The organism is Streptococcus sp. SR1, assembly GCF_000526075.1.
Taxonomy (GTDB): domain Bacteria; phylum Bacillota; class Bacilli; order Lactobacillales; family Streptococcaceae; genus Streptococcus; species Streptococcus halitosis.
The window spans coordinates 1-44,212 of the sequence record NZ_JATR01000004.1 but is presented as its reverse complement, the minus strand read 5'-3'; the positions used below and the strand labels follow the sequence as shown (position 1 = coordinate 44,212).

Here is a 44,212-nt window from a genome sequence, read left to right as displayed (position 1 = left end):
AAAGGCGGTGTCTTAACCCCTTGACCAACGGACCTTGAGCTTTTCAACTCTTTCTATTATACCTACTTTTCCTACTTTGTCAAGATCTTTTTTCAGTGAAGTTGATTTTTTCTTTTCTTCACTAACTTAACAACTGCTTCTGTTCGTGCAGTGTGGGGAAACATATCAACTGACTGGATATACTGGAGATCATAGACTTTTACCAGTTTAACTAAATCTCGTGCCAAGGTCGAAACATTGCAGGATACATAGACCATTTTTTCTGGAACATAGGTCAGGATGGTATCCAACAGCTTATCATCTAAGCCTGTACGAGGAGGGTCAACTATCAATGCATCCGCTCGGTAGCCTTCTTTATACCAGCGTGGAATAATCTCTTCTGCTGTCCCCGCTTCGTAATGGGTATTGTCAAATCCCATTTTTTGAGCATTTCGCTTAGCATCTTCTATGGCTTCTGGAATAATATCCATCCCTCTGAGACTCTTGACCTTATTTGCGAAGGCAAATCCGATTGTCCCAACACCGCAATATGCATCAATCAGATGATCCTCTTCGCTGACATCCAGAGCCTTAACTGCTTCACTATAGAGAATTTCTGTCTGCTCAGGATTAAGCTGATAAAAAGCTCGGGGCGAGAGAGAAAACTCATAGTCAAGTACTCCTTCTTGAATACTCTCTTGGCCCCAGATAATTTCCGTCTTTTCACCATAGATTTCACTTGTTTTTGCTGTATTTGTATTGACTGCAACTGTGACGACTTCTGGAAAATCCTTGACTAGGTCTTTGACTAGTTGATTCAAATTTAGCTGGCGATTCGTGACGATGATTATCTGGACTTGTCCTGTTTTTCTTGCTCGACGTACCATGATGGTGCGAACGCCGAGCGTTTTTCTCTCATCGGTGATGGGGATTTGATGGTAAGTAAGAAGTTCAGCTAGGCGATTCGCAATTGTCTGGGTTTCCTTATCTTGCACCAAGCAGTCTTTCAACTCTACGAGGTAATGAGAGTTTTGCGCATACAAACCTGCCTTGACCTGATTTTTAAATTTTCGAGTCTGGAATTGAAGCTTAGCACGGTAGTACTTTGGTTCCTGCATTCCGATAGTTGGACGGATTTCATAGTTTTCATATCCTGCAGGAGCAAATTTTTTCAGGGCTTGATGGAGCAGATCCGTTTTAAACTCTAACTGTTTATCATAGTGGAGGTGCATGATTTGGCAACCACCACATTCATTATAAATGGTACAAGCTGGCACGACTCGAAATTTAGACTTCTTATTAACCTTTAGCAATTTGGCTTCGACAAAGTTACGTTTAATAGAAGTAATCTGACAATAGATATCTTCTCCTTTGAGGGCGCCAGGCACAAAAACGAGGGTTTTCTGGTAGAAACCGATTCCCTCACCATTGATACCCATCCGCTTGATTTTTAAAGGTATTTTTTGTTTGACTTTCAGATTCATACCCCTATCTTATCACATTTTAAGGTATAATAGAACTATGAAAATCACAAAACTTGAAAAGAAAAAACGCCTCTACCTGATGGAGCTAGATCATCAGCAAACCTCTTATATCACGGAAGATACTATTGTCCGTTTTATGCTGTCTCGAGATAAGGTCATTAGCAAAGAGGAACTGACCAAGATACAGGGCTTTGCTCAGTTTTCTTATGGTAAGAACCTCGCTCTCTACCATTTATCCTTCAAGGCTCGTACTGAAAAGGATGTGAGAGAGTATCTGAAAAAGTATGATATTGATGAAACAATCACTAGTCAGGTTATCGCTAACCTTAAAGAAGACAACTGGATAAATGATCGTCAGTATGTCTACTCTATTATCAACGCAAATCAACTTTCTGGAGATAAGGGACCTTATGTGCTAGCTCAAAAACTGTCTCAAAAAGGGATTGTCAAATCAACGATTGAAGAGGTTTTAAAGGATTTTGATTTTTCAGAGGTTGCTCAACGTGTGGCGGAGAAACTTCTTAAAAAATACATGGGAAAGCTTCCCGCTCGTGCCTTGCAGGATAAGATCATTCAAAGCTTGACGAACAAAGGCTTCTCCTATTCTGATGCTAAAAATGCTTTTGATGACTTGGATAGTCAAGTCGGCCAAGAAACGACTCAAGAACTCATTTTTAAAGAGCTAGACAAACAATATGCTAAGTATGCTCGAAAGTATGAAGGATACGAACTTAAACAGCGTTTAACCCAAGTTTTAGCCCGAAAAGGCTATGATTTTTCGGATATAGCCAGCGCTCTCAGAGAATATCTTTAACATTTTCGTGTAAAATTCAAAAAAAATAGACCGATTTATGATATAATAGTAAACGATAAACTTATAAATTGTAGAAAGTTGGTTAGTTATGAAACTTCCAAAAGAAGGCGACTTTATTACAATTCAAAGTTATAAGCATGATGGGAGTCTTCACCGTACTTGGCGAGACACCATGGTACTAAAAACAACAGAGAACGCCATTATCGGCGTCAACGACCACACACTAGTTACCGAAAGTGACGGTCGTCGTTGGGTGACTCGAGAACCGGCTATTGTTTACTTTCACAAAAAATATTGGTTTAATATCATTGCTATGATTCGCGATAATGGGATTTCCTACTATTGCAATATGGCTAGTCCCTACTATCTAGATGAGGAAGCCCTGAAATACATTGACTATGATTTGGATGTCAAGGTCTTCACTGATGGTGAAAAGCGTCTCTTGGACGTTGAAGAGTATGAGCGCCATAAACGCAAAATGAAGTATTCTGATGATTTAGACTATATTTTGAAAGAGCATGTTAAAATCCTTGTTGATTGGATCAACAATGGACGCGGTCCTTTCTCAGAGGCCTATGTCAACATTTGGTACAAACGCTACATAGAACTAAAGAATCGGTAAAGTTGTCAAGCCGGGGTGAGAGCCCTGGTTTTTTTATTTGAAAAACCCAGCTTTTCGACTGGGTTGATTTCTATATATCTAATTTAGTCACAGTAAACTTGATGTGGGAATAGTCTTTTTCAACATCCTTATCCAACAAGAAAGCCGTGGCATCCTTCTTAACCTGAACAAGGTCAATGTTCTGAGCTTGAGCCGCATAGACGCATCCACAATAACATTGACGATAGATATCATACTCCTCGCACATCTCCACCGAGCGCTTATAGCCTTGATTTTTCTTGAAATCACTTGGAAGATAGTGGGTGGTATAAATCTTTTGCACATCGATTCCGATGCTGTTGATGGTTTGAGAGTTCTTATGGGGACTGATGGTCAAAGCTGAACCAAAGTAGTCAAAGCCCAAGTCCATAGCTACCTGTGCTGTTTTATCCAAACGGTAATCAAAACAAACCTTGCAACGATCGCCACCTTCGGGTTCTTCTTCCAGTCCTCTGACTAACTTCCGGTATTCATTGGGTTCATAAGGCGCTTCTAAATAGTGGACCGTATTTCCTGTCCTCTCATTGAAATCACTGACAAATTTCTTGGTGACGTAAGCTCGCTTGTGGTATTCTGCCTTGGGATGGATATTGGAATTGGCAAAATAGATAGTCACATCAGCGTATTTTGTCAGGTATTCTAGGGTGTAGGTACTACAAGGAGCACAGCAAACATGCATGAGAATAGTGGGACGTTCCTCATTTTTTTCCCAAACCTGAACCATTTTCTGCATGACACGGTCATAATTAATCTTCTGATTGGGATTCATCTTGCTCAGAATTTCTTCTACATCGATCATGTTCTTCTCCTTTTTCTAGTCTTATTTTATCATATAAGTTAGGAGAGCTCAATCCAATTTAGAAGTGATTATCATAAAAAGAAGGGATATGTATTCCCTTCTTTTGTGTTTTTTATAAGTTACTTTTACATCATCCCGCCCATCATGCTTGGATCCATTGTTGGAGCTGGGGCTGCTGGTTCCGGTTTATTGGCTACGACTGCTTCTGTTGTCAAAATCAAGCTGGCTACAGAGGCTGCATTTTGAAGGGCTGAACGGCTCACTTTAACTGGGTCGATGATTCCTTCTTCAATCATGTTGACCCATTCGCCAGTTGCTGCGTTGAAGCCTGTACCAACTTCAGCATTTTTCAAACGGTCAATAACAATAGAACCTTCGAATCCTGCATTGTGGGCAATTTGACGAACAGGTTCTTCCAAGGCACGGAGAACAATATTACGTCCTGTTGCTTCATCTCCTGTCAATTCCAAATCAGCTACGGCTGGGATGACATTTACAAGAGCTGTTCCACCACCTGCAACGATTCCTTCTTCCACGGCTGCACGAGTAGCGTTGAGGGCATCTTCAATGCGGAGTTTCATTTCTTTCAACTCAGTTTCAGTTGCAGCTCCGACCTTGATGACTGCGACACCACCTGACAATTTTGCCAAGCGTTCTTGCAATTTTTCACGGTCAAATTCAGAAGTTGTAGTTTCAATTTGAGACTTGATAATCGCAACACGGTGAGAAATAGCTTCAGGATTTCCAGCACCTTCTACGATAACCGTGCTATCTTTGTCCACAGTTACTCTCGCTGCTTGACCTAGCGCCTCAATAGTAGCGTCTTTCAACTCAAGACCAAGATCTTCTGTGATGACTGTTCCACCTGTCAAGATAGCGATGTCTTCTAACATAGCCTTACGGCGGTCACCAAATCCAGGAGCCTTGACAGCTACGACATTGAAGGTTCCGCGAATCTTGTTCAATACAAGAGTCGGAAGAGCTTCGCCATCTACATCATCCGCAATAATCAAGAGTGGACGATTGCTTTGAAGAATGCTTTCTAGAAGTGGCAAGATTTCTTGGATATTTGAAATCTTCTTATCAGTAATCAAAATGTATGGATTTTCAAGATCAGCCACCATTTTTTCGCTATCTGTCACCATGTACTGCGATAGGTAACCGCGGTCGAACTGCATTCCTTCAACAACTTCAAGTTCTGTTTCCATACCACGTGATTCTTCAATAGTAATGACACCGTCTTTACCAACTTTTTCCATGGCTTCAGAAATGTATTCACCGACTTTTTCAGAACGAGAAGATACAGCAGCAACCTGAGCAATGGCTTCTTTATTAGCAACTGGAATGGCATTGTTTTTCAAGGCTTCTACAGCTGCGGCAACTGCTGCTTCAATCCCACGACGGATACCGATTGGGTTGGCACCTGCAGTGACGTTTTTGATTCCTTCGCGGACGATAGCTTGAGTTAAGACTGTTGCAGTTGTTGTTCCGTCACCTGCGATATCATTGGTTTTTGAAGCTACTTCTGATACCAATTTGGCACCCATATTTTCAAAATGGTCTTCTAATTCAATTTCTTTGGCAATGGTCACACCGTCATTGGTAATCAAAGGTGAGCCAAATGATTTTTCCAACACAACATTACGACCTTTTGGTCCTAAGGTTACTTTAACAGTGTCTGCAAGGATATCGACACCACGAACCATAGCTGAACGAGCATCAGATGAAAATTTAATTTTTTTTGACATACTTACTTTCTCCTTCTATTCTTCAATGATCGCCAAGATGTTGGCTTCGCCTACGATGATATACTTTTCATCGCCATCTTTGACATCAATACCTGCATGGGCTTCCACTAAAACACGGTCTCCAGGCTTCACGCTTGGAGCTACCAAGTCACCGTTCAAAGTACGAACACCTTGTCCAGTAGCTACAACTTGGGCTGTTTTTGTTTTTTCTTGGGCTGATCCTGCAAGGACAAAGCCTCCAACAGTTTGTTCTTTTTCTTCGATTTTCAAGACCATACGGTCTCCTAATGGTTTCAACATCTGTTTTCCTCCATGATAAACTACATATTATTAGCACTCTTTATATCTGAGTGCTAATTTATAGTTCTATTGTATCACTTGGTCAGAAATAGTCAAGAAAAAAGTCTGACTTTGGCAAGATAAAAAGCCTGAGACAAACTCAGACTTTTTAATGCTTAAAATGGCAATTCTTCCTCTTCCAAGACTAGGTCTGCTAAGTCTTGACCTGCGTTATTTTCACGCATGGCACGTTGGGCGCGGCTTTCCAAGAGTTGGAATCCTGTAACAAGAACTTCGGTCACATAGTTCATCTGGCCATTTTTCTCGAAGCGACGGGTACGCAATTCTCCATCAACGGAAATGAGACTGCCTTTGGTTGCGTAGCTTGCCAAAGTTTCTGCTAGTCTGCCCCATAGGACCATATTTACAAAATCGGCTTCACGTTCACCGTTTTGGTCTTTGTAACGACGGTTCACAGCGATAGTTGCTCGCGCCACTGACTTGTCATTGTTGGTTTTGTGCAATTCTGGTGTAGACGTTAAACGTCCAATAAGAATAACTTTATTATACATATTTTCTTCCTCCTACTTATCTATTCGCAGGAAATCAAAAAAAGTTACAGAAATTTGTAACTTTTCGAAGAAATTTTTTATTTTTTATGAACCATGAAACCTGTCGCCTGTTGATTGGCCATAATAGTCATATCTGTAATCTGCACACGACGGGGTTGACTGGTCACATAGGCAACAGTGTCTGCGATGTCTTGTGCCTGCAAGGCTTCGATCCCCTGATAAACCGTCGCAGCACGCTCTTTGTCACCGTGGAAACGTACCGCAGAAAAATCTGTTTCGACAATTCCTGGCTGAATAGTAGTTACCTTGATATCTGTTGCAATGGTATCAATTCGCAAACCATCTGAAAAAGTCTTGACAGCAGCCTTGGTGGCTGAGTAAACAGCTTCCCCAGCATAGGCATAGATTCCTGCGGTCGATCCCATATTGATAATATGACCTTGATTGGCTGCTACCATAGAAGGCAAGAAACAGCGAGTGACTGCCATCAACCCCTTGACATTGGTATCCAACATGGTCAGCATGTCCAACTCTTCATAGTCTTGATAGGGAGCCAAGCCAAGAGCTAGTCCAGCGTTATTGACCAAGATATCAATCTGCCCTATCGTTTCCAGAATATCGGAGCAGACAGTCTTGACCATGGTCATATCCGTGACATCCAGTGGAAATGTCCAAACTGTTTGATTAGGAAAAATTTCTGCAAACTCTGACTTGAGGGTATCTAGTCTGTCTGTCCGTCGCCCTGTTAGAACGACATTCTCCCCCTGCTCTAGATAAGCACGCGCAATCGCTTCACCGATTCCTGAGGTCGCTCCTGTAATTACTACATTTTTTGCCATCTTTTCCCCCTCTATCTGGTCTATCAAATACTGACAATTTCCTAGGCAGTCCAGTGTTTGGCTGGGTCAAATGGAGTTCCGATAACTTGGTCTTCTGATAATTCAATAATCCCACGTTTTTGTGGAGCATTTGGTAGATGCAATTCACGAGGGCTACACATCATGCCAAAACTCTTCTCACCACGAAGTTCGCCTGGGAAAATGAGATTTCCTTTTGGCATCATTGCTCCAGGAAGAGCTACAATGGTTTTCAGGCCAAGACGCGCATTGGGAGCCCCTGCAACGATTTGCACTGTCTTGTCACTTGCAACTGCAACTTGGCAGATGTTAAGGTGGTCACTATCTGGGTGAGCGACCATCTCGACAATCTCACCAACAACAAACTTAGGTTCCTTGTCATTGACAATTTCTTCTGTAAAACCTTCCGCCTGCAACTCTTGGTTCAAACGAGCGACTTGCTCATCTGTCAAAAAGACTTGACCGCGCTCTGCAATTTCAAACAAACTTGAAACTTCGAAAATATTCCAAGCTACTGTTTCCCCATTTTCTTTGAGGCAAACACGGGCAACCTTGCCTTTGCGTTCCACGTCCAACTTGGCATCTCCGCTGTTTTTCACGATGATCATAAGGACATCGCCAACATACTCTTTGTTATATGTAAAAATCATTGTTTCCTTTTTCTCCTATTTCAGTCCTGCTAAAAAGTCGTTAATTTGTTGCTTGCTTTTACGGTCACGATTGACAAATCGGCCGATTTCCTTGTCCTTTTCTAGCACAACAAGACTAGGAATGCCGTACACATCCCAGAGTTTGGCCAGATCCAGATACTGGTCTCGGTCCACTCGAATAAAGGTGAACTCTGGATTGGTTTCCTCAATCTCTGGCAAGGCTGGATAGATATAACGACAATCGCCACACCAGTCCGCCACAAAAAGGAAGACCTTCTTGCCATCTTGCTCTACAAAACCTGCTAGTTCTTCTATACTATTGGGAGTAATCATAAGACTTCCTCCTCATAGACCAGGTCTTCATTTTCATAGACAAAGGTATAGTGACGACCATCCTCGAAAACGACTCCTCCGACAAGTCGCTCTAGGCTACTCTCGTAGACTTGAACATAGAGAGTCGCAATCTCACCCATATCTGAGAAAAGTTCGCGCACGATAGCGGTCAACTCTTCCTGAGTCTTCATGAGCTTGTGATTATCTGCTGCTTTTTTAGCCCCCAAAGCAAGGGCACTTAGACCAGCCACAGTCAAGCCAGTCATCCATAATTTCTTAGCTTTCATACCATTCATTGTAACACAAAAAGGGCTCTAGGACAAATAGGGAAGCCGTATACGAGCAAGGAAAATCTCATCCATTACTGTAGAAAGAAAACTTCTGATTCTTTTCGCCAAGCGCCTGAGTTAACAAGAATTTCCTGAATGGATTAAAAAATCTCTGAGATTGCTCTCAGAGATTAGAAGATAACTAGTTACTATTTTCAACTGCTGCAGTGACAAATGCGGTGTAGAGTTCTTCTGGGCGGTTTGGACGGCTGGAAAGTTCAGGGTGATACTGACAAGCCACAAAGAATTTATTTTCAGGAATCTCAACGATTTCTACCAAACGATTGTCTGGAGAAACTCCTGAAAAGACAAAACCTGCCGCCTCAAACTGTTCACGAAAGGCGTTGTTAAACTCATAACGGTGACGGTGACGACGTTGCACCACTTCTTGATTGTGATAAGCAGCTGCTGCCTTAGAGCCACGTTTCAACTTAGATGGATAAAGTCCCAAACGAAGGGTTCCACCCATATCTTCAACATCAACCTGGTCACGCATGATATCAATAATAGGGTATTTTGTTTCTGGCGCAAGCTCTGCAGAATTGGCCCCTTCAAGACCTAAAACGTTACGAGCAAACTCGATACAAGTCAACTGCATTCCCAAGCAGACACCCAACATTGGGACATCATTCTCACGCGCATAGCGGATGGCTTGGATTTTCCCTTCCGTACCACGTTGACCGAAACCACCTGGCACAATGATTCCGTCCGCATCAGACAAGAGCTCTGCTACATTCTCTGCTGTCACATCATTGGCATTGATCCAATTAATCTTCACTTCTGCGTCGTTGGCATAACCAGAGTGTTTTAAGGCTTCGACCACTGAGATGTAGGCATCTTGCAACTCCACATACTTACCAACGAGGGAGATCTTGACTTGTTTTTTCAGGTTCATGACCTTATCCACCATGGCTGACCACTCTGTCATATCCGCTGCTGGCGCGTCTAGCTTCAAATGGTCACAAACAATTTGGTCCATGCCTTGTGCCTGCAAGTTCAATGGAATTTGGTAAAGGTGTTCAACATCCAAAGATTCAATAACAGCTTCTGGAGCTACGTCACAAAACTGAGCTAGTTTATTTTTAATGCCCTGACCAGCTGGTTTCTCGGTACGAATGACCAACATATTTGGCTGGATTCCCAAACCACGCAATTCTTTTACAGAATGTTGAGTTGGCTTGGTCTTCATCTCACCAGCAGCCTTTAGATAAGGAAGTAAGGTTGTGTGGATATACATAACATTATCTGCACCCACATCTGCCTTCATCTGACGAAGCGCCTCTAAGAATGGCAAGGACTCGATATCTCCAACGGTTCCACCAACCTCTGTGATAATGACATCCGAGTCTGTCGTTACAGCAGCACGCTTGATTTTTTCCTTCAAAGCATCTGTGATATGAGGAATGACTTGGACAGTTGCCCCAAGGTATTCTCCATGTCGTTCCTTACGAAGAACTTCACTGTAAATTTTACCAGTTGTCACGTTGGAATATTTGTTGAGATTGATATCGATGAACCGTTCATAGTGACCCAAGTCCAAATCGGTCTCAGCCCCATCATCTGTCACAAAGACTTCCCCGTGCTGGTAAGGACTCATAGTTCCCGGATCGATATTGATATAAGGGTCAAACTTTTGAATGGTTACTTTTAGACCACGATTTTTCAAGAGACGACCCAGACTTGCTGCGACAATCCCTTTCCCAATAGACGATACCACACCACCAGTTACAAAAATATATTTCGTAGACATAGATTCCTCTTTCTAAAATGCTCAAGGTCTTGTTAACTACGAGGGGAGATCGAAAACAAGACCCTTATGAATAACGACTTTTCAAGAAAAATTTCCTGAAAAAACAAAAATAGCTCCCTAGTAACTAGGGAGCCCCGACCTCTAAAAGAGGTGCCCGAACAATATGATACCTTAAAGCAGAACATTTGTCAACCCGAATTGGTAAAACATGAAAAAAGGAGATTGTTTTCAGAAAACCAATTAAAGGTTCGCATCCAAACGGACGACCTGCTCAAGCAACAAAAAAAGAGATCCAGCGATCTCCTTTTAAAGGCATTTTACTCTTCTTCACTCGTTTCAGCGTCATCGTCTGAAAACTCATCGTCTTCTTCGTTAAGATCCACGTCTTCACCCAAGTCATCAGGGGCGATTTCGTTGATTTCCGCATCGTAAGCTTCCACTTCATTTTTCTCATCATCTGGATTTTCGTCATCATATGAAAGAGCTGGGTCGGCTTCGTACGCATCTTCATCTTCTGGATCATCCGCATTGTAGTCAATGGCATCTGAATCACCATCCATAAAGGCATTGACGCGTTTTTTCTTAGCTTTTGGTGCTACTTCATCGTCATCACTTTCTTCAAGAGCGATGATTTCTTCGTCGATTTCGTCCACACCATACCATGAACGAAGACCCCATTTGTTGTCTCCAAGAGAGATGAAGCTACCGTCAAAGTTCAACTCTGTGTAGAACAAAGGCAAAGCTTCGCGGATATCGCTGTTTGATGTTCCAAGGTAGTTTTGAATTTCGTTTACAAGATCGCTAAAATGCATCTCATGATCGCGACCACGAAGTTCCAAGATAGCACGCGCTACCTCAATCATAGATAGTTCACTTTTTTCTTGCCCAGCAAATACTTCTAATTCCAAAGCGTTTCTCCTCATTTATACTACTATCGCCAGAGCAAACAGACTCTGACCTCATTTTATCATGTACTCTTTATTGTACGATAATTTTGCAGAATAGTCAAAGGTTAAAATAGATTTATCTATGATTTATTAAGTAAAAATCAATTGATTTTATCACATGGTAAATTTAAAAATATTATTTGGAGGAAGCTTATGTCAAAAAAATAATAAATGTTGTTGCAGCAGCACTTACCGTGTTGTCAAACTACTATTATGAATCCAATACAAAATAGATTTGAATCAAAATGAATGACCAGTATTAACGATATTTTACTTTTAAAATATGATATACTATATTTAACAAAATATTAAACACAGGAGTCCGATATGTCTGAAGAATTTACACTTAACTACCATGCTGCAACGATTCAACATCTAGGTATTGGATTATATAAACAGTTACCACAGGCAATTGCCGAACTCATCAGCAATTCTTGGGATGCTGATAGCCATAATGTTAAAATTCATATTAATTATCGAGAAAAAATAATAACCGTATCAGACGACGGCAATGGTATGTCAGCACAAGAGCTGAATGAAAATTTTTTGACCATTGCTAGAAATAGACGATTGACAGATAAAATAAATGATAAAAAAAATGAAACCGGACTATCGAAAAACGGCAGAAAAGTTACAGGAAAAAAAGGACTTGGAAAACTAGCTTTATTTGGTATTGCTAATACAATTATTATTGATAGCATTCAAAATAAGAAACTAAACTCTTTTGAATTGAATTATAATGACATACAGGGCTCATCAAATAATACCTATCATCCAAAAACAATCCATTATAATGTTCAAACCGACGAACCAAATGGTACAAAAATAACCATTAAAGACATTACTTTAAAAAATCTGACTAAAATCGATACATTATATGATAGCCTTTCTAAAAGATTTAACAAGTATTCCCGTACAGATTTTTTAGTAACTTTAGCAAGCGATGACGGTACCATTAAGGAATTAGATGAAGAGGTATTTATCAATAGTATACGACCTAAGAAAGACGAAATTGAGTTTACTTTTTCTTTTCCAGATGATTTTGAAACTCTTACAAATAAGCAGTCTCAAGTAGCCATTCATAAACTTAAAGAGTTTCATATAAACGGGATTATTTATACCAAGAAAACACCTTTACAAGCAAATCAACGTGGATTTTCAGTATTATCTAGAGGGAAGCTAGCAAGTGAACAATCTGTTACACAATTTCAAGATAGAGCAAATGATAATTTCTATAGCTATGCAGCTGGGTACTTTAATATTGATTTTCTTGATGATGATAATAAAAAAGATTTTATTTCAACAGATAGACAATCGATTAGATGGGAAGCTGATGAGGAGTTAATAGAAATCAAAGAAAATCTTAACAAACTAATTGGGATTGTTCAAAGAGAATGGAGAAAGCGACGTTCCGAAGCAAAAGAAAAAAAAGCGCAAGAAAATATTCAAAAAACTCCTTCTTTAGCAGAAACCACATTATCAACCGAAGACAAAGAAAGCATCAATAAAATTAGCAAAGCATTAGAAAATGATGATGTTGATGTCCCAGAAAAAACGAAACAAAATATTTTAGATTCTGCAATAAAATCAACTACCTCATATAAAAAGGATCACAGTGTGTATAAAGAACTAGTCCCAGCTAATTTTAGAGTTCCACAAAATATTGGTACTAAAATCCGAAGGCTAAGAGAGGAGATGATAGAAGCAGCAGAAGATAAAGATATCAATCGATTCATTCTAACCCAAGGCCTACTACTACGTGCTATGATTGAAAGTACAACAACAACATTATTGAAACGCTACTGGGAGGAAGCAAGTACTCATAATCTAATAATAGAAAATAACCGTCCAAAAACACTAACTGCCGAAAATGAAGTTGACAAACTTTCGTTTAAAGTTAAGTATGAAACCATGGTTCGACTGCTTTCTAGAAAAGGAAAAATAGCCCCAAATAGAGTTCAAAGCCTAATTGACGAATTTTCAAGTATAAGAGCAACAGAGCATTTAAATACATTAATGCATGATGCTAATAATTTCCCTCAATTTAATACCTTAAAAACAATATGGGATGCTGTAGCTTCTCAACTTCTTGCTGCATTCGATCTTTTGTAACTAAAAAATCAACATATGTTCAATCTCTATATGACGAACATATGTTGATTTTTATTTAAACTCCAATGTTAAAATCGTATCAGCCATCTTTTTGCTAAAAATTGGAGGTACAGCATTGCCAATTTGAGTAAAAGCGCTGGTTCTAGAATCTAAGAAATAGTAATTATCTGGAAATCCCTGTAATCTAGCTGCCTCTCTCACAGTAATTGATCTATTTTGTTTTGTATCTGGATGAATATAATGATGACCATCTTTTGAAATATGTGCAACTACTGTATGTGATGGAGAATTCCATGAAAGAGCTTTGAACCTGTCCAAAAATTTATCCGTATGTTTATGGGTTTTTAGCTTTGAGTCAAGTTCACTATATTTAATATTTTTACCATTTTTCTTAGCTTCTGCTACAATTTTATAAATTGCTAAGTCATTGCTATTATTTGGTCTTGCAATATTTTGAGTTAATGGCGTTTTAGAATCCTGTAAAAAATTTTGTTCAACATAATCATTTGATAAATTTGTATAAGAATTGTTTACTTCTCCCGCCTTTAAACTAGGTAATCCCTGAAAAGCTGTTTTAACATCCACCTCATTTTCTTCATATTTTTTAAGATTTTTAAAGAATTCTTGAATAAGTTCTTTTTTCTCATTCATCACTCCAAAAATAATAAGTCTTTCTCTTGATTGTGGGACACCATAGTTTTTAGTATTTAAAACTTCATAACCTAAAGAATAGCCAGCCTCTTCAAATTCTTTTTTCATTCTAGGTAATAAAAACTCATCATCAGCATCTCTAAAACTCAATAATCCTTTTACATTTTCAAAAATAAAAAATTGGGGTTGATACTTGTTTAAAAAATGTATATAAAATTTATACAAATAGATTCTTTCATCTGAAGACTTTTTACTAGCATTCCTAGCTCTTCCAATGGTTGAATAAGCTTGACATGGAGGACCTCCTATGATTCCATCAACGTTTTCCCCTAAATCATCAAAAAAACTAAAAATACTGTGAATATTTTCTTGACTAATTTCAAAGTTAAGAATTTTATTCAATTTTTCTCGAGGTACATGTTTCAACAAATCCTCTATACTAGTCTTACTATTTAAAAAGTCATTATAAAGTCCTAATTTATTTTTTTCCTTTAAATAATAATATACTTCCCTAAGTTTTAAAGTTTCACAAGCTGCTTTCTCTTTCTCTACATGTCCCAATATTTTATATCGCTGATTTCTGAATCCCTCAGTTAATCCACCTGCACCGCTAAATAAATCTATTATATTAATCATAATTAAGCCTTTTAAATAAATAAAATATATTAAATCAAATACACACTATTACCTATTATACCAAAAACCCCAGCAAATTGCCGAGGTTTATAGTTTATTTCACCAACTTCTTCATCTCATCAATACGTGCGACGGTCGCGTCGTACTTAGCTTGGTAGTCGGCTTGTTTGTCGCGTTCTTTTTGGACGACTTCTGGTTTGGCATTGGCTACGAAGCGTTCGTTAGAGAGCTTCTTACCAACCATGTCCAGTTCTTTTTGCCATTTAGCCAGTTCCTTGTCGAGACGAGACAGTTCTTCTTCGACATTGAGGAGGTCTGCGAGAGGCAGGTAGATTTCTGCTCCTGTGATGACGCTTGACATTGCGAGTTCTGGTGCAGGGATGGTTGATGCGATTTCCAAGTGTTCTGGATTTGTGAAGCGTTTGATATAGTTGACATTGCTGTTAAAGAAGGCTTCTAAGTCGCTATCGCTAGTTTTCACGAGAATCGTGATTGGCTTGCTTGGTGCTACGTTTACTTCCGCACGCGCATTCCGAACAGCACGAATCAAGTCTTTGAGGCTTTCTACACCAGTGTGAGCCTCAAGGTCTTCAAAGGCTGGGTTAACAGTTGGGTATTCCGCTGTGACGATAGAGCCTTCTGAGATTTGTCCAAAGATTTCCTCTGTCACGAATGGCATGATTGGGTGGAGGAGTCGAAGGATCTTGTCCAAAGTATAAAGGAGAACAGAACGTGTGATGACTTTCTCTTCTTCGTTATCGCTATAAAGGACTTCCTTGGTCAACTCAACATACCAGTCCGCAAACTCGTCCCAGATAAAGTTATAGAGGATGTGGCCAGCCACACCAAACTCAAACTTATCAAAGTTTTCAGTGACTTTGCCGATCGTTTCATTGAGGTTGTGGAGAATCCAGCGGTCTGTGACATTTCCAGCTTCCTTGTTAACAACTTTTTCCACATTGGCAGTTGCTTGCTCAAGGGTCAAACCTTCATTGTTCATGAGGATATAGCGAGAGATGTTCCAGATCTTGTTAATGAAGTTCCATGAAGCATCCATTTTCTCGTAAGAGAAGCGCACGTCTTGCCCTGGTGCAGAACCGTTTGAAAGGAACCAACGAAGGGCATCGGCACCGTATTTCTCGATAACATCCATTGGGTCAATCCCGTTGCCGAGAGACTTAGACATCTTGCGTCCTTGCTCATCACGAATAAGACCGTGGATAAGGACGTTTTGGAATGGCTGACGGCCAGTGAATTCTAAGGATTGGAAGATCATACGAGACACCCAGAAGAAGATGATGTCGTAACCTGTTACCAAGGTTGAAGTTGGGAAGTAACGTTTGAAGTCTTCTGAGTCAACATCAGGCCAGCCCATAGTTGAGAATGGCCAAAGGGCAGAACTGAACCATGTATCCAAGACATCTTCGTCCTGAGTCCATCCGTCGCCTTCTGGAGCTTCTTCGCCGACGTACATTTCACCCTCGGCATTGTACCAAGCAGGGATTTGGTGACCCCACCAGAGCTGACGAGAGATAACCCAGTCGTGGACATTTTCCATCCATTGGAGGAAGGTATCATTGAAACGAGGTGGGTAGAATTCTACCTTGTCCTCTGTATCTTGGTTGGCAATGGCATTCTTGGCCAATTGGTCCATCTTGACGAACCATTGTGTAGACAAACGTGGCTCAACCACAACACCTGTACGCTCTGAGTGGCCAACACTGTGGACACGTTTTTCGATTTTAACAAGGGCACCGATTTCTTCCAACTTAGCAACGACTGCCTTACGAGCTTCAAAACGGTCCATGCCTGCAAATTCGAAGGCCAAGTCATTCATAGTTCCGTCGTCGTTCATGACGTTGACTTGTGGCAAGTTATGGCGTTGACCAACCAAGAAGTCGTTTGGATCGTGGGCAGGTGTAATTTTCACGACACCAGTACCAAACTCTGGATCAGCGTGTTCGTCTCCCACGATTGGAATCAATTTATTAGCAATTGGAAGGATGACATTTTTACCAATCAAGTCCTTGTAGCGTGGGTCTTCTGGATTGACCGCAACAGCAACGTCCCCAAACATGGTCTCAGGACGAGTAGTCGCCACTTCAAGGGCGCGTGAGCCGTCTTCTAGCATGTAGTTCATGTGGTAGAAGGCACCTTCCACGTCCTTGTGAATGACCTCGATATCAGAAAGGGCTGTGCGAGCTGCTGGGTCCCAGTTGATAATAAACTCACCACGGTAGATCCAGCCTTTCTTGTAAAGGTCCACGAAAACCTTACGAACAGCTTTTGACAAACCTTCATCAAGAGTGAAACGCTCACGAGAGTAGTCTACAGAGAGCCCCATCTTGCCCCATTGTTCCTTGATGGTAGTGGCATATTCGTCTTTCCATTCCCAAACCTTGTCGAGGAATTTTTCACGACCGAGATCATAGCGGGAAATGCCTTCACCACGCAAGCGCTCCTCAACCTTAGCCTGGGTAGCAATCCCAGCGTGATCCATCCCTGGAAGCCAAAGCGTGTCAAAACCTTGCATGCGTTTTTGACGGATGATGATATCCTGAAGAGTCGTGTCCCAAGCGTGACCAAGGTGAAGTTTCCCAGTTACGTTTGGTGGTGGAATAACGATCGAATAAGGCTTAGCCTTTTGATCGCCTGAAGGCTTGAAAACATCGGCATCAAGCCATTTTTGGTAACGGCCAGCCTCAACCTCAGCTGGATTGTATTTAGGTGAAAGTTCTTTAGACATGTGTGTTCTCCTTGTTTAAGTAGTTCAATATCTTAAAAATTTGTTCTAATTCTTGTTTTTTCATATAAGAAGTCATATAGTCATAATCTGGCAATCCAGTTTTAGTAACTGGCAACATAATCTTTTGACGTTTCATGCGTTCGCCATTGAATTTATAACCATAGGCATACTTGATTTTTTGCGACAAAATCATTTGTTTCAAGAAAAGGTAGGTATATTTGTTTCCGTATATCTCGTCCTTCCATTTCAAACGTTTGACATCATCAGAAAAAATGGCTTCGTAGGGATGATAGAAATTTTCAACAACACTACCATTGTAATTTACACCGAGTACATTTGCATCAAGACTTTTATTTGTATTAGATACAAAAGCTGTAACTCCATTATCACTATCGCTAGCACCTACAAATGGTCTCAATCCAATTTCTTGATTTGCTTTTGTCAAACGAACGCCTGATTTAATCTCACAAACATCCTCAATCCAGAAATCTTTCCAAGAAATTTCACAAACTTTTTCTTCAAGAATGTTCTTCACTCTGATATATATATATATATATATATTCGAGCACTTCTTGGGCTTTATCCAGTTCTAATTTTTTCACAAAGTCAGACATATATTGGAAATTAGGGTTACCTTCTTTATCAACTGGAAGAATGAGTTTTTCTCTTTTTATACGGGTGTCGTTAATCTCTCTGTTAAAAGAATATTTTTCTTCTAAGCGTTTAACAACGGTAGATAAAAATAGATAAGCGTATTTGTCTGCATTCTCAGACTTTAAAGCTGTTATGTGATCACTAGCCACAAACTCAAATTGCTGATAAAAAGTGGAACCGACACTTCCGCTATTGGCAAGAGTGAGGACATCTTCAAATTTCCGAACCCCTGTTTCATTTCCAATAAAGGCATCTACACCATTGTTTTCGGAAGTTGAGGAAATATAAGGTTTAGGACCATCTGTCTGATTAGCTTTTGTCAGACGTTTTCCTCTTTGAATTTCTTGAAAAACTTCAGTGAAACGAAATGTTTTCCATTCTACCTTGTCTAGTCCTGCCACATCTCCAGCTAGCTCAACCAATTTACGCTCATAATAATCAATGATTTTCTGAACTTGTTGCTTCTGTTCCTGCTTGATGTAATCTTCCATGAACTGCCAGTTAGGCTGACCTTGGGAATCCATCGGCAAAATTACGATTCTTTCTTTGAATCTAGTTCCTGTCAGACCTTTTCCATATCCAAAACCACAGTCTTTTATACTATTTCTAAAAGATTGAACCAAAAATATCCCTACGTTTTTGGAAATATTATCATTTTGGATAATATACATTTTATTTCCAGTAATATACTCCACTGACTGGTAAAAGAAATCTGCATTTTCAGCTCCGAGACTTATAGTATTTTTAGGATTTTTATGAACATTTATATTTTCAACTATTTCCTCTAAGCCATTGTTAAAAGATGTTCTTGTAATATATGGTATACCCTTTTTAGTGATTTTAAGATTATTTTTATGGTAAGGTTTTGAATTAGTTACTTCAAAAATATCTTTTACTTTAAACTCTCCCCACTCCACATCCGTCAATTTTAACTTACTCATCTTTGTCACCTGCCATTAGTTTTTTGATTTGCTTGTCAAAATCCGATACGATTTTCTGGGTACGGTTGAACTTCTCATATTCTTGACTGGATTTCTCGTCTGCCTGTTTTTTAGAAATAGATCCTTTTCCTTCTAGAATTTCATATTCATTAAAAGAAAGGAAGCGGTCAATACTTTCCGCCAAAGATTGCATGGTAAAGGTATTACGGCGTTCAACCAAACCTTCAATATAGTCGAAGTAAGAGGTTACGGTACGCTCTAGCTGACGGATTTCGCTTTCTTGCAAATAATTCTTAGCAACTGTTACATCCGATTTCAGTACTCGGCCATCTGGTGCATTCTTCCAAGTCGTTAATCCCATTTGTTTCTTATCAGCGTCTGCCTTATGATAAATGATCTCAGCAGCGGTATTACCTGTAATAGCAAAATGAAACTTGTTCTGCACCATGGCATAGAAATTCTTAGTGATTTCAGAATTTCTATCGTAGTCAATAGCGCATTCCGCAAAAATATCGGTTATTTGCTGATAAATACGGCGTTCACTGGCACGGATGGAACGGATTCGCTCTAAGAGTTCACGGAAGTAATCTTGACCAAAGACCGTTTGTCCCTGTTTAAGACGCTCATCATCAAGTACGAACCCCTTAATAATAAATTCTTTTAAAGTATTAGTTGCCCAAATTCGAAATTGTGTCGCCTTTGTTGAATTGACGCGATAACCAACTGATATAATGGCATCAAGATTGTAATACTCCAATTCGCGCTGAACCGCTCTACTACCCTCTTTTTGAACTGTTCGAAATTTTCGAACAGTTGCCAGCTTGTCTAACTCGCCATCACTATAAATATTTGATAAATGGTGACTAACCGTTGATTTAGAAACTCCGAATAACTCAGAAATCCCTTTTTGTGTCAACCAAAGATTTTCATCTTGTAATAGAATATCTAAATTAACATCACCATTAGGTGTCGTATATAGGACAAAATTAGAAATTTCATTCATAATCGTCACCTTTTTCCGCTACCATCGGAAGTTCCTCAATATCGGTAATTTCTTGGTAATTCTCTTTCTCTTCTATTCCGAAAAGATAACCTCGTCCATGAGTAATCATATTGACTTCAAAAGTTAGATAATCTGCAATGGTCTTTTGAAAATCTTCCTCAGAAGGAATTTCATCATTAAAGTAATAGAAAGAGTGGAGCCACTCATCATCAGCTTCAATCGTTGTTTGAACACAGAACTTAGTTTCTGCTTCAGTGCAATCAAACCAGACATCAAGCAAGTGTTGTTTTTTATCTTTAGCCGTAGCTGTTTCAACTAGACCGATGTGTTTAGAGACTTCAAAACCATCATTTTCAAAGTTGATAAATTTGCATTCTTTTTCCGGACGATGCGGTATACCAGCTGTAAATACTGCAATACAAGGGTTTGTTCCCACGCCATAAAAGGTATTTTTATTAAGTGTAATAACACCTTCTAAAGTATGGTGTTTTAAAATATTTTGTTTAGTTTCTTTTTCAAACTTGGTCTTCCCTGTAAAGGTGGACTGAGGAACGATGACAACCGCCTTAGCACCTTCAACTAAAGAATTTAACAGGTGTTCTGTAAAGTTGATTTCATACAGATCTGTATTGGCTGTCGAACCCATTGAATATGGCGGATTCATCATACCAACGTTGCATTGTTTTAGCTGAAGCTTACTAGGATTTTGGCGTAGAAAGTCTTGGTTTTCAAGGTTACTTTTCCCATCACCTCGTAATATCATATTCGTCGTAGCAATTGTAAACATATAAGATTGTTCTTCAATCCCGAAGAGCTGATGTTTCCGAATTTGGTCACGTTGAGAATCATTTTCTGCTTTTGTTAACATATCATGCATAGCAGCGATTAGGAAGCCTGCTGTACCGCAAGTCGGATCAAAAACCTTATCCGTCGGTTTCAAATCAACCAAATCACAAAACAGTTCCGTGATATGCTTTGGTGTTAAAACAATGCCTAAGTTCTGGCCATCTCCTCCAGAGTAAGACATGAATTCTCCGTAAAAACGACCTAGATAATCTTCAGCAGAACTGTTATATCTTAAACTTTGATAAATACTCTTATAAAGAAATTCTGTGAAATGTTTGATAGGTGTTTTACCTAGATTAGCATTTTTTTCATTAATTTTCACATCGTCTCTAATGATAGCAAACTGACTAAGTAGTTTATCTTTTTTTACTTCAGGAGACACATTAGCGCGCTGAAGGTTAGACTTGATGGCAGTATAAATCTTTGAGCCGTCTGTTTTTACAGTATCTCCAGTTAAACTTTCCAGAGAGAAGTTTCCATGCTCCGTTTCTCTCAATGCTAACAGAATTCCTGAAACAATCAGAGGTTTGTTCTTTTCCTCAATATTGCCGTAATTTCTCAAATCATTGTGTAAAGTCGCGGCATCTTTTAAAATTTCAGCAGTTTCTTTTTCAAAATTGGTTTCTTCTTGAAGAATCTCTTTTACGTAATACTCATCAATATTATCTATTGAAAAGGAAATAAGGGTCTCAATATCCGCAAGTTCAAAATATTCACCACGTTCATTTACAAAAACAGGAGTAATGCGATGTTTTTTTTCATTGCCACTAATTCCAACAGCAATGATTTTTTTGTAACTAACCTTATCTGCTAAATGTTTAGCATAAAAGACCGCTCCGTTTACTGCATAGTCTGTATTTGATTTGACATCATCAGCAATCAAATCATCATCTGTATAATTGATATGTTTTGATAATCCAGGTTTATCTTCAATAATGATTAAGAAGTCTTTAACAATTCCAACGTATTCTGGGAAGCCTGAATTTCCAGTCCCTTTTTTCGAAGCAGTCTTCAGTGCTTCATTAATCTCTTTAACATTACTTCCCTGCGCATCAAAATTTTCACGGATTCCTGCTTCTTTTAAAAGTTCATGAACCCATAAATCAGTATTTACTTCTTTTTTTGCCATTATTCATCTCTTTTCATTACTAAATTTCCCACTCACTCCTCAGCAAGCCATATATCAGACTGTCACAGCGGTTTCCTTGAACATCCGTTCTGTCCCGGATGCGGGCTTCGAGGGTAAAGCCAAGTTTCTCTGCAACTCGTTGACTTTGAAGGTTATACCCAAAGCAAGTCAGTTCAATCTTGTGAAGATCAAGTTCTTTAAAAGCTAGGTCAATCAAGGCACGTGCCGCCTCTGGAACATAACCTAGACCCCAATAGTTTGGGTGCAAGGTATAGCCAATCTCCAGCACGTCGTCTTCGTGTCGATGAGGAAAATCAACAGAGCCGATGATTGTATCAGTTCCTTTGACCACAATGCCATAACCAGCTGGGAGATTGTCCTTTTCATTGCGTTCGGGAAGAATGTGCTCCAGATAATAAATCTCATCTTCCAAGATCTTGACGGGTGGAAAACCAGCGGGATAAGAAACTTCTGGAAGACTGGCATAGTCAAATATATCCTCAGCATCCGCCACTGTGCGGACTCGCAAGACCAGTCGCTCCGTTTCGATTCGCTCAGGTAATGTTACTCTTGCCATCCTTCCTCCTCGCTTTCTTGATGAAGTTCCCCATAGGGTCGACACGATCATCTAAATAACGATAAACGCGCTGGTGGCCGTCCCCCATAAAGTAAGTTGGCGAAAAACGGTCATTTTTAAAATGCCCCTTGTCATCCAAGAGCTCAGGATCAGCAAGTCGCTCGAGAATCTTGGCAAAGATATGGCAGATGCCGTCTTCCTCGATAATCCTATCTACCTGACAGTCCAATACGACTGGACAGGCCTTTAAAATCGGTGCCTGAGTCTGTTCAGAAATCTCATAGTCTAGCCCCAAGTGTCCCAACTTTTCTCGATGGCTAATAAAACCAGCCTGCTCCATTTCGAGCATGAGGTTTTCATCAGGTATGTTCACAGTAAACTTCTGGAAATGCTTGATTTGCTCAGCCGCATTTTCCTCAGCACCAACACCTATGACTAGCCAATCTCCCAAGCTATAAGAGGAGCTACAGGTCGTAATATTGTGCCCAAAATTCTGATCCTGATATCCCAAAATGAAGATAGGAAAGCCATAGTAGAGCTTACTTGTTTTAAAAGATTGCTTCATAACAACCTCCTTTGACTAAGACGCAAAAAAAGAAAAGCCCTGCCATATCCATGACAGGGACGAATGTGTTTATCCGCGGTACCACCCAATTTCGGGCAGAGCCCGCAACTCTCGTCTTCATAATAAAAAGACAATATTATTTCATTTTCAGCCATTAGCAACCAGTTTCGACACATTTGTGGACTTCTCAACACCGCCACTTTCTGTAAAATGTGGGACTCAAAACACCTCTAATGGCTTTATTTTAACAAGTTTTTGACGGAAATGCAAGGGGCAAGAAAGATTACTTGAACTTGATGCCGTTTTCTTTTAATTTCTTGATGGTAGCTGGGCCAATCCCTTTCAAAGCAAGGAGTTCTTTTTCAGTCCAGTTTTTAAAGTCAGCAGCCGACTTGATCCCTTCATCATAGAAAGTCTTAGCTCGATCTACTGAGAGTCCACCTAGGTTGGCTGCGAATTCTTCTACAGAGCTTGTAACTTTTTGAGCTTGCTCTTTAGTTGCTTCTACTGCTTGTTCCACTTTTTTAGAGACAACTTTCCCTGCTTCGCTAGCAGATTTTTCTGCATGTTTCACAACTTTTTTTGTTTCTTCGACAACCTTGGTCACCGTACTTGAAAATGCACCTGAACGACGAAGGCTGTTTCGTAATTGTTTTTTCCGTTGGAGTTTCTTTGACATGATAAAATCCTTTCAATAAAAAATCCCTGTTCTGACAAGGATTTAATAAAGATATTCTATCAAGATTTTGGGAAAAAATCAAGAAAGGAAACGAGATTGCTCCTAAAAATCTAGCCGTTTTTTCTTTCAATCTAATTTGACAATGATTCAACTTCTTGATAAAACATGCAGTAATGTGCAAGACTAATTCACGTAAAAAGCTGATAAGGAGAAGAATATGAATAATGAAAGTTACTTTGATGGTGGTCTTTTGAGCTACGTTGGATATGCTATCCTAGCCATGCTTATCATAGTTTTTACTATTGGAATCGCTACGCCTTGGGCAGTTTGTATGATGCAAAACTGGAAAGTCAATCACACTGTCATCGATGGGCGTCGCCTCTATTTTGACGGAACAGGTTCTCAATTATTCGGGAACTGGATCAAGTGGTTCTTGCTCACCATCATCACTTTGGGCATCTATTCATTCTGGTTGCATATTAAAATGGAACAATGGATTACCAAACACACACATCACGTATAAACAGAAAAAGTGCGTTCATACGCACTTTTTGATTTACAACGATTAATAGTTTCTCTCGCCAAACAATCCTTCTGGCAAATCATGAAATCCCTTGCCTGCTTTGAAATTTTCAAACTTACCAAGCAAGAACTGATAAGCATCCAAGCGGCTTTCGTAGCGAATCATGGCATCTTTGGCACGCTCGTCTTGGTCTTCTTCGTAAACCTTCTGACTTTCCTTATGCGCCATGTCGTTGATCATGATCTGGGTGTTCACCCAGGCCTCAAATTCCTTCATAAATTCTTGTTCGTAACTCATTGATTCTCCTTATTCTAATCCACGGAAGTAGTCCGTATCAATCTCACGGTAAGGCTGGATATCCTGAACATACTCTAGGACTCCTTGAAATTCCCCGTTCTCATCGTGTACTGCAGCATAGGTGATGTGGACAAACTTGCCTCGCGACTCCGACTTGAACCACATTTCATACTTGTCCTTGAGCCCTTCACGAAGACCTTGCATGATGGCTTTGACTTTCTCCAAATATTTTGGAGGATGACATAATTCGACATTGCGCCCGACTTGGGACGGTGTCCGTTTGAAAATCATCTCATCAGCTGGCGAATTGTCATTGTAATACTGAAAAATATCGTCCTTATTAACAAAAGTGATCTCCATAGGGAGGTGATTGAGGATGAGGTTGGCCTGCTCGACTGAGAGATAGCCATTGCCAAAAGCCTGTTGGCTATGGCGGTCCAGCACTGCTTCCTTTTCCTTAGGGGTAAAGGTAATGGTGAACTGGCCTTCTGGTGTATCGATAACTTGCTGAACTTGACCTTCAGCCGTGTCTAGTTGCACGGGCTCCTCTGCACTCTTTTCCTCAACGAAACTCTGGCGCTCTGGCACCCATTTCTCTGACGGACGGATGATGGCATAGCCGTAGGCATCGCTCTCCTCCGCAATCTGAATCCAGTCATCCTGGGTGAAAGACTCAAGGAGAATCATGAGGAGGATGGACTCTTCCTTGAAAATCATACTTTCAAACTCTGTCGCAAAAGCTTCAAAATCTTCTTTTACACTGCTAATCGATACTTCAGGTAGTGACTTGGCTGTCGTTAAAGCTGTTTGAAAGAGTTCTCGGATCTGGTCATCCACTCCCCACATAACCTTAGGAGGTGAATCGTGTCCATAGCGCTCCATGATGGGAAAGAAGAGCTCTTCCTTGCGCTGATAGTGAATATCAAATTGGCCCAACAGCCCCATTTGACGAACCAAACCCTTACGCATCTCTGCCAGCATTTCCTCGTCTTCCATAGACTCATAGGTGTCCAACAATCTCCGAATGCGAATCAAGGCAGCACGGAGAGCCAGATTTTCATCCTTGAAGACGCGAACTGGGTGGCCAGGGTGTTCAGTATCCTCCACTTCGACGCCCTTAACAGCATTTTTAAAAAGATTAGCATGGACATCGCAGAGTTCCATGACATCTTCAAAGGTGACACCTGAGTCTGAGTTCATCAGCTCGTGCTCCATGAGGGAAATCTCGATGGCTGACACACCTGTAAAGGTCGCATCAAAACGCTCCTGAACTGACTCGGGAGAGGCGCCGTTGTGCAATTCTAACAAAATATCCCGTAGGATATGAATCCGTTCATCTGCCATTAGTCTAATCCAATCACTTCATAGCCGTTCGCTTCCAACGTGCGGACAATCTTGTCCATAGGAGTTCCTTCAAGTTTAGAACCCTGCTTAAGCGATACCTTGCGACCGACTGTATTGCGCATCAAGGGATTAGCAAGTGGTTTAAAACCGAGCTCCACTAGGATTTCCAAGACTTCCGGGTGCTTGTCTACCACTTCTGCAACGGGTATTGACACATCGATGATATTGTCCATGACGACCTCCATGTATGTTCTAAAATGATTTTCCTGCTTATATTATACCATAAGGACGATTAGCATACACCAAAAAAGAGGGTTTCCCCTCTTTCTTAGTTTTTATCCAGATTGCGTAACATCTCGTCAATCTTGTTTCCATATTCAATGGATTCGTCTTTGACGAAGGTTAAATCTGGGATTTTGTACAATTTCAAATTGCGACCAAGTTCACGTTTGATGGTACCAGTTGCTTTTTCAAGCCCGATTTGAGCTTTTTGGTTATCCGAAGCAAGGTTACTCAAAATGGTGTAGTAAACCTTAGCAACAGACAAGTCACCTAGCATCTGAACATCTGTAATGGTCACACCTTGGACACGCGGATCACGGACTTTCTTTTGCAAAATCTCATTGACTTCACGCTTGATTTCCATGCCCACACGATCCGTACGGAAATGATTTGCCATGATATTCCTTTCTCTACTTTGAACCAAAAGCTAGGCCAGCAGACCTAGCTATTTTTAAATTTATTGATTTTCAGTTCAAATTGAAACGAAGTTCAATTTGAACTTGTCTGCTTCTTTCGCTGTGGTGAAAGTGATGGAACTGATTTATCAGTCCCATCACAGGGGATTTTTGAGACACTAGGCTCAAAAACAAGCAATGAAACCATCGGTTTGCTTGCGTCCCTCACCACCTAAGAAAGGAGCAAAAATCTTAACGTTTAATTTCTTCCATGACGTATGCCTCAATCACATCATCCATCTTGATATCATTGTAGCCATCAATCATGAGACCACCTTCACGGCCGTTCGTAACTTCTTTGACGTCATCTTTGTAGTGTTTCAAGCTTGCAAGTTCACCGTCATAGATAACGACACCGTCACGGATAACACGGACTTTAGAGTCACGGGTAACTTTACCACTCGTAACCATGAATCCACCGATGGTTCCCACTTTAGATACCTTGAAGGTTTCACGGATAACTGCCTCACCGATAACTTTTTCTTCGAATTCTGGATCAAGCATCCCTTTCATGGCTTCTTCCATCTCTTCGATAACCTTGTAGATAATGCTGTGGAGACGGATTTCTACATCATCTTCTTCTGCTTGTTGACGAGCTTGTGGTGTAGGGCGCACGTTGAAACCGATGATAAAGGCATTTGAAGCTTCCGCAAGAGTCACATCAGATTCATTAATGGCACCGACCGCTGAGTGAACGATGGTAACTTTGACACCTTCTACATCGATCTTTTGAAGCGAGGCAGAAAGGGCTTCAACTGAACCTTGTACGTCGGCCTTGATGATGACGTTAACAGACTTGAGCTCGCCTGCTTTAAGCGTATCAAAGAGGTTTTCAAGGCTGACACGTTGAGTTACTTGACGTTGCTTCATAAGAGCACGTTTCGCACGTTCTTCACCTGCTGCACGCGCAGATTTTTCATCTTCGTAAACAGCAAAGTGGTCACCCGCCATTGGTGCTTCGTTCAAACCTGTGATAGAAACCGGCGTTGATGGGCCTGCGACCTTGACACGACGACCAAGGTCATTGGTCATGGCACGGACACGACCGAAGGTATTTCCGACAACGATAGGGTCTTGCACATTCAAAGTACCTTGTTGCACAAGAAGGGTTGCGACCGCACCTTTCCCTTTATCCAAGCGAGCTTCGATAACCGTACCGATAGCACGCACTGTTGGGTCTGCCTTGAGTTCTTGAATTTCAGCCACAAGAAGAACTGTTTCCAAGAGTTCATCGATATTTTGGTTGAATTTAGCTGAGATTTCAACAAATTCAGAATCTCCACCCCAAGCCGTTGACATAACCCCATGCTCAGCCAATTCACCGATAACACGTTCTGGATTGGCACCTGGTTTATCAATCTTGTTGATGGCAACGATGATTGGAACGTTGGCCGCTTTTGAGTGGTTGATGGCTTCGATAGTTTGAGGCATAACACCGTCATCTGCCGCTACGACCAAGATGGTGATATCGGTAACAGAAGCACCACGCGCACGCATCGATGTAAAGGCTGCGTGTCCTGGCGTATCAAGGAAGGTAATCTTCTTGCCATTTTCCACGATTTGGTAAGCACCGATATGCTGAGTGATACCACCCGCTTCACCTGTCGCAACACGAGAATTACGAAGGGTATCCAAAAGTGTTGTCTTACCATGGTCAACGTGTCCCATGATGGTGACAACTGGTGGACGCTCAACCAATTCATCTTCATTGAGATAACCATCTTCGACAAAGAAACGTTCGATGTCGGCATTGTCCACTTCAACCTTTTGTTTGGCTTCGATACCGTAATCCACCATGAGGAGTTCAATGGTTTCTCCATCCAAGGATTGGTTTTGTGTGGCCATAATCCCCATCATAAAGAGTTTCTTAACGATTTCAGCTGGTTCACGTTTGATACGTTTTGCGATTTCCGCAACAGTCATACCATCTGTATATTCGAATTCTGTTGGCAATTCATGGAACTTGCGCTCTGTAACAGGTTTTGGAGCCTGGTTACGGTTGTTCTTGTTATTGCCTTTTTTGTTCTTCTTATTGTTATTCCAGTTACTATTTCTTTGATTTCTCACTTGATTTTGACTACTTCGATTCTTTTGTTGTTTTCTAGGACCATCTTCTTCGTGATCATAATCATCACGTTCTTTGTCTGGTCGAGCTTGTTTTTTACGACGTGTATCCACTGGCGCTTCTTTCGCTACAGGAACTACTGTTACCGCTGGTTGCGTTTGTTCAGCTAGCTTAGCAGCTTCTTCAAAGATTTCCTCTGGCTCCTTGCGCTTGTTGGCTTGAGCCAAGGCTTCTTTGGCAGCTTGCGATTGTTTGAAGCGCTCCTCGCTTGAGCGTGCGTACTCTGCATTTTGCTCTGCTTTTAGGGCTGCTGCACGGGCTTTAAAGTCAACACGTGGTCCAGCTGGTTTTGGCTGGAAGTCTTGTTGCTGACGGCGATTATTGCCACGATTCCCTTGACCTTGTGGTTTTTTCCCTTGGTCGTTAAAACGGCGGTTGTCGCGGTTCCCTTGACCAGGTTTACCACCATTACGGCCGTCGTTTTTCTGACGGTTGCCGTTTTGTTGTTGGTCACGGTTGTTGCCCTTGTTTTGTTTGCGTCGATCTGCCTGCTCTTTGGCACGCGCCTCACGCTCCGCCTTGAAGTTTCGACTTTGTGGTCTCGCTGCCACTACTTTTTCTTCCTTAGGAGCTGCGGGTGTAGCTGGTTTACTTTCTTCCTTAGCAACAGCTGGTTTAGCTGATGCAGGCTTTTCCACCTTCTTTTCTACACTTGCTTTTGGTGTCGCAGGTTTTGCTTCTGCCTTAGGAGCAGGTGCAGGCTTAAAGCTCGCTGCGATTCGCTCAGCAGCAGCAGCTTCCACGCTCGATGAGTGGCTTTTCACATCCAAGCCCAACTCTTTTGCACGCGCTACAACTTCTTTACTTTCTTTTCCAAGTTCTTTTGCGATTTCGTACAATCTTTTCTTAGACAAATCATGTCCTCCTCTTCTATTCCATAAGAGACCTCATTTTCTTTGTAAATCCAGCATCAGTCACAGCCAAAACCTTTCTTGATTTTCCGACTGCTATGCTTAATTCCAGTGTTGAAAACACGGTTATAACTTCTACTTGATAATAGTCACTTTTATCTTGAATCTTCTTGGTTAGATTAGGACCAGCATCATGTGCTAGAAAGACTAGCTTGGCTTTCTGGTCTTGGATGGCCTTGACTACCAATTCCTCACCCGATATGATCCTACCTGCTCGTTGAGCAAGACCCAAGAGATTGCTTATTTTTTGCTTATTCAAGTCCTAACTCTCTTCTTTTTACTTTGTGATCCACATAGGCGATCAACTCGTCATAAAAGCTTTCTTCAACTTCCATGTTAAAGCTGCGGTTAAAGACTTTCTTCTTTTTGGCCTCTAGGGCTTCTGCATTGTCTAGCTTGATATAAGCGCCACGGCCATTGGCCTTGCCTGTCGGATCGATAAAGACCTCTCCTTCTTTGTTCTTGACAATGCGGAGCAAATCACGCTTGTCAATCACTTCGTTGGACACAACAGACTTGCGCAAAGGGATTTTTCTTGTTTTCATCTTTCCCTCCTCTAGCAGCTTTTATTCTTCGATCAATTCGTCCGCAGTTGCGTAATCAATTTGACCTGCTTCTTCCATAGCTTCAAACTCACTGGCAGACTTGATATCGATACGGTAACCTGTCAAGTGAGCTGCCAAGCGAACGTTTTGTCCACGACGACCGATAGCAAGAGAAAGCTTGTTATCAGGTACAACGACCAAGGCACGTTTGCTGTCATTTTCATCAAAGATAACTTGGTCAACCTCTGCAGGTGCGATGGCATTGTAGATAAACTCAGCTGGATCCGCTACCCACTCGATAACGTCAATGTTTTCTTCAACAGGAATCATACGGTCGCTCTTAGCATCATAACGAGCTGGGTGGAATTTGCTGGTGATTTTCTTGATATTGGCACCACCACGCCCAACGATTGTCCCGATAGCGTCCACATTTGGATTGTGGCTACGAACAGCAACCTTAGTACGGTCACCAGCTTCGCGGGCTACGCTCATGATTTCGACAGTTCCATCGTAAACTTCTGGAATTTCTTGCTCCATCAAGCGTTTGATCATTTCTGGATGGCTACGACTGACAAAGACGTTGACACCACGAGGGTTGTCTTCAACCTTATAAACATAGACTTCGATACGGTCATGGGAAGCAAACACCTCTCCAGGAATTTGGTCTTGTTTGGACAATTGGGCTTCGATGCTGCCAAGGTTGACGTAAATAAAGCGGTTGTCAAATCTTTCTACTGTACCAGACATGATTTCTTGTTCATGTTCTTTATAAGTATTGTAAGTGATAGCACGTGTTTGCTTGCGCATTTTTTCCATGATGGTTTGTTTGGCAGATTGGGCTGCTACACGACCAAACTCAGCTGGTGCTTCTTCGAACTTGATTTTATCACCAAGCTCATAGGCTGAATTAATGGCAAGAGCATCTTTCAAGCTGATTTCCAAACGGCTATCAAATACTTCATCAACCACTTCACGGACAGTATAAACTGTAAAATCACCTGTTTTTTCGTTGAAGTCGATGGCTACGCTGTCTGATTGGCCATAGCGTCTGCGATAAGCGGAACGAAGTGACTCTACTACTGCGTCGATGATGTCTTCTTTTTTGATTCCCTTGTCTTCTTCCAAAATGCGGAAGGCCTCTAGCATTTCTTTACTCATGTTCTTTTTACTTTTGAATCCTCAAAAGCTATCCTTTCTTTTCTATAGTTTTACTGCTAAACGTGCTTTTGATACTAAACTGTATGGAATTTGGACGGTTTTCTTACGTGTCTTGTCCATATATTCCATGGTCAACTCGTCCTCTTCAAAGGATACCAAGGTTCCTTCAAAGACTTTTTGCTTATCGATGGCCTGGTAGAGCCCGACATGGATGTATTTCCCAACAGCTCCAGCGACAGCATCCTTGGTTTTCAAAGGACGTTCCAAGCCTGGACTGGTGATTTCTAGGAAATATTGTTCTGGGAAGGGATCGGGCTTGATGGTATCTAGGACAGGACTGATGATTTCTGTCAGGTCTGCCGTGTCGTTCAAGGTAATTCCTTCAGGTTTATCTACAAAAATACTGAGAATCATGTCACTGCCAATCTTTCCATACTCGATATCCACGAGTTCGAAAGGTGCTTGGATGACAGGTTCTACAACTTCTCTGACTAATTCTACGATTGTTGCGATTGCGTCCACCTCCTCATAAGCAAGAGGCGAAGATATTTCCCCGCCTCTCTTTCTCATATTCTTACTATCAGTATAGCACGTTTGTCAATTTATGTAAAGTATTAGCACTCAAACAGCTGGTTTTCAAGCTATTTCTTAAAATTCTGCTTCAACTCGGTAGATCACTTGACCTTTGCTGGAGAATTTTTGCTCATACTCTGTCATGACATTGCCTTCAAAATCACTGGCATGTAAGTCTAGCCAGACACCATTGAGTTTCATCCCATACTGAGAAAAGCTCACTAGACTATACTCAAATAAGCCACGGTTATCTGTCTTGAAATGGATTTCCCCATTCTCAGGCAAGATGCGCTTGAAAGTATCCAAGAAACTCTTGTAAGTCAAACGACGTTTTTCATGGCGTTTTTTAGGCCAGGGATCTGAAAAGTTGAGGTAGAGACGATCAATCTCACCGTCTTCAAAGTAGTCAGTCAAATCTGAACCATCTACCCACAGCAATTTGATATTGGGAACTCCAACTTCAAGCACCTTGTCCAAGGCATAACTCAATACCGACTTTTGGATGTCAATCCCGATGTAGTTGATGTCAGGGTTTTGCTTGGCCATTCCTGATATGAAGGCCCCTTTCCCACTTCCAACCTCAACATGAATAGGATGATCATTTCCAAACAAGTCTCGCCATTTCCCTTTAGCCTCCAAGGGATTAAGGACCACATACTGAGGATTGGCCTCTAGTAATTCTGTCGCCCCTTTACGATTTCTAACTCTCATCTCTTCTTTCCATACTTATCGCGGAAGACACGCAAGGCGTAAATCTCCCGGTTTACATTGTCTAAATCTTGATTTTCACAGTATTTGGCAATCTGGTTCAAGTAAGAATACTGACCATACCAATACAATTTATCTAACACTGTCTGATTGTACTTATAGCCATAGTCTCTCAACCATTGGCGCCACTGATGATCAGGAATGTAGTGGCATAGCAAATGCGCCACATCAAACATACGATCCGTCAGACGAACCGAATCCCAATCCACTAGATAAACGAGTCCACTCTCTGTCTCAATCCAATTACTATGACGAAGATCTCCATGCACAATCGTTGCATGGTCTTCTCTAAAACCTGGAGCCGTCTTACCTAGCTCAGCAATCACACTGTTCAAATAGTGATTCTGTTTCAAGATTTCTGGAACTCCATGTTGCCAAGAACGCAATAAATCAACTGGTGTTTCCATGGTATATCCCAAACGGCTCAACTGCTTCATCAAAGGACGCGAGCGGTGGAGACGGTTCAAGATATTGATAATCTGCTTGCGATTCATGTCGTAAGGGGTCAAGATTTTGCCCGTCAGCCATTCCTGAGCACACATATCACTGCCATCTGGCAAACGACGAGTCCATAGTAATTGAGGAGCGATTTGTTCTCTGGCCAGGCCAGGTAGGATTGGAGAGGTGTTCATTTTTACAAAGACGCGCTTCCCATCAGGGTAGCTTCCCATATAAGCTTTGCCGCTCTTCCCAGGGATAGGGGTCAGCGTTAGCTCATTATCACCCAAGTCCATTTCTTTCCTCCGTATAAAGTTTCCTTACTATTCTACTAGTTTTTGGTCTATTCGTCAACCAATCTTTTTAGTTGGTAAGGTAAATAAAACAATTGTAGGAAGAGACTAGCCCCTACAAGAGCCAACAAGGCTATTTTCCCTTGAAAAACCACTGCTCCGACCAGCAATTCTAACAAAAGAACTGCACTTCCCACACCGACTACAATCTGTTTCAATCCCTTCTCTTTCTCCCCTTTTTCTAGTGGAAAGAGCTGAGTCAAGTACTGGTAGTCAAAGGCATGATAGAGGGCCAGTAACTGAAAGAGCAGGAGATAGTTAAATAAAACTACTACTGCTGTCGCGATCCAAGCTTGCTCAATAAAGATCACAGCTAACAAGGATAGGAAGAGGAGGCGGAGACTGAGGGCAAAGAGGTCTCCATTTCGCAGATAAGAGCGGAGATAGAGATTTTGCCAAATCTTCCCAGGCACCTTTTGAACAGTCTTTAGGATGAAATCTAGATAAGCGCGACGTTTGACACTATTTGAAACGCCCTTGACCTGAGTAAAGAGAGCAAAGAAACGAAGCAAAACTTGCTTGCGCTTGCTCTCTTGGGCGATCACATAGTCCCAGTCAATTCCGTTCTCAGTAAAAAATTTATTGGCTTTTTGACGAAAGAGCAGGTATTTCCCAGCTCCCAGTAAAAGCACATAGATGAGAAAGACTGGCAAGCCATAACCCATGGCTAAAAATAAGGGCGCAAATAAAAGCAAGAAAAGTGTTTGGACAAAGAGCCAAACGACCAGTGAGCGCATCGTCTGCCCTTTGAGGTGAGACTTAACCTCCTCTTCACTGACTAAGAGAAAGAGCTTGTCAGGTGCCTCCATATAGGTCGCGATTCCTCCCCAAGCCAAAAGCAAGGTAGATACTATTACTAAAAACAAGAGAATAGGCCAGTGGTTTTCAGGAAAATCTTGCAAGAGTTGACTATACTGGTAAGCTAGAAAACCGATGAGAACTAACAGGAACAAGACAAAATGGTCATTTAGAACATAACGCAGATAACCGACACACTCCTTACGAAAAGCCTGCTTTCGCTTTAAAAACAAGTCTTTCATAGCTCCTCCTCTTTGGTCAGAGCCAAGTAAATATCATTCAAACTCGCTTCAGGCATGTCAAAGACCTCGCGGAGTTGCTGGAGGTTCCCCTGAGCCCGCACCTCCCCCTTGTGGAGAATAACAAAGGCATCACACATCTTTTCTGCTGAGTCTAGCACGTGGGTACTCATGAGAATGGACTTGCCTTTTTGCTTTTCTACTTCTAGAAGCTGAATCAAGTCGGCAATCGCCAAGGGATCGAGACCAAGAAAAGGCTCATCAACGATGAAAAGACTCGGATCTACGACAAAAGCACAGATAATCATGACCTTCTGCTTCATCCCTTTTGAGAAATGTACTGGAAACCAGTCTAATTTTTGATCCAAACGAAACATTTTTAACAAAGGTTCCACACGATTAAAAGCCACTTTTTGCTCAATACCATAAGCCATGGCAACCGTTTCGATATGCTCCCTGAGAGTCAATTCCTCATACAGACTAGGCGTTTCAGGAATGTAGCCGATCTGCTTGCGGTAGTTAGTCGCATCTTCTCGCAGGGTTAGGCCATTAATCTTGATTTCTCCACTGTAAGGTGTCAACAGACCAATAATCTCATTGATTGTCGTTGATTTCCCAGCACCATTGAGACCAATCAAACCGACCAACTGCCCACTTTCAACGGTAAAGGACACATCTTTCAAGACAGGAACGTGAACATAGCCTCCTGTCAGTTTTTTAATTTCTAACATATTTTCTCCGAATCTGGTATAATGTAGCTATATTATATCAAAATTCAATACAGTAGAGGTGGATTTTATGTCAGATTGCATTTTTTGTAAGATCATCGCAGGAGAGATTCCTGCTTCAAAAGTATACGAGGATGAGCAGATTCTTGCCTTTCTTGATATCTCTCAAGTAACACCTGGACATACCTTGGTCGTACCAAAAGAGCACTATCGCAATCTTTTGGAGATGGATGCCGCGAGTGCTAGCCAACTCTTTGCACAAGTGCCAACAGTGGCTCAAAAAGTCATGAAGGCTACCAAAGCTGTCGGCATGAATATCATTGCCAACTGCGAGGAAATTGCTGGTCAAACGGTCTTTCATACTCACGTGCACCTCGTACCTCGCTACAGTGCAGAAGACGACCTCAAGATTGACTTTATTGCCCACGAACCAGACTTTGACAAACTTGCCCAAGTCGCTGAAACCATTAGAAATGCCTAAGGAGTTGCCATGAAACTATCCAATCTATTGCTATTTGCAGGTGCTGCAGCCGGAAGTTATTTTGTCGTAAAAAACCGCCAAGCCATCACAGAGGAGTTGATGGATACTAGCGACCGTGTCGAAGCTATGAAGGAGGATTTGGATGTCATTCAAAACAGCCTGCAAATCATCGACCAACAAAAAGCCCTTATCAAGGAATACCAGAAAGATTTGACCTACAAGTTTAAAGTCTTGGAAAAAGATATCCAAACCAGAATGGCTGTGATAAAAGAAACACAGAAGCTTGAGGATAAGTAAAAAGAGCCAACAACTTTCCTTAAATCCATTTTAGGTTGTCAAGTCCAAACAAAGAAGAGGAATGAAAATGAAACAGTTTGTAAAAGTTCTAGCGAAGGTCATCGCGATCCCTTGCGGCTGCCTCTGCCTTCTTGTAGCCTTGGCATTTCTACTAGTGGCCAATCTTTTCAAGGCTTCACCGAGTGACATCCGTGAGGGGAATGAAGCCTTAAAACAAATCTTTATCTCCCTTGACCTCCCTCCCGAGAAAGTCGAATCGGATGGACACTATCAATACGAGGGTGGAGGCCTAGATTTTTATGTTACTTTCTCAGACGAGGTCATCAATAGTCACCCCGTCCTAAAAGAAAGTCCAAAACTCACCAAAAACCGACTTAAAGTCTATGTCCTCCAGACAGGAGATATTTCCTACTATAAAGTAGGGGACAACTTATTCAATCGTGGTTTAATACAATTTTTAGAGGAGGAGGGCGAGAAATATTTCCAAGAAAAAGGAAAGAAATCAAATTCTTCTTACACAATTCTAAATTGGAAGGATCAGGCAAGTCTTAAAAAGGGAATTGCATTCTATGAAAAAGCTTTGACCTTAGTGGATATTCAGGATAATTCGACGATCAAACATATCGATACTGTCACCGTGAAACCTAGTAAAGAAGCGGAACTTAAGCAACTCATTCAGGAGATGGATGTGGCTGGCTTGCTCACTCAAAAGTACAAATAGTAGACTAACTGGAAAATGATTTTTCGACACTAAATTTTTAATGATAAAACAAAAAGAGCCACTCGGCTCTTTTTGTTTTATTCTCCTTCAAAGGCATCTTTTATATGGTCAAAGAAACCTTTTTTCTTTGGATTGACTTTCAAGTCACCTGCAGCCGCGAACTCTTTAAGGGCTGCTTTTTGGCGGTCGTTCAAACCTGTCGGAGTTACGACATTGACAGTCACGTATTGGTCACCAACGGCACCGCCACGAAGGCTCGGTGCTCCCTTACCACGTAGACGGAATTTCTTGCCAGTCTGAGTTCCTTCTGGGATGACCAATTCAACATCACCATGCACGGTTGGAATTTCCACAGTATCACCAAGAGCTGCTTGGACAAAGTTGAGGTTCAGATTGTAGAAGATAGTGGTTCCTTCACGTTCAAACTTATCACTAGCTTCTACTGAAACCACCACATACAAGTCACCATAAGGTCCACCGTTAAATCCTGCTTCACCTTGACCCGCTAGGCGGATTTGTTGGCCTGTTTCCACACCCGCAGGGATCTTCACATGTACGCTATGAGCTTGTTTTTCATGACCTGTTCCGTGACAAGTTGTACATGGATCTTTGATTTCTTTTCCGCGACCATGACAGACATCACAGGTTACTTGGCGGCGCATCATACCAAGCGGAGTCTGCGTATCGACGTTAATAACACCAGCGCCATGACAGCGTCCACAAGTGACTGGACTTGTCCCTGGCTTAGCACCAGATCCATTACATGTACGACAGCTAGCTTCACGATTGTATTTAACTTCCTTTTCTGTTCCGAAGATAGCTTCTTCAAAGGTCAAGTTCACACGGTACTGGAGGTCATCCCCTTGACGAGGAGCGTTTGGATTGCGCGAAGCTCCGCCTCCACCGAAGAAACTTGAGAAAATATCCTCAAAACCACCGAAGCCACCTGCTCCGTCAAAGCCACCAAAACCGCCAGCACCACCAAAGCCACCGTTGGCACCTGCAGCACCATATTGGTCGTAGGCTGCACGTTTTTGGTCGTCACTCAAAGTCTCATAGGCTTCTTGAACTTCCTTGTATTTTTCCTCAGCACCAGGCTCCTTGTTGATATCTGGGTGGTATTTTTTGGAAAGCTTACGATAAGCCTTTTTGATCTCGTCTGCCGAAGCGTTTTTTGACACCCCCAGACGATCATAAAATTCAGTATTGTTCATAATTCAAGATACAAAGGGCGTCAAACGGACACAGCCATCTAGGAGTTTTGACGACGGACGCTTACGTCCTAGAAAAAACTATCTTTTTGACACAGTCCGTAGCCCGTGTTCAGTTACTCGAACACCCTTATTCCTTTCTATAATTTATAAGTAAATCATTAGAGGGTATTGTCTATACTCTGCTTCACTTCATCAAACTCTTTGTCCGATAGAGTAAAAATCAAGTCCTCTTCTGAATATTCGTTCTGTTCTTTAAAATAGTTATCAGTATTTTCTGCCAAACCTAGACCAAGAATCACTTTTCTTGCAAACTCTTGATGTGCAAAGCCAATAGCAGTAATGATATTTTTATCTTGCAGGACAGCTTTTGCTTTGAAATTTTCCCGAGGAAGAAATTCAAAATAGTCAAAGAAGTTTTGCCAAATCCCACCTGTAAATTTCGTATCGTTCAATAAACCTGCTTTCGCCAATAAAAGAGGCGCTGAAGAAATTGCTGCAATTAAGACATCTTGCTCATCGAGACCTTTCAAAAACGAAATCAATTTCTCATCCTGTAGAGCAGGCCCTATATTTACCATTCCTGGCAAAATAACACAAGAATAATCTTCTAGACGTATTTGATTCAACGTCTTCGTCGGTTGACAGGGCAAACCATCCTCAGAGACCACTATCGAATGATCCGAAGCGACATAATCAATCATGATGTCAAAAGACAGAGCTAAAGCACTTGTTAAAGCGGTTATCTCATAAAGAGAAAAATTGGGGTAAAGGATACAAAGTACTTTTTTCATAAGCTACACCCTCTATTTTATCGAAAAACAGAGGCTGGGTTGCAACCTCTGGATTTCTTCTTATACTTACTAGTTCGAGTTTTAAAAATCAAACTAGTAATGGCTCAACTGAGTTTCGGCTAAAAAATTCGGAAAAAAGATAAGCCATTTTTTGTGCATCGCACAAGGCGATGGCTTCCTATCTTTCTTTCGTTTTCTTAACGCCTCAACATCTTACCGAATCGAGCACGCCCTAACCTCTTGGTGAAAAAGAGACGTAGCGGTTTTCGCTTTAGCGAACTACAGATATGGCTACCTTTAGGTGCAAATCTTCCTAGAAACTAAAGTGTCTGCGTCAGATTTCCTATTTTCACTGTGAGGTTTTAACGGGCTTTGCATCTTATTTTTCAGTAAACTCTCCGTCTACGACGTCATCGCCTGCGTTTCCTGTTGCTTGTGCGCCTTCTGCTCCTGCTTGAGCTTGTTGCGCTGCTGCGGCTTGTTCGTAGAGTTTAACAGCAAGTCCTTGAGCTTTTTCGTTCAATGCTTCGAGTTTTGCTTTCATTTCGTCCAAGTTGTTATCTTCTTGGGCTTTCTTAAGCTCATCAAGGGCAGCTTGGGCAGCGTCACGTTCTGCATCGAAGCCTTTTCCTTCAGTTTCCTTGATTGTCTTTTCAGTCGCAAAGATAGCTTGGTCTACTTCGTTACGAAGGTCAACTTCTTCTTTACGTTTCTTATCTGCTTCAGCGTTTGCTTCCGCATCTTTCATCATGCGGTCGATTTCTTCATCAGTCAAACCAGAGTTAGATTGGATAACAATAGTTTGTTCTTTTTGAGTTCCAAGATCTTTAGCCTTAACAGATACGATACCGTTCTTGTCGATGTCAAATGTTACTTCGATTTGTGGAATACCACGAGGAGCAGCTGGGATGTCTGTCAATTGGAAACGTCCAAGAGTCTTGTTATCTGCGGCCATTGGGCGTTCACCTTGAAGAACGTGGATATCAACGGCTGGTTGGTTGTCTGCTGCAGTTGAGAAGACTTGTGATTTAGATGTTGGAATTGTTGTGTTACGGTCGATGAGTTTTGTGAAGACACCACCCATTGTTTCGATACCAAGTGACAATGGTGTTACATCAAGAAGGACAACGTCTTTAACATCACCAGTGATGACACCACCTTGGATAGCAGCACCCATGGCAACTACTTCATCAGGGTTTACTGATTTGTTTGGTTCTTTACCAGTTTCAGCTTTCACAGCTTCTACAACGGCTGGGATACGAGTTGAACCACCAACAAGGATAACTTCGTCGATTTCTGACAAGCTCAAACCTGCATCTGAAAGGGCTTGACGAACTGGAACTTTTGTACGTTCAACAAGGTCACGAGTCAAATCGTCAAATTTCGCACGAGTCAAGGTCATTTCCAAGTGAAGAGGTCCAGATTCACCAGCAGTGATAAATGGCAAGCTGATTTGAGTTGAAGTTACACCTGAAAGGTCTTTCTTAGCTTTTTCAGCCGCATCTTTCAAACGTTGAAGAGCCATCTTGTCTGTTGATAAGTCAATACCATTTTCTTTCTTGAATTCTGCAATCATGTGATCGATGATTTTTTGGTCAAAGTCGTCACCACCAAGTTTGTTGTCCCCTGCAGTTGACAATACGTCGAAGACACCGTCACCCAATTCAAGGATAGATACGTCGAATGTACCACCACCAAGGTCAAATACCAAGATTTTTTCTTCTTTGTCAGTCTTGTCCAAACCGTAAGCAAGAGCTGCTGCAGTTGGTTCGTTGACGATACGTTCTACTTCAAGACCAGCGATTTTACCAGCATCTTTAGTTGCTTGACGTTGAGCGTCGTTGAAGTAAGCTGGGACTGTGATAACTGCTTTGGTTACTTTTTCACCAAGGTATTCTTCAGCGTAACCTTTCAAGTATTGAAGAATCATAGCTGAGATTTCTTGTGGAGTGTATTCTTTACCGTTAGCAGAAACTTTTTCAGAAGTACCCATTTTAGATTTGATAGAGATAACTGTATCTGGGTTTGTAACTGCTTGACGTTTTGCAGCATCACCAACGATGATTTCTCCGTTTTTGAATGATACTACAGATGGAGTTGTGCGATTTCCTTCTGGGTTTGCGATGATTTTGCTTTCAGTTCCTTCAAGAACTGCAACTGCTGAGTTTGTTGTACCTAAGTCAATACCGATAATTTTAGACATGTGTTTTTCTCCTTAAATTTTAATTCGAATTTTGATTTTTTTGATATTCCCCTTAAGTGGTGGGGACGTGAGCAACTCCCTTCGGGATTTCATCACTTATTTTTGAGCCTATTGTCTCAGAAATCCCCTGTTTCAGTAGCAAAAACTACTGAAACTTTCACCACGGCGGGCAATATCTTCCTTGCAAGCCTCCAGCTTGCTTTTTATCTTTCTTTCATAGTTTATTGTCGTTTCGGACAAGTTTCCTAGTATGTTACGACATGAGGAGTCGAAATCGATACTATTTCGACAACGAGTTAGTAAGGAGGCTAGGCAAACGCCATAGCGATTGCCGTTTTCTGACGAGTTGCTTTAGCTACCGTCAGAATTGCCTAGTTGTAAACTACTACCATGGCTGGGCGTAGGATGCGGTCATGGAGTTTGTAGCCTTTTTGGAAGACTTGGGCGATTGTATCTGCTGGGTGTTCATCGTCTGCTGGAAGAGTTTGGATGGCCATATGGTAGTTATGGTCAAATTCACCATCAGCTGCGATTTCTTCGATTCCTTCTTCTTTCAAAGCGTGAATCAAGCTCTCTTGCACCATCTCCAATCCTTTTTTGACGTCGTCTGTCAAACCTTCAACTGCTAGTGCACGTTCTAAGTTGTCGAGCGATGGTAAGATTGCTTTTGCCAAGTCCTGGCTACGATAACGTTGCAAGTTTTGACGTTCTTCATTGGCACGGCGTTGAATATTCTGCATTTCTGCATGAGCGCGAAGGTATTTGTTTTCGAACTCATCTGCGCGTTCATTTGCCAAGTCCAACTCAGACTTCTCAGGAGTTGTTTCTTCAGTTGTTTCCACAACTTCCTCTTCTTTCATTTCTTCGTTCTTTTTATCTTGGGCCATTTTCGCCTCCTTTAATGATTTCAAAATTAATTTACTTCGTAATGATTACTGCTGAGGTAGCGATAAAAATCCGTCAACTTCATGGTCAATACACGGTTGACTACATTGACTTGGTTGACCAATTGCTGGTAATCCAGATTAACCGGACCGATAATCGCTAGAATTCCAAAACCTCGATAAGGAATGAGGAATTTACTGCTAATCACCGCCAAGTCAGCTAGACAGGATTCCTGACTGTCCGCAACACGGACATTTTGCATCTGATCTTCATGCAGACCCTCACGAATCTCCAAAGCCACCTTTTGCGGTTGGTCAAAGAACTGATAGGCCGCTAGATTGGCAAAATTCAAGAGATTGACCTTGCCCGACACCACAATGTTTTCGTTGAACATTTCTTTAAAAATGTGTTCAAAGAGATCCATAACATTGTCCGTAGTTGTAAAGTAACGCTGGATAATCTGTGGGATCTCCGTCCGAATCTTGTAATGAATGTCCAGAACAGTGTGACCGAGGAAACGTTCCTGAATGATGCTTTTCAGTTTCAGCAAATCTTCCTGCAAGAAGTTTCTTGGAATCAGAAATTGACTTGTAACCGTTCGCGACTCGTCTAGGGTAAATACTGCCAAGACTGTATGTTGCCCCAAAACAACGATATCAAAGGCTGTCAACCGTTGCCTGCTCGGCTCAACATCCAGTGCTACTACCGTACAGCCGCTCAGGTCTGTCAGTAGATTAGCAGCCTCTTGCAGAATATCCTCCAGTTTGAAGAACTCCTGATCAAAGGCTTTGACAATCTCGTATACCTCATTTTCAGCCAGTCTGTCAAAAGCAAGCGAGTGTTTCACATAGTACTGAAATCCCGCGACACTTGGCATCCGACCGCTTGAGGTATGAGCCTTCTCAAGCAAACCCTGCTTCTCTAGAGCCGCCATGTCATTACGAATGGTAGCACTACTAGAATTGATAGACTCTTGTAGCGCCTTGGATCCGACAGGTTCGTGCGTTTTGGTAAAGATGTCAATAATCAGATTTAAAATATCCTGCTGACGCTCTGTAACCATCTCATCACTCCTCTCTGTCCAATCAATTAGCACTCTATGCACCCAAGTGCTAACTCATGATTCTATTATACACCCTTAGAAGAGAATGTCAAGACAAAAACTCAAAAAATTAGCACTCTTTTACCAAGAGTGCTAAAAATCAGTCTACAGACCTAGAATCTTACTTCTCATCTACTTGGTATTTCCTTTTAAGTCTGAAAAGACCATAGATTAGATAAGAAATTAAGCAAGCGTATAAAACGAAAAAGAGAGAACGATTTCTCGTTCTCTCTTCTTAGACTCAGGAATTAAGAAGTCATTTTGTTATTTCCTAAGAGTAGCTTAGTCTTTCTTGCGAAGAACAAAAGCTGCTAGGCTTGCAAAGGCAAGACCGATGATTGAAAGAAGACCAGATACTGCTGAACCCGTGTTTGGTAACAAGTTCTGATTTTGACTACTTCTTTCTTCTGGTTGACTAGTATTTCCAGAATCTTTAATTGGGGCCGGAGTGAATTCCCAAGTTCCTACGAAGTGTGCGTCTGCTCCATTGATGGTTTCAGATGTCTTGTCATAAGACTTGAAGCTCCATGTGCCTTCTGCTGTCTTCACTTCTGTTTGACTTGGTTGCGTCGGAATCGCTTGGCTACCGTCTTTCAAGTCTGTTTGGTCTGCTGGAAGCAAGGCTTTTACTTCTTGTGGAAGTTCTTTACCTGGAGTTCCGCTGACAAACTCGTGAACTGCTTTATGAGTCACTGTTGGAACTGGAGTTGCTGTAAATTCCCATGCCCCTATAAACTTAACATCTGATCCATTAATTGTTTCCGATGTCTTATCGTAGGACTTGAAGCTCCATGTGCCTTCTACTGTCTTAACTTCTGTTTGACTTGGTTGCGTTGGCGTTGCTTGACTGCCATCTTTCAAGTTTGTTTGGTCTGCTGGAAGAAGGGCTTTCACTTCTTGTGGAAGTTCTTTACCTGGAGTTCCGCTGACAAACTCGTGAACTGCTTTATGAGTCACTGTTGGAACTGGGGTGAATTCCCATGTCCCTACAAACTTAACATCTGAACCGTTGACAGTCTCTGAAGTCTTGTCATAGGACTTGAAGCTCCATGCACCTTCCGAGGTCTTAACTTCTGTTTGACTTGGTTGTGTTGGTGTTGCTTGACTGCCATCTTTCAAGTTTGTTTGGTCTGCTGGAAGAAGGGCTTTCACTTCTTGTGGAAGTTCTTTACCCGGAGTTCCGCTGACAAACTCGTGAGTTGCCTTATGAGTCACTGTTGGCGCTGGAGTGAATTCCCAG

At 41.4% G+C, this 44,212-nt stretch carries 46 protein-coding genes and 1 pseudogene; 7 read left to right on the top strand and 40 right to left on the bottom strand.

From position 1 onward, the window contains the following. Positions 1-92: 92 nt before the first annotated feature. Positions 93-1,463, bottom strand: a complete 1,371-nt coding sequence (gene rlmD, locus HMPREF1518_RS01665) for a 23S rRNA (uracil(1939)-C(5))-methyltransferase RlmD (RefSeq protein ID WP_033583685.1) — start codon at positions 1,461-1,463, stop codon at positions 93-95. Positions 1,464-1,500: 37 nt separating this feature from the next. On the opposite strand from rlmD, the gene recX reads away from it, so the two are divergent. Together recX and ntdP are read left to right on the top strand one after the other, a co-directional pair. Continuing rightward, the gene (recX, locus tag HMPREF1518_RS01660) at positions 1,501-2,277 is read left to right on the top strand and encodes a recombination regulator RecX (protein WP_033583683.1); all 777 of its coding nucleotides are present in this window, start codon (positions 1,501-1,503) and stop codon (positions 2,275-2,277) included. 88 nt (positions 2,278-2,365) lie between these two features. Beyond that, on the top strand, positions 2,366-2,899 hold the full coding sequence (gene ntdP, locus HMPREF1518_RS01655; RefSeq protein WP_000775318.1) for a nucleoside tri-diphosphate phosphatase: 534 nt from the start codon (positions 2,366-2,368) through the stop codon (positions 2,897-2,899). A gap of 70 nt (positions 2,900-2,969) precedes the next feature. On the opposite strand, the gene HMPREF1518_RS01650 is transcribed toward ntdP, so the two are convergent. The 10 genes from HMPREF1518_RS01650 to rpoE all read right to left on the bottom strand — a co-directional run bounded on the left by HMPREF1518_RS01650 (position 2,970) and on the right by rpoE (position 11,163). Then, positions 2,970-3,737 (bottom strand): epoxyqueuosine reductase QueH, encoded by a 768-nt coding sequence (locus HMPREF1518_RS01650; RefSeq protein WP_033583681.1) that lies wholly within the window; start codon positions 3,735-3,737, stop codon positions 2,970-2,972. 125 nt (positions 3,738-3,862) lie between these two features. Then, positions 3,863-5,485: a chaperonin GroEL gene (gene groL, locus HMPREF1518_RS01645; protein ID WP_033583680.1), complete on the bottom strand. Its 1,623-nt coding sequence runs from the start codon at positions 5,483-5,485 to the stop codon at positions 3,863-3,865. A gap of 15 nt (positions 5,486-5,500) precedes the next feature. After that, positions 5,501-5,785: a co-chaperone GroES gene (groES, locus tag HMPREF1518_RS01640; protein WP_033583678.1), complete on the bottom strand. Its 285-nt coding sequence runs from the start codon at positions 5,783-5,785 to the stop codon at positions 5,501-5,503. A 155-nt stretch (positions 5,786-5,940) separates the two neighbouring features. After that, complete coding sequence (locus HMPREF1518_RS01635) at positions 5,941-6,336, bottom strand: single-stranded DNA-binding protein (RefSeq protein ID WP_000282442.1); 396 nt, start codon at positions 6,334-6,336, stop codon at positions 5,941-5,943. 77 nt (positions 6,337-6,413) lie between these two features. Further along, a complete protein-coding gene (locus tag HMPREF1518_RS01630; RefSeq protein ID WP_033583676.1) occupies positions 6,414-7,175 on the bottom strand; it encodes an SDR family oxidoreductase in 762 nt (253 codons plus the stop codon). A 41-nt stretch (positions 7,176-7,216) separates the two neighbouring features. Further along, positions 7,217-7,843, bottom strand: coding sequence for a YtpR family tRNA-binding protein (gene ytpR, locus HMPREF1518_RS01625; RefSeq protein WP_033583675.1), 627 nt, complete (start codon positions 7,841-7,843; stop codon positions 7,217-7,219). Between the two features lie 15 nt (positions 7,844-7,858). Continuing rightward, entirely contained in the window at positions 7,859-8,176 is a 318-nt protein-coding gene (locus tag HMPREF1518_RS01620; RefSeq protein WP_033583674.1) for a thioredoxin family protein, read from the bottom strand. Beyond that, complete coding sequence (locus HMPREF1518_RS01615) at positions 8,173-8,472, bottom strand: DUF4651 domain-containing protein (RefSeq protein ID WP_033583672.1); 300 nt, start codon at positions 8,470-8,472, stop codon at positions 8,173-8,175. Before HMPREF1518_RS01615 ends, HMPREF1518_RS01620 begins: the two co-directional genes overlap by 4 nt. 175 nt (positions 8,473-8,647) lie before the next feature. Continuing rightward, a complete protein-coding gene (locus HMPREF1518_RS01610; protein WP_033583671.1) occupies positions 8,648-10,255 on the bottom strand; it encodes a CTP synthase in 1,608 nt (535 codons plus the stop codon). 317 nt (positions 10,256-10,572) lie between these two features. Beyond that, a complete protein-coding gene (gene rpoE / locus HMPREF1518_RS01605) occupies positions 10,573-11,163 on the bottom strand; it encodes a DNA-directed RNA polymerase subunit delta (RefSeq protein WP_000418415.1) in 591 nt (196 codons plus the stop codon). 366 nt (positions 11,164-11,529) lie between these two features. Between rpoE and HMPREF1518_RS01600 the strand changes: the two genes are divergently transcribed. After that, entirely contained in the window at positions 11,530-13,314 is a 1,785-nt protein-coding gene (locus tag HMPREF1518_RS01600) for an ATP-binding protein (protein ID WP_033583669.1), read from the top strand. A gap of 51 nt (positions 13,315-13,365) precedes the next feature. On the opposite strand, the gene HMPREF1518_RS01595 is transcribed toward HMPREF1518_RS01600, so the two are convergent. The 9 genes from HMPREF1518_RS01595 to HMPREF1518_RS01555 form a co-directional block, all read right to left on the bottom strand. Next, on the bottom strand, positions 13,366-14,601 hold the full coding sequence (locus tag HMPREF1518_RS01595) for a DNA cytosine methyltransferase (RefSeq protein WP_033583667.1): 1,236 nt from the start codon (positions 14,599-14,601) through the stop codon (positions 13,366-13,368). A gap of 94 nt (positions 14,602-14,695) precedes the next feature. Continuing rightward, complete coding sequence (locus HMPREF1518_RS01590) at positions 14,696-17,347, bottom strand: valine--tRNA ligase (RefSeq protein WP_033583665.1); 2,652 nt, start codon at positions 17,345-17,347, stop codon at positions 14,696-14,698. After that, complete coding sequence (locus HMPREF1518_RS01585; RefSeq protein ID WP_033583689.1) at positions 17,340-17,873, bottom strand: restriction endonuclease subunit S; 534 nt, start codon at positions 17,871-17,873, stop codon at positions 17,340-17,342. Before HMPREF1518_RS01585 ends, HMPREF1518_RS01590 begins: the two co-directional genes overlap by 8 nt. Then, on the bottom strand, positions 17,866-18,942 hold the full coding sequence (locus HMPREF1518_RS01580; protein WP_033583663.1) for a restriction endonuclease subunit S: 1,077 nt from the start codon (positions 18,940-18,942) through the stop codon (positions 17,866-17,868). The genes HMPREF1518_RS01585 and HMPREF1518_RS01580 overlap by 8 nt, the downstream gene beginning before the upstream one ends. Next, on the bottom strand, positions 18,935-19,945 hold the full coding sequence (rhuM, locus tag HMPREF1518_RS01575) for a RhuM family protein (protein ID WP_033583661.1): 1,011 nt from the start codon (positions 19,943-19,945) through the stop codon (positions 18,935-18,937). Before rhuM ends, HMPREF1518_RS01580 begins: the two co-directional genes overlap by 8 nt. Next, complete coding sequence (locus HMPREF1518_RS01570; protein ID WP_033583660.1) at positions 19,938-21,920, bottom strand: HsdM family class I SAM-dependent methyltransferase; 1,983 nt, start codon at positions 21,918-21,920, stop codon at positions 19,938-19,940. Before HMPREF1518_RS01570 ends, rhuM begins: the two co-directional genes overlap by 8 nt. Positions 21,921-21,939: 19 nt before the next feature. After that, the gene (locus tag HMPREF1518_RS01565) at positions 21,940-22,497 is read right to left on the bottom strand and encodes a GNAT family N-acetyltransferase (RefSeq protein WP_033583658.1); all 558 of its coding nucleotides are present in this window, start codon (positions 22,495-22,497) and stop codon (positions 21,940-21,942) included. Next, positions 22,475-23,062, bottom strand: a complete 588-nt coding sequence (locus HMPREF1518_RS01560; RefSeq protein WP_033583656.1) for a flavin reductase family protein — start codon at positions 23,060-23,062, stop codon at positions 22,475-22,477. The genes HMPREF1518_RS01565 and HMPREF1518_RS01560 overlap by 23 nt, the downstream gene beginning before the upstream one ends. A gap of 283 nt (positions 23,063-23,345) precedes the next feature. Beyond that, entirely contained in the window at positions 23,346-23,741 is a 396-nt protein-coding gene (locus HMPREF1518_RS01555) for a helix-hairpin-helix domain-containing protein (RefSeq protein ID WP_007519286.1), read from the bottom strand. A 217-nt stretch (positions 23,742-23,958) separates the two neighbouring features. Between HMPREF1518_RS01555 and HMPREF1518_RS01550 the strand changes: the two genes are divergently transcribed. Next, entirely contained in the window at positions 23,959-24,264 is a 306-nt protein-coding gene (locus HMPREF1518_RS01550) for a DUF898 family protein (protein ID WP_033583653.1), read from the top strand. A 42-nt stretch (positions 24,265-24,306) separates the two neighbouring features. On the opposite strand, the gene HMPREF1518_RS01545 is transcribed toward HMPREF1518_RS01550, so the two are convergent. From HMPREF1518_RS01545 to HMPREF1518_RS01485, 13 genes are all read right to left on the bottom strand, one after another. Beyond that, positions 24,307-24,561, bottom strand: a complete 255-nt coding sequence (locus tag HMPREF1518_RS01545; protein ID WP_000119707.1) for a DUF1912 family protein — start codon at positions 24,559-24,561, stop codon at positions 24,307-24,309. 9 nt (positions 24,562-24,570) lie between these two features. After that, positions 24,571-25,905 carry a DUF438 domain-containing protein gene (locus HMPREF1518_RS01540; protein WP_033583652.1) on the bottom strand — a complete coding sequence of 445 codons (1,335 nt, stop codon included), beginning with the start codon at positions 25,903-25,905 and terminating at the stop codon, positions 24,571-24,573. Continuing rightward, a complete protein-coding gene (locus tag HMPREF1518_RS01535) occupies positions 25,905-26,138 on the bottom strand; it encodes a DUF1858 domain-containing protein (RefSeq protein WP_000368739.1) in 234 nt (77 codons plus the stop codon). The genes HMPREF1518_RS01540 and HMPREF1518_RS01535 overlap by 1 nt, the downstream gene beginning before the upstream one ends. Positions 26,139-26,233: 95 nt before the next feature. After that, positions 26,234-26,584 carry a 30S ribosome-binding factor RbfA gene (gene rbfA, locus HMPREF1518_RS01530; protein WP_001273601.1) on the bottom strand — a complete coding sequence of 117 codons (351 nt, stop codon included), beginning with the start codon at positions 26,582-26,584 and terminating at the stop codon, positions 26,234-26,236. 250 nt (positions 26,585-26,834) lie between these two features. Further along, a complete protein-coding gene (infB, locus tag HMPREF1518_RS01525; RefSeq protein ID WP_033583650.1) occupies positions 26,835-29,621 on the bottom strand; it encodes a translation initiation factor IF-2 in 2,787 nt (928 codons plus the stop codon). 16 nt (positions 29,622-29,637) lie between these two features. Then, complete coding sequence (locus HMPREF1518_RS01520) at positions 29,638-29,937, bottom strand: YlxQ-related RNA-binding protein (protein ID WP_001041396.1); 300 nt, start codon at positions 29,935-29,937, stop codon at positions 29,638-29,640. Further along, the gene (gene rnpM, locus HMPREF1518_RS01515) at positions 29,930-30,223 is read right to left on the bottom strand and encodes an RNase P modulator RnpM (protein ID WP_006144965.1); all 294 of its coding nucleotides are present in this window, start codon (positions 30,221-30,223) and stop codon (positions 29,930-29,932) included. Before rnpM ends, HMPREF1518_RS01520 begins: the two co-directional genes overlap by 8 nt. A 21-nt stretch (positions 30,224-30,244) precedes the next feature. Beyond that, the gene (gene nusA / locus HMPREF1518_RS01510) at positions 30,245-31,381 is read right to left on the bottom strand and encodes a transcription termination factor NusA (RefSeq protein ID WP_033583648.1); all 1,137 of its coding nucleotides are present in this window, start codon (positions 31,379-31,381) and stop codon (positions 30,245-30,247) included. Positions 31,382-31,423: 42 nt separating this feature from the next. Continuing rightward, positions 31,424-31,903: a ribosome maturation factor RimP gene (rimP, locus tag HMPREF1518_RS01505; RefSeq protein ID WP_000338695.1), complete on the bottom strand. Its 480-nt coding sequence runs from the start codon at positions 31,901-31,903 to the stop codon at positions 31,424-31,426. Positions 31,904-32,029: 126 nt separating this feature from the next. After that, positions 32,030-32,665 (bottom strand): tRNA (guanosine(46)-N7)-methyltransferase TrmB, encoded by a 636-nt coding sequence (gene trmB / locus HMPREF1518_RS01500; protein WP_033583646.1) that lies wholly within the window; start codon positions 32,663-32,665, stop codon positions 32,030-32,032. Then, positions 32,662-33,456, bottom strand: coding sequence for a cell cycle regulator CcrZ (gene ccrZ, locus HMPREF1518_RS01495; protein WP_000363023.1), 795 nt, complete (start codon positions 33,454-33,456; stop codon positions 32,662-32,664). Before ccrZ ends, trmB begins: the two co-directional genes overlap by 4 nt. Positions 33,457-33,503: 47 nt before the next feature. Continuing rightward, positions 33,504-34,553, bottom strand: coding sequence for an ABC transporter permease (locus HMPREF1518_RS01490; RefSeq protein WP_033583644.1), 1,050 nt, complete (start codon positions 34,551-34,553; stop codon positions 33,504-33,506). Continuing rightward, a complete protein-coding gene (locus HMPREF1518_RS01485; RefSeq protein WP_033583642.1) occupies positions 34,550-35,281 on the bottom strand; it encodes an ABC transporter ATP-binding protein in 732 nt (243 codons plus the stop codon). The genes HMPREF1518_RS01490 and HMPREF1518_RS01485 overlap by 4 nt, the downstream gene beginning before the upstream one ends. Before the next feature lie 67 nt (positions 35,282-35,348). Between HMPREF1518_RS01485 and HMPREF1518_RS01480 the strand changes: the two genes are divergently transcribed. From HMPREF1518_RS01480 to HMPREF1518_RS01470, 3 genes are all read left to right on the top strand, one after another. Next, the gene (locus HMPREF1518_RS01480) at positions 35,349-35,759 is read left to right on the top strand and encodes an HIT family protein (protein ID WP_033583640.1); all 411 of its coding nucleotides are present in this window, start codon (positions 35,349-35,351) and stop codon (positions 35,757-35,759) included. A gap of 9 nt (positions 35,760-35,768) precedes the next feature. Beyond that, positions 35,769-36,056, top strand: a complete 288-nt coding sequence (locus HMPREF1518_RS01475) for a hypothetical protein (protein WP_033583637.1) — start codon at positions 35,769-35,771, stop codon at positions 36,054-36,056. 67 nt (positions 36,057-36,123) lie between these two features. Then, the gene (locus HMPREF1518_RS01470) at positions 36,124-36,777 is read left to right on the top strand and encodes a hypothetical protein (protein ID WP_033583687.1); all 654 of its coding nucleotides are present in this window, start codon (positions 36,124-36,126) and stop codon (positions 36,775-36,777) included. Between the two features lie 77 nt (positions 36,778-36,854). Here HMPREF1518_RS01470 and dnaJ read toward each other — a convergent pair whose 3' ends face one another. From dnaJ to HMPREF1518_RS10880, 7 genes and pseudogenes are all read right to left on the bottom strand, one after another. Then, positions 36,855-37,991, bottom strand: coding sequence for a molecular chaperone DnaJ (gene dnaJ, locus HMPREF1518_RS01465; RefSeq protein ID WP_001066316.1), 1,137 nt, complete (start codon positions 37,989-37,991; stop codon positions 36,855-36,857). Positions 37,992-38,149: 158 nt separating this feature from the next. Then, positions 38,150-38,782 (bottom strand): DJ-1/PfpI family protein, encoded by a 633-nt coding sequence (locus HMPREF1518_RS01460; RefSeq protein ID WP_033583635.1) that lies wholly within the window; start codon positions 38,780-38,782, stop codon positions 38,150-38,152. A gap of 379 nt (positions 38,783-39,161) precedes the next feature. Then, the gene (gene dnaK / locus HMPREF1518_RS01455; RefSeq protein ID WP_033583634.1) at positions 39,162-40,985 is read right to left on the bottom strand and encodes a molecular chaperone DnaK; all 1,824 of its coding nucleotides are present in this window, start codon (positions 40,983-40,985) and stop codon (positions 39,162-39,164) included. Between the two features lie 371 nt (positions 40,986-41,356). After that, positions 41,357-41,872, bottom strand: coding sequence for a nucleotide exchange factor GrpE (gene grpE / locus HMPREF1518_RS01450; RefSeq protein ID WP_000046057.1), 516 nt, complete (start codon positions 41,870-41,872; stop codon positions 41,357-41,359). 26 nt (positions 41,873-41,898) lie between these two features. Continuing rightward, complete coding sequence (hrcA, locus tag HMPREF1518_RS01445) at positions 41,899-42,933, bottom strand: heat-inducible transcriptional repressor HrcA (protein ID WP_033583633.1); 1,035 nt, start codon at positions 42,931-42,933, stop codon at positions 41,899-41,901. Between the two features lie 160 nt (positions 42,934-43,093). Next, positions 43,094-43,180, bottom strand: a pseudogene (locus HMPREF1518_RS11085) (DUF2812 domain-containing protein); the annotation flags it as partial. A gap of 74 nt (positions 43,181-43,254) precedes the next feature. Next, positions 43,255-44,212 (bottom strand): SHIRT domain-containing protein (locus tag HMPREF1518_RS10880; protein WP_033583631.1); only part of this gene is annotated, 958 nt, incomplete at its 5' end.

Coding starts and splice junctions, on each gene's coding strand:
- rlmD (WP_033583685.1), bottom strand. CDS start 1,463: ATGAATCTGAAAGTCAAACAAAAAATACCTTTAAAAATCAAGCGGATG.
- recX (WP_033583683.1), top strand. CDS start 1,501: ATGAAAATCACAAAACTTGAAAAGAAAAAACGCCTCTACCTGATGGAG.
- ntdP (WP_000775318.1), top strand. CDS start 2,366: ATGAAACTTCCAAAAGAAGGCGACTTTATTACAATTCAAAGTTATAAG.
- HMPREF1518_RS01650 (WP_033583681.1), bottom strand. CDS start 3,737: ATGATCGATGTAGAAGAAATTCTGAGCAAGATGAATCCCAATCAGAAG.
- groL (WP_033583680.1), bottom strand. CDS start 5,485: ATGTCAAAAAAAATTAAATTTTCATCTGATGCTCGTTCAGCTATGGTT.
- groES (WP_033583678.1), bottom strand. CDS start 5,785: ATGTTGAAACCATTAGGAGACCGTATGGTCTTGAAAATCGAAGAAAAA.
- HMPREF1518_RS01635 (WP_000282442.1), bottom strand. CDS start 6,336: ATGTATAATAAAGTTATTCTTATTGGACGTTTAACGTCTACACCAGAA.
- HMPREF1518_RS01630 (WP_033583676.1), bottom strand. CDS start 7,175: ATGGCAAAAAATGTAGTAATTACAGGAGCGACCTCAGGAATCGGTGAA.
- ytpR (WP_033583675.1), bottom strand. CDS start 7,843: ATGATTTTTACATATAACAAAGAGTATGTTGGCGATGTCCTTATGATC.
- HMPREF1518_RS01620 (WP_033583674.1), bottom strand. CDS start 8,176: ATGATTACTCCCAATAGTATAGAAGAACTAGCAGGTTTTGTAGAGCAA.
- HMPREF1518_RS01615 (WP_033583672.1), bottom strand. CDS start 8,472: ATGAATGGTATGAAAGCTAAGAAATTATGGATGACTGGCTTGACTGTG.
- HMPREF1518_RS01610 (WP_033583671.1), bottom strand. CDS start 10,255: ATGTCTACGAAATATATTTTTGTAACTGGTGGTGTGGTATCGTCTATT.
- HMPREF1518_RS01600 (WP_033583669.1), top strand. CDS start 11,530: ATGTCTGAAGAATTTACACTTAACTACCATGCTGCAACGATTCAACAT.
- HMPREF1518_RS01595 (WP_033583667.1), bottom strand. CDS start 14,601: ATGATTAATATAATAGATTTATTTAGCGGTGCAGGTGGATTAACTGAG.
- HMPREF1518_RS01590 (WP_033583665.1), bottom strand. CDS start 17,347: ATGTCTAAAGAACTTTCACCTAAATACAATCCAGCTGAGGTTGAGGCT.
- HMPREF1518_RS01580 (WP_033583663.1), bottom strand. CDS start 18,942: ATGAGTAAGTTAAAATTGACGGATGTGGAGTGGGGAGAGTTTAAAGTA.
- rhuM (WP_033583661.1), bottom strand. CDS start 19,945: ATGAATGAAATTTCTAATTTTGTCCTATATACGACACCTAATGGTGAT.
- HMPREF1518_RS01570 (WP_033583660.1), bottom strand. CDS start 21,920: ATGGCAAAAAAAGAAGTAAATACTGATTTATGGGTTCATGAACTTTTA.
- HMPREF1518_RS01565 (WP_033583658.1), bottom strand. CDS start 22,497: ATGGCAAGAGTAACATTACCTGAGCGAATCGAAACGGAGCGACTGGTC.
- HMPREF1518_RS01560 (WP_033583656.1), bottom strand. CDS start 23,062: ATGAAGCAATCTTTTAAAACAAGTAAGCTCTACTATGGCTTTCCTATC.
- HMPREF1518_RS01555 (WP_007519286.1), bottom strand. CDS start 23,741: ATGTCAAAGAAACTCCAACGGAAAAAACAATTACGAAACAGCCTTCGT.
- HMPREF1518_RS01550 (WP_033583653.1), top strand. CDS start 23,959: ATGAATAATGAAAGTTACTTTGATGGTGGTCTTTTGAGCTACGTTGGA.
- HMPREF1518_RS01545 (WP_000119707.1), bottom strand. CDS start 24,561: ATGAGTTACGAACAAGAATTTATGAAGGAATTTGAGGCCTGGGTGAAC.
- HMPREF1518_RS01540 (WP_033583652.1), bottom strand. CDS start 25,905: ATGGCAGATGAACGGATTCATATCCTACGGGATATTTTGTTAGAATTG.
- HMPREF1518_RS01535 (WP_000368739.1), bottom strand. CDS start 26,138: ATGGACAATATCATCGATGTGTCAATACCCGTTGCAGAAGTGGTAGAC.
- rbfA (WP_001273601.1), bottom strand. CDS start 26,584: ATGGCAAATCATTTCCGTACGGATCGTGTGGGCATGGAAATCAAGCGT.
- rnpM (WP_006144965.1), bottom strand. CDS start 30,223: ATGAAAACAAGAAAAATCCCTTTGCGCAAGTCTGTTGTGTCCAACGAA.
- nusA (WP_033583648.1), bottom strand. CDS start 31,381: ATGAGTAAAGAAATGCTAGAGGCCTTCCGCATTTTGGAAGAAGACAAG.
- trmB (WP_033583646.1), bottom strand. CDS start 32,665: ATGAGAGTTAGAAATCGTAAAGGGGCGACAGAATTACTAGAGGCCAAT.
- ccrZ (WP_000363023.1), bottom strand. CDS start 33,456: ATGGACTTGGGTGATAATGAGCTAACGCTGACCCCTATCCCTGGGAAG.
- HMPREF1518_RS01490 (WP_033583644.1), bottom strand. CDS start 34,553: ATGAAAGACTTGTTTTTAAAGCGAAAGCAGGCTTTTCGTAAGGAGTGT.
- HMPREF1518_RS01485 (WP_033583642.1), bottom strand. CDS start 35,281: ATGTTAGAAATTAAAAAACTGACAGGAGGCTATGTTCACGTTCCTGTC.
- HMPREF1518_RS01480 (WP_033583640.1), top strand. CDS start 35,349: ATGTCAGATTGCATTTTTTGTAAGATCATCGCAGGAGAGATTCCTGCT.
- HMPREF1518_RS01475 (WP_033583637.1), top strand. CDS start 35,769: ATGAAACTATCCAATCTATTGCTATTTGCAGGTGCTGCAGCCGGAAGT.
- HMPREF1518_RS01470 (WP_033583687.1), top strand. CDS start 36,124: ATGAAACAGTTTGTAAAAGTTCTAGCGAAGGTCATCGCGATCCCTTGC.
- dnaJ (WP_001066316.1), bottom strand. CDS start 37,991: ATGAACAATACTGAATTTTATGATCGTCTGGGGGTGTCAAAAAACGCT.
- HMPREF1518_RS01460 (WP_033583635.1), bottom strand. CDS start 38,782: ATGAAAAAAGTACTTTGTATCCTTTACCCCAATTTTTCTCTTTATGAG.
- dnaK (WP_033583634.1), bottom strand. CDS start 40,985: ATGTCTAAAATTATCGGTATTGACTTAGGTACAACAAACTCAGCAGTT.
- grpE (WP_000046057.1), bottom strand. CDS start 41,872: ATGGCCCAAGATAAAAAGAACGAAGAAATGAAAGAAGAGGAAGTTGTG.
- hrcA (WP_033583633.1), bottom strand. CDS start 42,933: ATGGTTACAGAGCGTCAGCAGGATATTTTAAATCTGATTATTGACATC.